The sequence below is a fragment of the Lysobacter sp. Soil_C_15 genome, assembly GCF_057657315.1.
The window spans coordinates 816,439-874,109 of record NZ_JBDGIR010000002.1; the positions used below are offsets into that span (position 1 = coordinate 816,439).

Genomic DNA, 57,671 nt, shown 5'->3' on the forward strand with positions numbered 1-57,671 from the left:
GACACCCGCTTCGTGCTGTCCAGCAGCCACGGCTACGGCTTCGTCACCCGCTTCGAGAACCTCACCGGCCGCAACAAGGCCGGCAAGGCGATGCTGTCGCTGACCCCGAACGCCAAGGTGCTGCAGCCGGCGCCGGTCGGCGACGTCGAACACGATCGCGTGGTCGCGGTGACCAACGTCGGCCACCTGCTCGCGTTCCCGGTCTCCGAGCTGCCCGAACTGGACAAGGGCAAGGGCAACAAGATCATCGACATCCCCAAGGCCAAGCTCGGCACCGAGCGCGTGGTCGCGGTGGCGGTGGTCGCCCCGGGCCAGACCCTGAGCATCAAGTCCGGCGCGCGCAGCATGGGCCTGTCGTTCAAGGAACTGGAGCCCTACCTCGGCGCCCGCGCCACCCGCGGCGGCCTGCTGCCGCGCGGCTGGCAGAAGGTCGAGGGCTTGTCGGTGGAGTAAGCCGGCAGCGCCGCCTGCGTCCGTCGCAAGCCCCGAACGCCCCGCCCCGCGCGGGGCGTTCGCGTTTCCGCCGCCGGCGCATCCGTCGACGCAACGCGCCTCCTGTAGGAGCGGCGTAAGCCGCGACCGCCGAAGCGGTGCAATGCCACGCCGGTGCCCGAAACTGCGGACAATCAAACTGCGGACAAATCGAAGACCAGGACAATCAACCGGTTCTCCGCGGTTTCGGGTGACCACGCTTGCGGAAACCGCTTCGATCCTCGCGGCTGACGACCGGAGGAAATCCCGTGGGACGCCGCTCCTACAGACAACCGACCGGGTTTCGCGAAACAGATCGGCGCCGGGGATCGCATCACTCGCAAGGACGCAACTGGCTCTGCCAGAATGCGCCGTGCCGCCGCAGCGACGCGCGGCGCGATTCGATCGGCGCGATTCGCGCGCCGCACTTCAGGGGATAGTTCGATGCATCTTTCCAGGCGCGCCCTCGCGGCGGCCCTTCCTGCGTTGCTGTTCGGTTCGGCTTGCTTCGCCGCTCCGCCCGCCCCCGCCGAAACCGCGCCGACCGGCCCGGCCAAGCTGGTGGTCTATCTGTTCGACGTGTTTCACGGCAAGCATGCGCTGAACCAGCAGCTGGTGGAGCAAACCGCCAGCGATCCCAAGCTTCGCGCGGTCGCCGAAGCCGCGGTCGCCGGCTTCGACACCGGCGCCTTGGCCGCCAAACTCGAACCGCTGTTGTCGCAGGCCCTGCCGGCGCAACAGTTCGAACCCTGCCTAGCGTTCATCGAGTCCGAGGACGGCGCGGCGATGATGGCGGCCAGCCGCAAGGCCGCCTCGCCGAACCAGATCGTGGCGCAGTTGCAGGCGCTGCCGCCGCAACGGCAGCAAGCGCTCGAGCGCTTCGTCGGCACCGACTGTTACGCCAAGACCCTGGCCGTCATCGCCTCCGAACCGGGACGGCGCATCTCCGGCGAGTACGGCAAGGGACTGGTGTGCCGGTATGTCGCCGATACCCATCCCGAGCTGCTGGACAAGCTCAAGCAGCAGGGCGAATGCCTGGCGCCGTAACCGTCCCGCCAGCGTCGAAACGCTCTTGAGCGTTCGGCTTGCGGCAGGCGCGGCCGGTGATGCAAGAACCGCCCGTGGAACGCCGCCCCCACAGGAAACGGCATCGCTCGGTCGCCGCCCGGCATCGCGTGTCGCGGTGCCGGGCGAACGATCGCTTACTCGATATCAATCGAACCCGGCGCTCAACGCCCGGTCTCCGGGCTCCGGACCGGGACGGTCGCGTCCATCGAGCCCGCCACCTCCTGCGCGCTCGGCATCGACATCGCCGCGGCCGGCGGCAGGCTGGGCGAGAACGACAGCAACAGGCCGACGCTGGTGCTCGGGTCCTGGCCGCTGCCGTGCTGCCGGCGCATCGACAAGGACAGTCTCCAGCCTCTGGCGAACGTCATGTCCAGGCCGGCGCCGTAGCTCAGCGCGTGGTCGCCGTAGCTGCGCAGGCCCAGCACGTAGTCGTCGGCGACCGGCATGATCACGTAGTTGAGGTCGACGTCGCTGCGGTTTTCGAAGGCCTCGCGGTATTCCAGCAACCAGTACGGACGGAAGATGTTGCCGCGCGTGGTCGCGATCGGCAGGCTGCCTTCTAGGCCGAGCGAGGCGCCGCTGTTCTCCACGGTCTGCGGGCCGTAGCGCAGGTCGTAGATGCCCAGGCCGCTCTCGCGGTAACCGTCGAGCCTGGTGCGGCTGCCGTCGAGCCGAGCGTAGCCGGTCAGCAGCATGCCGCTGCCGCCGCCGTGTTCGTAACCCGCGGTCAGCGAGCCGAACACCTGGTCGCCTTCGCGCTCGGCCGTGGCGGTGGCGCCCGCGGTCGCGCTGTAGCGGCGGATGTCGAAGTCCAGGCCGCCCCAGCCGAGGATGCCGTCGACGAACCAGCGCTCGCTGGGGCGCCACAGGCCGTACAGGGACAGCGAGCGTTGCCTGGCGTCGAGCTTGGAGCGGCCGTCGTCGAGGTCGGTGTCGTTCCAGCCGAAGCCGCCGGCCACGCCGAACAGGAAACGCTCGCCGAGGCGCCAGTCGGCGCCGACGGTGATGCCGTCGCTCTGGAAATCGAAGCCGTCGCTGCGTGCGTTGCGTTCGCGCTGGCCGTTGCTGATGCTGCCGGCCGTCCACAGGCCCCAGCCTTCCGGCAGGCGCAGCGGCTCGATCGACGCCACCTGGCCCGCGGTCAGCGATATCGCCCCGCCCATCCGGCCGCTCAGGTTGAGGGCCAAGCCGTTGCTGGAGCTGTTGGCGTCGGCGAAGCGCTGCTGGCGCAGGCGGTCGTGGATATTGGACTGCTGTGCCGAAGCGAAGCGCACGCTGGCATCGACCTGTGCCTGCACGCCGCCGACCACGCTGGGGTCGCGGGTCGGATCGGGCCGCCCGGTCACCGTCAAAGTCGCATCGATCGATGCCTGCAGATAGCTGCCGCTGGCCGCCTGGGTCGCGACCAGGGTCGCCACCCCGGCGCCGACGATGGTGACCCGGCGTCCGCTGACCGTGGCCACCGCGGTATTCGCGCTGCTGAAAGTAAACGCGCCGTTGCTGTTGCTGCTCGGGTCGGGCAGATCGAACGCCGCCTCGCCGACGGTCTTGGCGAGGTCGCCGATCCAGGTCAGGTTCGGCGTGGCCCCGGCTATGGTCACCTGCAGGACGACCTGCGGCGCGGCGGTGTAGTTGGCGTTGCCGGCCTGGTCGGCGGTCAGCGAGCAGGCGCCCGACCCCAGCATGGCGACCGTGCCGCCGCTAACGGTGCAGATCGCCGGCGAGGTGCTGGCGAACAGCACCGGGTTGCCCGAGGCGCCGCCGCTGGCCGAGACCGTGAAGCTGCCGCCCGGCGTGTACACCGGCGTCGCGGGATTGGCGCTGAAGCCGGTGATGGCCTGGGCCGCAGCACCGATGGTCACGTCCAGCGCGACCTGCGGCGCGGCGCTGTAGTTGCCGTCGCCGGCCTGATCGGCGGTCAGCGAACACAGGCCCGCGGCGAGCATCGTCACCGTGCTGCCGGCGACCGTGCACACCGCGGTGGTGGTGCTGGCGAACACCACCGGGCTGCTCGAGGCGCCCGGGGTGGCCGAGACGGCGAAGCTGCCGCCCGCTGCGAATACCGGCGCCGCCGGGTTGGCGGCGAAATCGGTGATCGTCTGCGCCGCCATGGCGATGGTCACGTTCAAGACGACCTGCGGCGAAGCGCTGTAGTTGCCGTCGCCGGCCTGGTCGGCGGTCAGCGAGCAGCTGCCCGCGCTCAGCATCGACACCGTACCGCCGGCGACCGTGCATACCGAGGGCGTGGCGCTGCCGAACACCACCGGGCTGCTCGACAGGCCCGGCGTCGCCGAGACCGTGAAACTGCCGCCCGGCGCGTACACCGGCGCGGTCGGATTGGCGGCGAAGTTGCTGATCGACTGAGTGGCGGCCCCGATGGCGACGACTAGCGAGGCCTGCGGCGCGGCGCTGTAGTTGGCGTTGCCGGCTTGGTCGGCGGTCAGCGCGCAATTGCCCGCGCTGACGATCGTCACGGTGTTGCCGCTGACCGTGCACACCGCCGGCGTGGTGCCGGCGAACACGACCGGATTGCCCGAGGCGCCGCCGTTGGCCGCGACGCTGAAGCTGCCGCCCGGTGAGTACACCGGAGCCGCGGGATTGGCCGCGAAGGCGGTGATGGCCTGGCTGGCCGGCCCGATCGCGACGACCAGCGTGGCCTGCGGCGCGGCATTGTAGTTGGCGTTGCCGGCCTGGTCGGCGGTGAGCGCGCAGTTGCCCGCCGCCAGCGTCGTCACCGTGCTGCCGGCGACGCCGCAGACCGCAGGCGTAGTGCTGGCGAACACGACCGGATTGCCCGAGGCGCCGCCGGTCGCCGAGACGGTGAAGCTGCCGCCCGGCGCGTACGTCGGCGAAGCCGGATTGGCGCCGAAGGCGGTGATGGCCTGGCTGCCCTGCGCGATCGTCAGGCTGTAGGCGCGTGTGCCGCTGAAACCGTTGCTCGAGGTCGCCTGCACGGTGAAATTGAACGAACCCGCGGCGCTCGGGGCGCCCGACAGCACGCCTGCGCCGGACAGGGCCAGGCCGGCCGGCAAGGCCCCGGCGGCGACCGTGAAGTTGTACGGCGCGACGCCACCATTGCCGCTGCTGGCGCTCAGGGTCTGCGAATAGGCGGTCGCTAGCGCGCCATCGGGCAAGCTGGCCGGATTGACCGTCACCGCGACCGTGGCGCAGCTCAGCGCCAGATCGACCACGTCGGCGGCGATCGCCGAACCGCTGGACGGCGTCACGCTGCACAACTGGCCGGCCGGGTGGCTCGACACGCTGACGTTCCAATTCGCGCCCTGCGGCAGCCGGGTCGGGAACACGAAACCGGTCGCGGCCTGGGCCACGACGACTTGTTGCGAACTGGCCGGGTTGGTGGCGGCCAGTTGCAGGGTGACCGCGCCGGTCTGGCCGCCGGCCGAACCGCCGACCGAGAACTGGGTCGGCGCGAAGCAGATCAAGGCCGCGCCGTTGCCGGCCTGCACGCCGTTGTTGAACACGACCCCGCTCAGGCCGGTCGCAGCCGAGCTGCCGCCGGCGCCGCCGCCGCCGCCGCCGTTCCAGTTCTGCTGGCAGGCGGTGGTGCCCACGCCGGCACCGCCGCCGCCCGCGCCGACCGTGGCGCCGCCGCCGCCGCCGCCGCCGTAGCCGGCGCCGCCGAACGAGCCGGAAAAGTTGAACGAGTCGCCGCCGTCGCCATTGACCGCATTGCCCGCCGTCGCCGGGAAGCTGCCGCAACCGCCGCCGCCGGCGCCGCCGATGCCGACCGCACCGCCGCCGCCGCCGTAGGGCCCGGGGCCGCCCGGCACGTCGGCGCCTGCGCCGCCCGTCCCGCCGCCGCCGACGCCGCCGTTGCCGCCGGCGACCACGTTGCTGGTGCTCCAGCCGGCGCTGCCGCCGCCGCCGCCGCCGCCGGCGATCGCGACCCGGTTGGCGACCGCGTTGCCGCCGACGCGCAGATCGGTGGCGCCGCCGCCGATGCCGTCGACGCCCTGGCCGATGCCGCCGGGATTGACCGCCTGCGAGCCCTGCCCACCGACCCAAACCGATAACGCCGCGCCTGGCGTCACCGCCAGCGCGCCGCGCACTCGTCCGCCCAGGCCGCCGGCGCCGCCGGGCGAATTCGGGCTGCCGCCGATGGTGCCGGCGCCGCTGCGTCCGGCGCCGCCCTGGGCGCCGCTGAGATAGACCGTGGCCGAATACACGCCGGCCGGGACCGTCACCGTCTGCTCGCCGCCGGTGTAGCCGAACGCCACCGGCGTTTCGCCGACTGCGCAGCTTTGCGCCTGGGCCAAGCCAGCGAAGCCGGCGCCGGCCAGAACGGCGGCCAGCCAGGCCACGCACGCGTATCGGCGGCGGCGAAGCGGACAGGCGCCAGCGGACATCGGCGCGCCCAGGCGCGCCGACGCGACGTCGTATCGGTTCATCGGTTTTCCCCTATCGGTCCGGTGCGACTTCCCCGTCGCCGGCCCACCCTGTGATCGCCGCGCATCCTCGCGACGCACATCCAATTCCCCGCGTGAACTAAATCACATTAATGGGCAAGTGTCACTCACGACCCGCGCCGGCCGTCGAGTCGCCGGCCAGCCCGCGCAGGCTGCCGGGCTTCCCAGCCTGCCGCCGCCGATGCAACCCGGCCCGATCGCCCGCCGAGCGCGGCCGGTGCCGCCGATGCGATCGCGGGGCCGACGTCGGCGCACCGCTCCGGCTTGTCAGCACGCCGTCAGCCACAGCGCGATCGGTCGTGCCGTCAAACCATTCGCCCGCTCGCCGACGGGCAGACGCGGGCCGTACGCCCCGCGCGAACCCGCCGCCCCGGCGCTGTGCCGTCGGCACCGGGCCGCGCCTCCGGGCAACGACGACGCCGCGTTCGCGGCATCGCCCATGGAACCCGCCACAGACCGCCGTGGCCGCCGCCCCGCGCCGCCGGGTACAATCGGCGGATGGCCGCGGCCACCGCGTATGCGCCCGGCGCATCGTCGGAGCGCGGCCGTTGCATCGCCGGCCCCGTAGCTCAGCTGGATAGAGCATCCCCCTCCTAAGGGGAAGGTCACACGTTCGAATCGTGTCGGGGTCGCCACTCTCCGGGCGCCGCGCCCAGCGCGTCGCCCCGCCCTCGCGGGCGCCTTCCCGTTTCGCCGCGCCCCCGGCGCGGCACCACATGGAGCTTCCGGTATGACCCACCCCGTTCTCGCCGCCTTGGGACTCAAAGACAACGAGTCCGGCACTTACCTCGGCCATGGCGAGTGGGCGACGACCGCCGACGCGGGCGTGCTCGAGCCGATCAACCCGACCGACGGCGAAGTGCTGGCGCGCGTGCAGGCCTCCTCGCAGAGCGACTACGAGACCATCGTCGAGCGCGCCCAGGCCGCGTTCAAGGTCTGGCGCACCACTCCGGCGCCGCGCCGCGGCGAAGCGATCCGCCTGTGCGCCGACGCTTTGCGCAAGCACAAGGACGCGCTGGGTTCGCTGGTCGCGCTGGAAATGGGCAAGTCCAAGCCGGAAGGCGACGGCGAAGTGCAGGAGATGATCGACATCGGCGACTTCGCGGTCGGCCTGTCGCGCCAGTTGTACGGCCTGACCATGCATTCCGAGCGTCCGGGCCACCGGATGTACGAGCAGTGGCACCCGCTGGGCCTGGTCGGGATCATCTCGGCGTTCAACTTCCCGGTCGCGGTGTGGGCCTGGAACTCGTTCATCGCCGCCATCTGCGGCGACATCTCGATCTGGAAGCCCTCGCCCAAGACCCCGCTGTCGGCGATCGCGTCGATGAAGATCTGCAACGACGCCCTGCGCGCCGGCGGCTTCCCGGACCTGTTCTATCTGTTCAACGACGCCGGCACCGAGCTGGCCTCGAACTTCGTCGACGACAAGCGCATCGCCCTGATCAGCTTCACCGGCTCGACCAAGGTCGGCCGCCAGGTCGGCGAGCGCGTCGCCCGCCGCATGGGCCGTTCGCTGCTCGAGCTGGGCGGCAACAACGCGATCATCGTCGACGCCAGCGCCGATCTGAAGCTGGCGATCCCGGCGATCGCCTTCGGCGCGGTCGGCACCGCCGGCCAGCGCTGCACCACCACCCGCCGCCTGTTCGTGCACGAGTCGATCTACGACGACGTGCTGGCCAAGCTGGTCGCGGCCTACAAGCAGGTCGAGAAGAAGATCGGCGACCCGACCGATCCGGCCAACCTGATGGGCCCGCTCAACAGCCAGGACGGCGTGCAGGCCTACCTCGACGCGATCGCCAAGGCCAAGGCCGCCGGCGGCAAGGTCGAGACCGGCGGCGAGCGCATCGATCGCAAGGGCAACTTCGTCCTGCCGGCGATCGTCACCGGCCTGAGCAACGACGCCGAAGTCGTTCAGACCGAAACCTTCGCGCCGATCCTGTACGTGATGAAGTTCAAGCAGCTCGAGGAAGCGATCGAACTGCAGAACGACGTGCCGCAAGGCCTGTCCTCGTCGATCTTCACCGCCAACCTGAAGGCCGCCGAGGCCTTCCTGTCGGCGGCCGGTTCGGACTGCGGCATCGCCAACGTCAACATCGGCACCTCCGGCGCCGAAATCGGCGGCGCCTTCGGCGGCGAGAAGGAAACCGGCGGCGGCCGCGAATCGGGTTCCGACGCCTGGCGCGCCTACATGCGCCGCCAGACCAACACGATCAACTACTCCGATGCGCTGCCGCTGGCGCAGGGCATCAAGTTCGATCTGTAATCCGCACGCCGGCCCTCGGCCGGCCTCGATGCGACCCGACAGGGCGGCCGGCGACGGCCGCCCTGTTCTGTGACCGAGGCTGCTAATCGGCCCTGCGCCTTCGATCGCGGACCGCGACCGCATCGGCGTAATCGCCGCGTTCGCACCCCTAGCATGGATCCGCCAGACGGACTGGCGACATCGAGGGGAATGCCCGTGAAAGCAAGGAACCGCACTTCCAGCCGTACCGCCGCGCTCGCCCTGGGCGCGTTCGCCTTCGCCGCCGCGCTGACCGCGTTCGCGGCGATGCCGCAATGCGACCACTGCCTGGCCGGCTACTACGCCTGCCGCACCAACAGCCCCGACCCGCAGCCCTGCCTGGAAGAGATGTGGGCCTGCGAAATGGCCAACGGCTGCCCGATCAGCCTGCCGCCCGACGCCTGAGCGCTACGGCCGCGCCGTCCGGGCCGCCCGGCCCGGATCGCGCGTCTGCGCCGAAGCCACCCTGCGCGGCCGCCGCGCGCCTGTCTTTGCCCAGGCGCTCGTTTCTCGTTCCTTCCGCCGCCGTCGTATGCTGTGACGAACTTCAAGCAACGAGGGACCGTTCGATGCAAGCACCCGTTCGCCAGACCAACGTCCTGGCCATCATCAGCCTGATCGCCGGCATCCTCGGCTGGACCTTGCTGCCGATCCTCGGCAGCCTCGGCGCGATCGTCACCGGCCACATGGCGCGCGGCCAGATCCGCCGCGAGCCCGACCGCTACGACGGCGACGGCCTGGCCATCGGCGGCCTGATCCTGGGCTGGGCCTCGGTGGTCATCGCCATCGTCAGCATCGTGGTGATCGTGCTGTTCTTCGGCGGCCTGGCCGCGATCGCGGCGATGGCCGGCAGCCACTGACTAAGGCGCGCGCCGCGCGTGCTGCGGCGCAGCTTGTCCGCTCCGCCGCGCGCGCCTAGCGTGGCCGGGCCAGACGGACTGGCGACGAACAGGACGTTTCGATGAAAGCCGCATGGAAAGGATGGACCCGCACCGCCCGCCTCGCCGCGCTCGCCGCCGGCGTGTTCGGCTTCGCCGCCTCGATCGCCGCCTTCGCGGCGGTCGACCGCTGCGAGGAGTGCCGCACCAACGTGCTCGAGCCTTGCCAGCTCTACACCCCCGACGCGCGCCCGAGCTGCTTCATGCAGTACCGCGCCTGCCTGACCGCTTACGGCTGCCAACTCGAGCCCTGAACCAACCACACCCCCTGCCCGCGCGCCGTGCCCGAGCGGGCGCGTCGCCGCACCGCATCCACTGCAAGGAGACGCAAGGATGAGCCACCGCCCGACCCGACATATCCGCCTGGCCCTGGCCCTGGCCGCGTTCGGCTTCGCCGCCGCCGCAGCGGCGACCTCGCCCGACGAGGAACGCTGCCGGCAATGCCGCATCGCCTGGGAGCACTGCGTGCTCGTCGCCGAAACGCCGAACCAGGCCCAGGCCTGCGAGCTGCGCTACGCCGACTGCGTCAGCACCCTGGACTGCCCGGCCGATCCCTGAGCCCGGCCGCGCGCGTCGCCCTGCGGCGCGCGCGTTTTTTCCGGCGCCGTGCCCAAGCCGATCCGTCGGCGCGACGCGGCGCAGGTCCCGGCCCCGCCCCGGCCGCCCCGCCGCGTCACAGTCCGCCCCGGCGAGTGACGGTTTTCGGCCACAAACGCCCCGCCGAGGTCGCGGCGCGGCGCGGCATCGGCGATAATCGGCGTTCCCGTCCCCGAGCGCCCCCAACGACCTCGTGTACAGCCTCGCCCGACCCTTCCTGTTCGGCCTGGACGCCGAACGAGCCCACGGCCTCGGCCTGACGGCGCTGGAAACCGCTTATCGCACCGGCCTCAATCCGCTGATGGCGCGGACGCCCAAGCCGCTGCCGACCAAGGTCCTCGGCCTGACCTTCCCCAACCCGGTCGGCTTGGCCGCCGGCCTGGACAAGAACGGCGCGCACATCGATGCGCTGCTGGCGCTGGGCTTCGGTTTCGTCGAAATCGGCACGGTCACGCCCAAGCCGCAGGAGGGCAATCCGCGCCCGCGCATGTTCCGCCTCGCCGAGCAGCAGGCGGTGATCAACCGCCTGGGCTTCAACAACGAAGGCGTCGAGGCGCTGGTGCGCAACGTCGCCAAGGCGCGGCGCAAGCGCGGCCTGCTCGGCATCAACATCGGCAAGAACAAGGACACGCCGAACGAGCGCGCCGAGAACGACTACCTGTACTGCCTGGAACGGGTCTATCCGCTGGCGGACTACATCACCGTCAACATCTCCTCGCCGAACACCGCCGGCCTGCGCGAGCTGCAGGAAGAACAATCGCTGCGCCGCCTGATCGGCACCCTGCGCGAGGCGCAGGAGAAGTTCGGCGCGCGCGAAGGCCGGCGCGTGCCGATGCTGGTCAAGATCGCGCCCGACCTGTCCGACGACGACATCGAAGCCGCCAGCCGGGTGCTGAGCGAGCTGCAGGTCGACGGCGTCATCGCCACCAACACCACCATCGCCCGCGACGGCGTCGAAGGCAGTCCCTACGCCAACGAAACCGGCGGCTTGTCCGGCCGGCCGTTGATGGCGCCCTCGACCGCGGTGCTGCGCAAGATGCGCACCCGCCTGCCGGAAAGCATTCCGATGATCGGCGTCGGCGGCATCCTTTCCGGCGCCGACGCGGTGACCAAGATGGCCGCGGGCGCCAGCCTGGTGCAGTGCTACTCGGGCCTGGTCTATCGCGGCCCGGCGCTGGTCGACGAATGCGTCGAGGCGATCCGCCGCCGCAAGGAAGCGCCCAGCCGCGGCAACATGCCGCCGACGATCTGAGCGCGCCGCCATCCTGCTTACTCTTTCCATCCCCGCTTCCACCGCCGTAGCCGCAGGCCCCAGCGCATGAACTCCAGCGTGCGCGTGCAGCGCGACGTGTCCCTCCGCGACCGCAACAGTTTCGGCGTCCAGGCGCGCGCGCCCTGGCTGGTCGGCGTCGACGACGCCGCCGCGCTGCCGCAGGCCCTGGCGCTGCCGGAACTGCGCGACGGCCCGGCCCTGGTGCTCGGCGGCGGCAGCAACCTGCTGTTCGCCGGCGATCCCGCCGGCGCGGTGCTCGAACTCAGCGGCCGCGCAGTGCGCACCCTGGAGGACGACGGCGAACGCGCCATCGTCCGCGCCGACGCCGGCGCGCCCTGGCACGGCTTCGTCATGCGGATGCTCGAGCAAGGCCACGCCGGCCTGGAAAACCTGGCCCTGATTCCCGGCACGGTCGGCGCCGCGCCGATCCAGAACATCGGCGCCTACGGAGTGGAGGTGCGCGAGTTCGTGCACGCGGTCGAGGCCTACGAGCCGGCGACGGCGCGCTGGCACCGCTTCGACGCCGCGCAGTGCCGGTTCGGTTATCGCGACAGCCTGTTCAAGCAGGCCCCGGACCGCTATCTGATCGTCGCGGTCGAATTCGCCCTGTCGCGGCGGCCGCAACTGCGCCTGGACTACGCCGGCATCGGCGAGGAACTGGCGGCGATGGGCGTGACCGCGCCGACCCCGCGCGCGGTGGCCGAGGCGGTGATCGCGATCCGCCGGCGCAAGCTGCCGGACCCGGCGGTGCTCGGCAACGCCGGCAGTTTCTTCAAGAACCCGATCGTACCGGCGGCGCAGGCCGAAGCCCTGCAGGCGCTGCATCCGCAAGCGCCGGTGTTCCGCGGCCCGGACCCGGACACGCGCAAGCTGTCGGCGGCCTGGCTGATCGACGCCTGCGGCTGGAAGGGCCATCGCGACGGCGACGCCGGCGTGTCCGCCGCGCACGCCCTGGTCCTGGTCAACCACGGCCAGGCCAGCGGCCGGCAACTGCTCGACCTGGCCCGGCGCATCGCCGACTCGGTGCAGCTGCGTTTCGGCATCGCCATCGAACCCGAGCCGCGCGTCGTCGGCGCGAGCTGGTGAACGCCGCGCCGGCGCATCCGCTGCGCGCGGCCGGCCTGATGCTGGCCAGCACCCTGTCGTTCGGGGTGATGACGATCGCGATCCGTTTCGCCTCGCAGTCGCTGCACACCTTCGAGATCGCCTTCTTCCGCAATCTGTTCGGCCTGCTCGCGGTGCTGCCGCTGCTGCTGGGCGCGCAACGCGCGGACCTGCGCACCCGGCAACTGCCCAAGTACTTCGTGCGCTGCCTGATCGGCATCTGCTCGATGCTGGCCGGGTTCTGGGCGATCGGCCACCTGCCCTTGGCGCAGGCGATCTCGCTGACCTATTCGACACCGATCTTCGTCACCATCGCCGCGGTGCTGTTCCTGCACGAACAGGTGCGCGCGCGGCGCTGGCTCGCGGTCGCCGCCGGCTTCCTCGGCGTGCTGGTGATCGTGCGCCCGGGTTCGGCCGAGTTCTCCGTCGACAGCCTGGCCGCATTGCTGGCCGCGGTGCTGGGCGGGGTGATCTCGATCCAGATCAAACAGCTGTCGCGGATCGACTCGGCCAACACCATCGTCCTGTACACCTACGCGTTCTGGGTGCCGATGTCGCTGGTTCCGGCGCTGTTCGTATGGCAGTGGCCGCAGGGCATCGACTGGCTGTGGATCGTCGCCGCCGGCGTGTTCGGCACCGGCGGCCAGGTGCTGTGGACGCACGCGCTCAAGCTCGGCGAAGTCTCGGCTCTGACCCCGATCAGCTTCATGCAGCTGCCGCTGGTCGCCGCCGCCGGCTGGCTGTGGTTCGGCGAGTCGCTGGACAGCTACACCGTGATCGGCGCCGCGATCATTCTCGGCTCCAACGCCTACATCGCCCATCGCGAGGCGGTGCTGGCGCGGCGGCGCGCTTCGGCCGCCGCCACCGCCGGCGCGACGCCCGGCGAGTAAGCGCCGCGACCGGGTCTCAGGCGACGGCGACCCCGATCTCGCGCGAGGTCCGCGCATTGGGCGAAGACAATCACATGCTGCAGCGCACGACATCGGCTCGCGCAGAGCCGATTCCGTGATCGTTTGCGGGGCAAAAGCGGACAGCGGCGTAAGCATTCGCGGACAAACTCGCCGCGCGACGCAATTCCGGCCTCGAGCCGATTGACCCGCCCTCGCGCCGGGGCTATCCAGACGCGGCAGTACGGACGCGCCCTCCCCGCCTGCGCCGACCGCACGGCGCTCGTCCGCCCCTCGGATGCCCAACAAGGAGAGAGTTCCATGGCCCTGAGCCGACACGCCGCCGCCGTGATGCTGGGCGGCCTGGTCGCCCTGTCCAGCCTGCCCTCGCAGGCCGAAACCGGCGATTACGGGTTCTTCCAGACCCTGCGCAATCTGTTCTCGCCGCCGCGCGCCGACAACCCGGTGCAACCGGCCCAGCGCAGCGGCCACTACCCGCTGCTGAGCCGCAGCGCCGCGCGCAGCGACGGCTTCGACCCCGCCGCCTACTACTCGTGGCAGACCGTGCAACTGCCGGCCGAGACCGGTGCGATCTGCGGCAACGGCTCGCCGTACAAGATCTTCGTCAACCGGGTGCCGAACACCACCAACACCATCATCTACATGGAGGGCGGCGGCGCCTGCTGGGACTACGCCAGCTGCACCGGCGCCACCGGCGTGCGCGGCGCGCGCAATCCCAACGGCGTGCCCGACGACTACATGAAGCTGCTCAACCCGGGCGCGAGCCTGGTCAGCCCGTTCGTGACCCGGGTCAGCCCCTTCGATGCGGTCAAGACCCAGGGCTGGAACATGGTCTACGTGCCCTACTGCACCGGCGACATCTACAGCGGCGACAAGGTCGCGGTGTACGAGGACCCCAGCGGACAGAAGCCGCCGCTGGTCTGGCACCACAACGGCCTGCGCAACACCCGCGCGATCACCGCCTGGCTCAAGGACAACCTGCCGCGTCCGGGGCAGATGCTCAGCACCGGCTGCAGCGCCGGCGGCGCCGGCAGCCTGATCTCGTTCGACTCGCTGCGCACCGAACTGGCGCCGACCAACGGCTTCCTGATCGACGATTCCGGCCCGATCTTCCCGACCCCGCGCAACGGCAATCCGGCCGAGTACCCCTCGCAGCCGCTGATGACCACGATCCGCGAAGTCTGGGGGCTGGACGCGCCGAACGGACCGCTGGCCTTCCTCTCCGCCGGCCTGCCGCAGGTCGATCTGAACGAGCTGGGCTCGATCTATCCGGCGCTGGCCAACAAGCACCGCAACGATCGCCTCGGCCATACCCACTTCTGGAAGGACCTGAATTATTCGTCGTATTCCTACGAGCGCTTCCACGACGACATCCGCCAGGCGCCGACCCAGGAGGCCAAGCAGGCGCTGATCCACGCCAAGTGGGGCGTCGACACCCAGCGCCTGGCGGCCCGCCTCAACGGCCTGGACAACTTCGGCGGCTATTTCCCGCAATACCGCAAGCTCAACGAGAGCCATTGCACCACCATCGTCGACTTCAAGAACGGCGACGTGCAGGCGCAGAACCTGGAGCTGAAGCACTTCATCGACAGCGTGCTCGACGGCCAGGGCAAGGTGCTCGACGCGGCCGAGGACAGCGACGCGGCCGACCGCGCCAAACCCTTCAACCTGCTGTACTGGCTGGTCGACCAGTTGCTGACCTGAGATGCGCAAACCGGTCCTGATCGCCACCACGCTGACCGCCGCGGCCCTGGCCGCGGCGGTCGGCAGCGCGGTGTGGGCGCGGCGCGACGCCGGCGTCGCGCCCGCAGCCGCACCGGCGTCCGCCAGTTCGGCCGTCGCGCCAGCGCAGGCGCAGCCCCTGCTCGCCACGCCGCAAGCGCGGCAATATCGCGAGCGCCAGCGGTTCCAGCGCGAGGCGCGGCAGTTCTTCGAACAGGCCGCGCGCCTGCCGGCCGTCGAACGCGAGCGCCGCGCGCAGGCCCTGCAGCAGGACATCGACGCCTACGAGCGCGCCGGCGAACTCTCGGCCGGCGAAACCGTGCTGCTGCGGGTCGCCCTGATCCGCGCCACCGTCGCCGATCCGGCGCGACAGGCCGAGTTGGTCGAGGCCCTGGCGGTGCGCTATCGCGGCGAAGCCGAGCGGCGCAACGCGCAATGGGCGCAGCAGCAGGCGCAAGACCCGCGCTTTCGCCAGTACAAGCAGCGCGAACGGGAAATCGTCGCCGAAGTCATGGCGATGAGCGTCATACCGAGCGGCCTGAGCCGCAACGAATACCTGCGCCAACGGCTGCAGGCCGAACGCGAGCGCGCCTACCGTTGAGCCGGGCGGTCCGGCTCAGTCGCCGTGCGCCACCACCACCCGGTTGCGTCCGCCGCGCTTGGCCGCGTACAGCGCCTGATCGGCGCGGGCGATGGTGTCGTCGCTGGTTTCGCCGGCGCGGTGCGTGGCCAGGCCGATGCTGAGGGTCAGCGGCAGTCCGACCGGCAGGTTGGCGATGGCCTCGCGCACGAACTCGCATTGCAGCTCGGCCTGGCGCAGACCGGTCTCGAACATCATCAGGAACTCTTCGCCGCCGTAGCGCGCCACCCCGGCCGGCCCGGCGGCGTACAGGCGCAGGGTTTCGGCCACCGCGACCAGGATCCGGTCGCCCTCCGGATGGCCGTGGACGTCGTTGATCACTTTGAAGTGGTCGATGTCGAGCACCGCGACGTGCAACTGGCCGCCTTCGCGGCGCGCCTGCGCCTGTTCGAACGCGGCCGCGAACGCGCGTCGGTTCGGCAATCCGGTCAGCGGATCGGTGCGGGTCAGCGCGGTCAGGTCGGCGTTGCTGGCCTCGAGTTGCTGCTGGTATTGCAGCAGCCGCTTTTCGTACCAGTCGCTTTCCTGCAATTGCCGCGCCAGGGCGCGGCTGACCCGGCGCAACTCCAGCACTCGCGAGGTCTGCTTGGACAACGCCAGCAGCGCCTTGCGCTGTTGCGGCAGCAACTGCCGCGGCACGGTGTCGATCACGCACAGGGTGCCGATCGCTTCGCCGCCCGGGGTGACCAGCGGCGCGCCGGCGTAGAAGCGGATGTTCGGGTCGTCGACCACCAGCGGGCTGTCGTGGAAGCGCTCGTCCTGGTGCGTGTCCGGCACCACCAAAGGCTGGCTTGGATCGAGGATGGCATGGGCGCAGAACGCCAGCTCGCGCGGGGTCTGCTCCACCGCCAGGCCGAGCCTGGACTTGAACCATTGCCGGTCGCTGTCGACCAGGCTGATCAGGGCGGTCGGCACATCGCAGATCGCCGCGGCGATCGCGACCAGATCGTCGAAGTCGGGCTCCGGCGGCGTATCGAGAATGTCGTAACTGCGCAACGCCGCCAGGCGCTCGGCTTCGTTGGCGGGAATATCGGGCTTTTGCACGGCGCGAGTTTCCTGACGACGGACGCCGGCCCGATGGCCGGCGACGGCGCCGGCAGTCTAACAAGCCGGGACCGCGGCCGTCGCCGCAACGGGCGTCCGCGATACCGGTCGCTACCGCCGTCGCGGCCGCTCGTCGCGTGCTCGGCCCTGCCTGCCGTCGTCGCGACGGCGCGCGGGCCGGCCGGAGCCGGCTCCCGCACGGGATCTCCGCTTGGCGTCCGCGCCGCCTCGCTGGCGACCGCGGTCACGCTTCCGCCGACTCAGGCCGCGTCGCGTCCGCACCGCATCGACTGCAATCTGCCCTGCCTAGCATGGCGTCCCCCGAACGCGCCGGCCGGCCGCCGGCGCGGCCCACCCGGCCGCCGACCCCGCGTCGCCGGTCTTTGCAGGACGATGCAGTGAACGCCCACGACTACGTCGAGCTCAAGAGCGAGATCCTCGACGGCATGCGCAGCTACATGGACGACCTGCGCGCCGACGGCGCCGACCCCGGCTACGCCGAACGCGACATCGACGCCTGCGAAGCCGTCGTCGACCGCTACCTCGACGCGGCGCGCGACAGCAGCGGCGACCCGGCCCGCATCCGCGCAGCGCTCAAGACCGCCGTGCTCGCCCTCAACGCGCTCAACGCCCGCTGCGGCTACGCCCTGATCGAGACCGAGCAACGCGAAGGCCTGTGCGACCTGCTGCTCGGCGCCGCGGCCGAGGCCGGGCTGGGGTCGGGCGAGGAGGATTTGACCGAGGCCTGGCGGGAGTGGTGAGCGACGCTGTGCTCGACCGCCGTCCGGCTCTGCGCTCCATACCGACCTGCAGACTGCGATCGCCCGCCCGGGCCTGATCGCCCGATCCTTGGACGGTCTCTCTCCCGGACAAAGGCGCCATGCAAGTCTCGCTTTGTCGGGTTGCCGGTTGCATCCGGCCAGCCGCGCGACGCGTCGTGCGATCGAAAAAAACCGGGCCCGCGAACGGGCCCGGCTTGTACGTCGCTTACATTGTCGGCTCAATTCGAACCGCGGGCTTGCGCCCGGCCTCAGTTGGTCACCGTCAGCGCCACCCGCAACGCCACCTTGGGCTGGACCGGATCGTCGCTGGCGACGCAGACGTAACCGATGTGGCTGCCTGCGCTCAGCCCGCGCGCGTCGATGCGCACGCGGTTGGCGACTTCGCCGCGGCCCGGGACGGTGCCGAAGGCCCGCACCGGCGCGCCGATCCACGGTGCGCCGCAAGCGCTGGCGCCCTGGATGGCGTAGGCCAGTCCGGCGAAGCCCGCGCCGGCGCTCCAACTGCCGGCGCCGCCGACCGCGGGGGCGATGGTGCGGAACTGATTGTCGCCGCCGTTGGAGGCGTACCAGACCCAGCGGTTGGCGAAGCTGGTGCGCGCATGCACCACCAGCCAGTAGCGGCCGGCCGGCAACTGCACGTTCTGCCCGGCCGCGGCCAGGTCGAGGGCGATGTTCGCTCCATCCACCTGGACGCCGGGGGCGTTCGGCGCCGCGGTGTAGGTCCACAAGGCCGAACCGGCGAGCGGGTTGCTGGCCGGACTGCCGCCGTTGTCGGCGAACACGCTCCAGGTCAGGCTGGTCGCGGTGCTGGCCAGCGCGGCGCCGCTGGAGACGAAGCCCTCGGCGAACAGCCGCGACAGGCGGGTGCCGTCGCTGAGCACGAAGTCGTCGCTGGAGAATTGCGCCGGCAGGCCGCCGGCCGAGGCCGGATCGGTGTAGACGGTGCTGCGGAAGCCGCTGCTGACGCCGTCGGAGTTGGTGTCGACGACGCTGCGCGAACCTTCGCCGGTGTTGTCGATCTGGAACTGCAGGGCCGAGGCGCTGAGGTTGCCGATCGCGAAATCGGCGAAGCCGCGCGTACCGGCCGGCAGGCTCAGCGCGACCTGCGCCGGGCGCAGTTCGATCTGCGGCGGCGGCACGGCGACCGCGACCGGCAGATGCAACTGCGGCGACGGGCCGCCGAGCACCTGATCCAACTGCAGCGCGCCGAAGTGCCAGGCGCCGTCCTTGGGCAACTGATGGGTCAGCACGATCACCGTCACGTCCTGGGTGCGGCCCGGCTGGGACAGGAACACCGGCGGGAAAGCGATGCCGTCGACGCCCTTGAGCTGCGCCACCCACAGACCGCGTTGGCCCTGTGCGGCCCGGAAGCTGCGCTTGAACACGCAGGCCTGGGCGCATTCGCGCTGGGCCAGGCTGGCCAGGTTCAGGCTCGAGACCTGGCCGCCGGTCGCCGGATCGGCGGCCAGGTAATTGGCGGTGGTCTCGTTGAGCACCAGGCCGGCACGCAGCGCGCGATCGACCTGGACCCGGCCGGCACCGGCGTCGAACGGATCGGCCAGGGTGACTTCGTCCTCGGTGTAGACCTTGCGCTCGGCGGTCATCATCAGCGCCGACTTGATTTCCGCGGCGGTCCAGTCGGGCTTGGCCTGGCGCAGCAAACCGGCGGTGCCGGCGTGGTGCGGCGAGGCCATCGACGTGCCGCTGAGCAGGCCGACCAGGTTCTCGCTGCCGCTGATCGTGCTGCCGGACAGCACCGCCAACACGCTCACGCCCGGCGCGGTGATGTCGGGCTTGATCAGGTTGAAGTCGCCGGCGGGGCCGCGCGAACTGAACGCCGCCAAGGCATCGGCCGTGTTCGGGATCGGCGTCGGCGGGAAGTTGATCCCGGCGGTGGTGGCGTTGCCGTTGCCGGCGGCGAAGTTGCGCAGCGCGTCGCTGTCGGTCTGCAGGGCCAGGAACGCCGGAATGGCCGTGCCCGGCACGCTGGGCGTGGTCGCGCCCGGCTGGTTGTTGGCGATGACCACGCCGATCGCGCCGGCGGCCGCGGCGTTGTTGACCTTGATCGAGAAGCTGCAGGTGCCGCGGCGGATCAGCGCGATCGCGTTCTGGAACGCGCCCGGCGCGAACGCCGCGCAGCCGTCGGCGGCGGTGTCGATGCCGGCGCTGACCTTGATCGGCGTGGTCGGCGGCAGGCTGGCGTTGAAGGCGGCGCCGCCGCTGCCTTCGGTCAGCTGGATCGCCTGCAGGGCCGGCGGCACGGCGCCCGGGCCGGTGACCTGCAGCAGGAAAGCGAAGGTGCCGCGGCCGTGCTGGGCGGCGGCGGTCGAACCGGTCCACGGCTCCAGGTGGCCCATGGTGTTCGGGCCGGGGCCGGAGTTGCCGGCCGAGGTGGCGACGTAGATGCCGGCGTCGGAGGCGTTGAGGAAGGCCAGCGACACCGCCTCGCCCCAAGGCTGGCTGCCGCCGCCGATCGAGTAGTTGATGACGTCGACGCCGTCGGCGATCGCCTGGTCGACCGCGGCCACCGCCGAGGTGTTCGGGCACAGGCCCTGGCCGGTGGAGATGCGGGTGTAGCAGACGTCGTAGGCGATGATGTTGGCGTGCGGCGCGACGCCGGAAATGCGCACCGTGCGGCCTTTGTAGTTGGCGTCCCAGGCGTTGCCGGCCGCGGTCGACGCGGTGTGGCTGCCGTGGCCGTTGGTGTCGCCGAAGCCGGGTTCTTCGCGGATGTCGGCCACGCCGCAGGTATTGCCGGGCGCGCCGCAGACGAAGTCGTAGCCGCCGATCAGCTTGTCGTTGCAGCGGCCTTCGTCGACGCCGCCGGGGGCGCAGCTGCCCAGGTAGGTGCCGCTGCCGAAGGGATTGACGTGCTGGTAGCCGGTGTCGTCGATCGCGGCGAACGCCGGGCTGCCGAAATTGATGCCCGAGTCGAGGATGCCGAACACCACGCCTTCGCCGCGGTACTGGGTCGGGGTGGCGTTCCACAGCCCCGGCGCGCCGATCAGCGCCGGACCGACGTCGGTGGCCTGCTCGTATTCGCGGTACTCCTCGACCAGTTCCACGCCGGGCAGCTTGGCGATGCGCGCGGCTTCGTTCTGGGTCATGCGGGTGATCACGCCGTTGACCGCGTGCTGCATGCGCCGTTCGATCGCCAGCGGCCGCCCGATCAGGGCGTTGATGCCGCGCTCGTGGTCGCGCTGGACCCGATCGAGATGGCGCACGTAGCCGCGCGCCTGCGCGCTGCGCACGTCGAGCCGGCCGGGCGCGCCGCTGTCGGCCGCGCTGTTGGCGTTCTGCGCGCCGGCCATGCGCTGCGGCGCCGGCAGGCTGGCGATCTCGCCGGCGTAGGTGGCCAGCGGCGCTTCCTTGTACAGCACGATGTAGCGGCTGGTCTGGGTTTCCAGGCCGCTGTCGATGCGGCTGGGGGACGGTGCGCCGCCGATCGCGCCGGCGTCGGCCGGCGTGTCGTCGGACAGGCCGCGGATCGCGGCTCCGGCGATGGCGGCCAGCCCGATCAGGCTGATCGCGATCGTCAATCGATTGACTGCGTTAGGCATCGAGAGGTCCTCTGCGTCGTTCGCGAAGACACCGCTCCCCGCCTGCCCCCTCAGGCATATCGCGGCGCGAGTTCAGGAAGAAACATCGTCCACGACGAACACCGGCCCTGCGCCGTGCCCGCTGCGCCCGGTCCGCTTCCTCCGGCCCCGGCTAAAGCCACTAACGCAATCCGGGCGGCACTCCCCCCACGGTCGCCGCCGGGTTCCCGCGGCAACGCGACAGCTCCGTGACGGCCGCCACGCTTCGCGCGTGTCCGGCCGATTCTAGTCCGCGACCGGCGCCCCGCAAGCGGACCGCCGTTACGTTCCTGCAACACCGCGCGCGGCGCGCGGCGGCTGGCGGGACGGGCCGTTGCGGCCCGCCCCGGGCCCATTCACCAACCGAAACCCACGCCGATGCCGGCCGAGCTTTCCGAATCGCTGAACGCGCCGCCCAGGGTCACCGTGGCGCGGTCGCTGATCGCACGCTGGTAGCCGATCGACAACGCTTGCTGGCCGCCCTGGAAACCGGCGCCGACCGCCACCCGGTTCGGCGTGCGCAGCCCGGCCGCGCTGGCCGACATCTGCACCATCGCCGAGGTCATCGCGCCGAGCTTGTCGATGCGGCGGTCCTGCTTGTTGAAACGCCAGTTCATGTCGTCGCGCAGTTCGTTGATCGCCTCGGTCGGCGCGGCCAGCATCTGGGTCACGCGCGAATCGGTGTAGGCGTTGGCGCTGCGCAGGGTCTGGGCGTCGCCGCTCTGCACCTGGGCGACGTTGGCCGCATCGGTGGGCGCGGTGCCGGCGGCGACGTTGGACACGCGGGTGCCGCCGGCGCCCTGCAGCGCGACCTGGGTTTGCGAAGCGTCGGTATAGGTCACCGAGTTGGCGGCGCCGGCGCCGACCCGGCCGTACAGATCGGTCAGGCGGCCGTCGACCGCGGCGAAGGCCGAACCGACGTCGCGATAGCTGCCGCCCTGGATCGAGTAGGTCGGCGCGGTGAACACGCCGCCGGCGAAGCTGGCGCCGCCGCCGAGCGCGCCGGCCAGGGTGTTGAGCTGGAACACGTTGGCCGCGTCGGTGTCGGCGGTGCCGGCGGCGACGTTGACCAACTGGCGTTCGGCGCCGGCGGCGCCGAGCGATACCGTGTTGGCGCGGTCGGCGATCGAGTTGGCGCCCAGCGCGACCGAATTGGTCGCCGAGGCGGAGCTGTTCGCGCCCAGCGCGGTGGCGTTGTCGGCGCTGGCCGTACTGCCGGCGCCGCTGGCGGTGGCGAAACGCCCGCCGGCAGTGCTGGCCGAACCGTTCGCGGTGGAGAACTCGCCGGAGGCGGTAGCGCTGTCGCCGATCGCGCTGGCGTTGGCGCCCGAGGCGGTCGCGCCCGCGCCCACCGCCGAGCTCTGGTCGCCCGATGCGGTGGAACCTGCGCCGACCGCGACCGCGCCGACCGCGCTGGCGGTGGCGCCGGCGCCTTGGGCGACGGCGAAATCGCCGTCGGCGGTCGCGCCCTGGCCGCAGGCCAGCGCGCTGCCGCCGTTGGCGGTGGCGCCGCCGGTGGTGGTGCCGCCGAAGCCGTCGTCGAGCAGGCAGGCTTCGCCGGCCCAGGCCGAGGCGCAGGCCAGCGAGAGCGCGGCGGCGAGAAGGGTCTTGTGCGTGATGTTCAAACTGTCCCCCAGGAGGATGTCGTGCGCGCCGCGCGACCGTGATCGCGCGCGGCGGCGAAAAGTGGCGTCGGCGCGGGCCGCGCTCGGCCCGGCCGGATGGAACGCGCCGGGTCCGCGGACGGACCCGGCGCGCAGCGCGGTCAGGGCGAAGGCGTAACGGTCAGCGCGACCCGCAGCGCCGCCTTGGGACGCAGCGGATCGTTGCTGGCCACGCAGACATAGCCGGAGTAGCTGCCCGGTGTGAGGCCGGCGGCGCTGATCTGCACCAGGGTGTCGACGTTGGCGCCGACCGCGAGGCGGCCGAACGCGCGCGACGGCGCGCCGATCCAGGTGGCGCCGCAGGCGTTGGCGCCCTGCAGCTGGTAGGCCAGGCCGGGCGCGCCGGCGATCGCCGACCAGGCGCCGCTGCCATCGGGGTTGATGATCGCGCCGCGATAGATGCTGTCGCCGCTGGTGGCGTTGAACCAGAACCAACTGGTCGCCAACGGCGCGCGCACCGACACCACCAGCCAGTAACGGCCGGCCGGCAGGTTGAGGTTCTGGCCGGCGGTGGCGAGATTGAGGCTGATGCTGGCGAAGCCCGAGGTCGACACGCCGGCGCCGTTCACCGTGGAGGTGTGGCTCCACACCGCCAGCTGCGGCGTCGACTCCGGATTGCCTTCGGGGTTGCCGCCGACGTCGCGGAAGATCGACCAGTTGATGTTGGTCGACGTCGCCAGGGTGCCGCCGTTGACGAAACCGTCGGCGACGATGCGGGTGATCCCGGTCGCGTCGCTGAGGGTGAAGTCGTCCGCCGACAGCTGCGCGCGCGCGCCTACCGTGGCCGCGTCGGTGAACCGGGTCGAGCGGCGGCCGTTGGCGTTGTTCGGCAACTGCGCCACCAGCGTGCGTCCGCCGCTGCCGGTGTTGTCGATCTGCCAATCCAGGTTGGAGCCGCCGATGTTGGCCAGGCGGAAGGTCACGTTGCCGCTGTTGCCCTGGGTCAGGGTCAGCGAAGTCGACGGCGTGGCGTCCAGGCGCGGCGGCTGCACTGCGACCGCGATCGGCAGGCGCAACAGCGGCTGGCTGGTATCGCCGCCGGACGGCGTCAGCACCAGCTTGCCGAAGTTGAAGTTGCCGTTGGGCGCCAGCGAACTGGTGCTGACGGTGATCTTGACCGTCTTGGTCTCGCCCGGGTTGAGCGTGAACAGCGACGGCGAGACCAGCGCGCTCAGCCCCTGCACCTTGCCGGTCCAGGTCTGCCGGGTCGGCAGCACGTTGCGGAAGGTGCGGGTGAACGAGCACGAGTTGGCGCAGCTGTACTTGGCCATGCTGGCCAGGTTCAGGGTCGAGACGTCGCCGCCCCCGGCCGGGTTGGCCGCGCGGAAGTTGGCCGTGGTCTCGTTGAGCACCAGACCGGCGCGGATCGCCTGCTCGAGCTGCAGGCGGCCGGAACCCATCGCGTGCGCGTCGGCCTGGGTGACGCCGTCTTCCTTCAGCACTTCCTGCTTGGCGGTCATCATCAGCGCCGACTTGACCTCGGCCACGGTCCAGTTCGGACGCGCCTGACGCACCAGCGCGGCGGCGCCGGCATGGTGCGGCGAGGCCATCGAGGTGCCGCTGATCAGGCCGACCGAGTTCTCGCTGCCGCTGATCGAGGTGCCGGCGGTGACCGCCAGGATGTCCACGCCCGGGGCGGTGATTTCCGGCTTGATCACGTCGAGCGTGCCGGCCGGGCCGCGCGAGCTGAAATCGGCGAGCTGGTCGGGGGTGTTGTTGACGATCACCGACGGATACGGAATGCCGCCGGTGCTGGTGTTGGCGTTGGCGGCGGCGAAGTCGCGCAGCAGGTTGCTGTCGGCCTGGCTGGCGACGAAGGCCGGCACGGTCGCGCCGGTCACGGTCGGGGTCAGGCCGGTGGGCTGGTTGTTGGCGATCACCACCGCCACCGCACCGGCGGCCGCGGCGTTGGCGACCTTGTCGGTGAAGTTGCAGGTGCCGCGGCGGACGACCGCGACCGCGCCCTGGAAACTGTTGGCCGGGAACGCGGCGCAACCGTCGTTGGCGGTGTCGATGCCGGCGCTGACCCGCACCGGGGTGTTGCTCGGGATGGCGACGGCGAACGGCGTGCCGCCGCTGCCCTCGGTCAGTTCGATCGCCTGCAGGTCGCCCGGCACGCTGCCCGGGCCGGACACCGACAGCACCCACGCGAAGGTGCCGCGGCCGTGCTGCGAGGCGGCGGTGGTGGCGACCCATGGTTCCAGATGGCTGGCGGTGTACGAGGCCGGGCCGTCGTTGCCGGCGGCGGCGGCGACGTAGATGCCGGCGTCGGTGGCGTTGAGGAACGACAGCGAGGTCGCCTCGCTCCACGGGTTGGAACCGCCGCCGATCGAGTAATTGATCACGTCGACCACGCCGTCGGCGATGGCCTGGTCGATCGAGCGCACCGTCGCGGTGTTCGGGCACAGGCCGCGGCCGGTGGAGATCTGGGTGTAGCAGGCGTCGTAGGCGATGATGTTGGCGCGCGGGGCGACGCCGGAGATGCGGATGTTGTGGCCGCGATAGGTCGCGGTCCAGGCGTTGCCGGCCGCGGTCGAGGCGACGTGGCTGCCGTGGCTGTTGGTGTCGCCGAAACCGGGCTCTTCGCGCACGTCGGCGACGCCGCACTGGTTGCCGGGCGCCTGGCAGACGAAGTCGTAGCCGCCGATCAGCTTGTCGTTGCAACGGCCCTCGTCGACGCCGCCGGGCGCGCAGGAGCCCAGGTAGGTGCCGGCGCCGAGCGGGTTGACGTGCTGGTAGCCGCTGTCGTCGACGGCGGCGAAGGCCGGACTGCCGAAGTTGATGCCGGAGTCGATGATGCCGACCACCATGCCTTCGCCGCGGAACCCGCTCGGCGCGGCGTTCCACAACGCCGGCGCGCCGATCAGGGCCGGACCGACGTCGGTGGCCTGCTCGTATTCCTGATAAGGCTCGACGAAACGCACTTCGTCGAGTTGGGCGATGCGGTCGGCTTCGGCCGAGGTCAGCTCGGCGACCATGCCGTTGAGGGCGTGGCGCATGCGGAAATCCACCCGCGGGCTACGGCCGAGCAAGCCGCTGATGCGGCGCTCGTGCGCGGACTGGACGTCGCCGAGGTGTTGCACGTAGCTGCGCGCCGACGCGCTTTGCACATCGATGCGGCCGTTGCCGCCGCTGACGCTGGGCAGGCGCTTGGGCGCCGGCATGCCGCGCAGTTCGCCCTTGTAGGCGCTCAGCGGCGCTTCGCGATAGACCACGATGTAGCGCTTGTAGCCGTCGAGGGCGGCTTCGCTCGCCAACGACGGCGACGGCGCGCCGCCGATCGGCCCGCTCTGTCCCGACTCGCGGCCCGACATCATCGCCGTCGCTCCGGCGATGGCCGCGACCGCAGCGATGGCCGTCGCGATGGACGTCCTCTTCATCACTTTCCGCATTCCCCTAGCCCCTCATTGCTGACGCTTGCGCTAAGCGCAACGCGGCCAACGCGACCGGCGTTGCGCACCCGTGTAGGGAGAGGTGGATCCATAGCGGCCCGGACTGAACACGGGCGCATAGCTGCGTCGCTCACTTCCCCCTGAGATGACAACGCAGGCGGACAGGGTTCCCCCTACCCGGCCAAGGCAGTATCTGCGGAATAACTTTGCTTGTTTTGGCGGAAACGCGGGAACGATGGCCGCGCCGGCCCTTGCCGGCGGACTCCTGATCAGCTAGGGCGATGCCAGGGACGCCGCAGGCCGCCGCGGTACACGACCAGGTAGACCGCCACTACCCAGGCGGTGGCCACCGCCCAGCCGGCGAGGATGTCGGAGGGGTAATGCACGCCCAGGTACAGGCGCGAGAAGCCGACCGCAGGCACGAACGGCAGCATGATCGCCAGCACCGGCCAGCGCCAGCGCGTCGGCCAGCTCAGCAGCAGCAGGGTGACCAGCAGGGTCATCGAACCCATCGCATGGCCGCTGGGGAAACTGTAGTTGTGCTCGGGCGCGATCGATTCCCACAGCGACGGCCGCTCGCGGGCGAAGAACTGCTTGGCGGCGATGTTGAGCAGGCCCGAGCCGCCCAGCGCGAGCGCGGCGAAGCTGGCTTCGCGGAAGCGCCGGCGCAGGGTCAGGATCAGCACCAGGCCGATGTCGAACGGCACCACGCCCCACAGATAGCCCAGTTGCGACAGCAGCACGAAGGCGGTGTCGAAGCCTTCGCGGGCCAGGCCGTGCGCGTACTGCAGCACCGGCAGGTCGAACACGATCGCTTCGCGTTCGTGGATCTCGTCGGCCAGTTCGGCGAAGGCCCACAGCGGCAGCAGCAGGCCGAGGAAGACCAGGACCAGGGCCCAGCCGTGGCGGCGCAGCAAGGCGACGCCGAAGCGCGCCTCCTGTTCCAGCGCGCTGTCGCCCGGCCCGCGCCGGAGCGCGGCGGCGTCTTCGCGGGTTGCGGCGTCGTCCGTGCGCCGGATCTCGGCCTCAGGCACCTGCGACACGGGCGGCGTAGTTGCGGTCGACGTAGCGGTCGATCAGATCGACGAACTCGCGGGCGATGTTCTCGCCGCGCAGGGTGACGGTCTTCTCGCCGTCCTCGAACACCGGCGCCGACGGCGCCTCGCCGGTGCCCGGCAGGGAAATGCCGATGTTGGCGTGGCGCGATTCGCCCGGGCCGTTGACCACGCAGCCCATCACCGCCAGGGTCAGGTTTTCCGCGCCCGGATGGGTGATCTTCCACTCCGGCATCTTCGCCCGCACGTGCTCCTGCACGGTCTGCGCCAGCTCCTGGAAGAAGGTGCTGGTGGTGCGGCCGCAGCCCGGGCAGGCGGTGACCATCGGCGTGAACGCGCGCAAGCCCATGGTCTGCAGCAGTTCCTGGGCGACGATGACCTCGTTGCTGCGCGCCTGGCCCGGCTCGGGAGTCAGCGAGATGCGGATGGTGTCGCCGATGCCTTCCTGCAACAGCACGCCGAGCGCGGCGCTGGAGGCGACGATGCCCTTGCTGCCGATGCCGGCTTCGGTCAGGCCCAGGTGCAGGGCGTAGTCGCCGCGGGTGGCCAGTTCGCGATACACCGCGATCAGTTCCTGCACGCCGCTGACCTTGGCGCTGAGCACGATCCGGTCGGCGGCCAGGCCCAGCTCGACCGCGCGCGCGGCCGAGTCCAGCGCCGATCGGATCAGCGCCTCGCGCAAGACGCGGCCTGCGTCCCAGGGCTCGGCGCGGGTGTGGTTCTCGTCCATCAGCTGCGCGGCCAGGGCCTGGTCCAGCGAGCCCCAGTTGGCGCCGATGCGCACCGGCTTGGCGTACTTGATCGCCAGCTCGATCAGGGTCGCGAACTGGCTGTCCTTCTTCTTGCCGAAGCCGACATTGCCGGGATTGATGCGGTACTTGGCCAGGGCTTCGGCGCAGGCCGGCTCTGCGGTCAGCAGCTGATGGCCGTTGTAGTGGAAGTCGCCGATGATCGGCACTTCGATGCCCATCATCGCCAGCTTGTCGACGATGCGCGGCACCGCGGCGGCGGCTTCCTGGGTGTTGACGGTGATGCGCACCATCTCCGAGCCGGCGCGCCACAGTTCGGCGACCTGCTTGGCGGTGGAGGCGACGTCGGCGGTGTCGGTGTTGGTCATCGACTGCACCACCACCGGCGCGCCACCGCCGACCTGGACCCCGCCGATCTGCACGGAACGGGTCAGGCGACGCGGCATCGGGCCGAAATCGGGGTGGGCGCAGGGCAGGACGGCATCGGAATTCATGGGCCGCATTGTAACGCCGCCGCGGCGGGCGCAGGTGCGGCGGGGGTGAAGCGCGGCTGACGCGACCAACCGCGCTTGGCCCGGCTACGCCTGGATTTCGGCGCGGCCGGGCCGAGAGCGCGGAGTTGAAGGCCTTCCAAGAAAGTCCGCGTCGCCTACAGGCGGTCATCCCGCCTCCGGGATGAGGCTGCGGGCGCTCCAGCCTTCTCATCCGGGAAGATCTCCCGGCCCGGTTCCTTGCGACCCGCCCCCTCCCCCGAAAGCCCCCGCCGGACGGGTTACCATCGCCGCACCTGTTTCGCTTCGAGCGGCTCGCCTCGCTCCTGCTTCGTCATGCCCCCCAGTTCTCCCGACGACGTCCTCACCCCCAGCCAGCTCAACGCGCTCGCGCGCAACGTGCTGGAAGACACCTTTCCGCTGATCTGGGTCGAGGGCGAACTGGGCAATCTGTCGCGGCCGTCCTCCGGGCATCTGTACCTGACCCTCAAGGACGCGCGCGCCCAGGTCCGCTGCGCGATGTTCAAGCCCAAGAGCAGTTGGCTCAAGTTCGTCCCGCGCGAGGGGCTGCGCGTGCTCGCGCGCGGCCGGCTGACCCTGTACGAGGCGCGCGGCGACTACCAGCTGGTGCTCGACCACATGGAAGAGGCCGGCGAAGGCGCGCTGCGGCGCGCGTTCGAGGAGCTCAAGGCGCGCCTGGCCGGCGAAGGCCTGTTCGACCGCGAACGCAAGCGCGAGCTGCCGCGTTTCGCCCGCCGCATCGCCGTGATCACCTCGCCCAGCGGCGCGGCGGTGCGCGACGTGCTCAGCGTGCTGGCGCGGCGCTTCCCTTTGGTCGAAGCCGAGGTGCTGCCGGTGCCGGTGCAGGGCGAAGGCGCCGCGGCGCAGATCGTCGCCATGCTGCAGCGCGCCGACGCCTCGCAACGCTACGACGTGATCGTGCTGGCGCGCGGCGGCGGCTCGCTGGAAGACCTGTGGGCGTTCAACGACGAGCGCCTGGCGCGGACCATCGCCGCCGCCGGCGTGCCGGTGGTCTCGGCGATCGGCCACGAAACCGACTTCAGCCTGTCCGACTTCGCCGCCGACCTGCGCGCGCCGACCCCGTCGGTGGCGGCCGAACTGCTGGTGCCGCAACGCGACGACCTGCTGCACCGCCTGCGCAACCTCGATGCGCGCCTGTGCAACCTGCAGGCGCAGCGCCTGCGCCAGGCCATGCAGCGCGCCGACCGCGCCGGCCTGCGCCTCAATGCGCTGCGCCCGCAGGCGCGGCTGGCCGCGCTGCGCGGCCGCCAGCAGGAGACCTGGCGCCGGCTGGAGCAGGCCTGGAGCCTGCGCCTGGAGCGCGAACGCGCGCGTCTGCGCCACGCCGATGCGGTGCTGCGCGCGCACCAGCCGCAACGCCGCATCGCCGCCCTGCGCGAGCGCCTGGCCGCGCTGGCGCCGCGTCCGCGCCATGCGATCGTGCGGCGCCTGAGCGCCGAGCAGTTGCGCCTGCGCGGCCTGGCGCGCTCGCTGGAGGCTTGCAGCCCGCTGGCGACCGTGGCGCGCGGCTACGCCATCCTGCAACACCGCGACGGCCGGGTGGTGCGCCGGGTCGGCGACGCCGCCGCGGGCGAGCGCCTGAGCGCGCGCGTCGGCGACGGCGAGCTGCAACTGCGGGTCGAGGCCGACGGCGGCGACGAAGCCGCGCCCAGCCAGGCCACGCTGCCGCTCTGAGCCGGCGACCGCGCCGCGGCGCCGGTCATCGCCCGCCGCTAACGCGGCCTGGGCGACCATGCCCGGCTTCGGGCCTTGCCCGCGATGGAGTCCGGCATGACCAAGGCGTCCGATCTGTTCGTCGCCGCGCTCGAGGCCGAGGGCGTCGAGTACGTATTCGGCATTCCCGGCGAGGAAAACCTCGACCTGCTCGAATCGCTGCGCACCTCCTCGATCGAGCTGGTGCTGACCCGGCACGAACAGGCCGCCGGCTTCATGGCCGCGACCTACGGCCGGCTGACCGGCAAGGCCGGGGTCTGCCTGAGCACCCTCGGCCCTGGCGCGACCAACCTGGTCACCGCCGCGGCCTATGCCCAGCTCGGCGCCATGCCGATGCTGATGATCACCGGGCAAAAGCCGATCAAGATCAGCAAGCAGGCCAGCTTCCAGATCGTCGACGTGGTCGACACCATGCGCCCGCTGACCAAGTACACCCGCCAGATCGTCTCCGCCGACAGCATTCCGGCGCGGGTGCGCGAGGCCTTCCGCCGCGCCGAGGAGGAGCGCCCTGGCGCGGTCCATCTGGAGCTGCCGCAGGACGTCGCCGGCGAGCCCACCGAGGCGCGGCCGATCCCGGCCGCGTTCTCGCGCCGGCCGGTGGCCGAGGACAAGGCGATCGAACGCGCCGCGCAGGCGATCGCGCAGGCGCGCCACCCGCTGCTGATGATCGGCGCCGGCGCCAACCGCAAGACCACCGCCAAGACCCTGCACGCCTTCGTCGCCAAGCTCGGCATCCCTTACTTCAGCACCCAGATGGGCAAGGGCGTGCTCGACGAGGAAGGTCCGTTGTGGCTGGGCAACGCCGCCCTGTCCGACCACGACTTCGTCCACCGCGCGATCGACGCCGCCGACTGCATCGTCAACATCGGCCACGACGTGATCGAGAAACCGCCTTTCTTCATGCGCGAGGGCCGGCGCGCAGTCATCCACGTCAATTACGACGCGGCCGAAGTCGACCCGGTGTATTTCCCGCAGATCGAAGTGGTCGGCGACATCGCCCATTCGGTATGGCGCCTGGGCGAGGCCCTGCAGCCGCAGCCGCACTGGGACTTCGCCTTCTTCGGCCGGGTCCGCGACGCGCTGCTGGCGCAGTTGCGCGAGCGCTGCGAGGACGACCGCTTCCCGCTGGCGCCGCAGCGTCTGGTCGCCGACGTGCGCGCGGCGATGGCGCCGCGCGACGTGGTTTGCCTGGACAACGGCCTGTACAAGCTGTGGTTCGCGCGCAGCTACCGCTGCCGCGAGCCGAACACCCTGCTGCTGGACAACGCTCTGGCGACGATGGGCGCCGGTCTGCCCTCGGCGCTCGCCGCACGCATCGTCTGCCCCGACCGCCGGGTGCTGGCGGTGTGCGGCGACGGCGGCTTCATGATGAACTCGCAGGAACTGGAGACCGCGGTGCGGCTGGGCCTGGACCTGACCGTGCTGGTGCTGCGCGACGACGCCTACGGCATGATCAAATGGAAGCAGGCCCACGAGCGCTATCCCAGCTTCGGCATGGACCTGGGCAATCCCGATTTCGTCGCCTACGCGCGCAGCTACGGCGCGCGCGGCCACCGCCCCGAGTCCAGCGACGCTTTCCTGCCGCTGCTGCGGCGAGCGCTGGACACGCCCGGGGTGGACCTGATCGAAGTGCCGATCGACTACGCCGACGACGACCGTATCCTCAACCAGGACATTCCGCGCCTGGCCGCCGCGCTGCGCTGAGCGCGCCGCGCTTTCCACTTCTCCGGAGCATTCCATGGCCAAGTCCAAGACCGCCACCACCGCCCGCGCCGGCCAGGGCCTGAAGCCCAGTTACCCCTACTACCTCGCCAACCGCGCGGTCGCCGCCAACACCGACCTGGACGTGCTGGACAAGTACAGCGGCAAGCGCGCCACCCGCGTGGCGATGGCCGACGCGGCCGCGGTGCGCAAGGCGATCGTCGCCGCGCACAAGGCGCGCGAGGCGATGGCGCGGTTCGCTCCCGACCGCCGCCGCGACGTGCTCGAACACTGCGTGCGCCGCTTCGGCGAGCGCTTCGAGGAACTGGCGCTGGCGCTGTGCATCGAGGCCGGCAAGCCGATCAAGGACGCGCGCGGCGAGGTCACCCGGCTGATCGACACCTTCCGCATCGCCGCCAACGAGGCCACCCGCAGCCCCGGCGAACTGCTCGAGCTGCAGATCTCGCCGCGCACCCGCGGCTACCGCGGCATGGTCAAGCGCGTGCCGATCGGCCCATGCAGCTTCATCACTCCGTTCAATTTCCCGCTCAACCTGGTCGCGCACAAGGTCGCGCCGGCGATCGCCGCCGGCTGCCCGTTCGTGCTCAAGCCGGCGATCAAGACCCCGGTCGGGGCGCTGATCATCGCCGAGGTGCTGGCCGAGACCGACCTGCCGGAAGGCGCGTTCTCGGCCCTGTGCTGCTCCAACGAGGACGCCTCGCTGCTGGTCGAGGACGAACGGATCAAGCTGCTGAGCTTCACCGGCGGCCTGATCGGCTGGGACCTCAAGGCCCGCGCCGGCAAGAAGAAGGTCACCCTGGAACTGGGCGGCAATGCGGCCTGCATCGTCGACGCCGACCCGGGCGCGAGCTTGGACCACGTGGTCCAGCGGCTGGTGTTCGGCGCCTATTACCAGAGCGGCCAGAGCTGCATCAGCGTGCAGCGCATCTACGCCCACGCCGATATCTACGACAAGCTGCGCAAGAAGCTCAAGGCCGCGGTCGGCGCGCTGCGCATGGGCGATCCGCGCAACGAGAGCACCTTCATCGGACCGGTGGTCGACGAGCAAGCCGCGCAGCGCATCCAGGGCTGGATCGACGCCGCGCTCAGGGGCGGCGCCAGGCGCATAGCCGGCGGCCCGCGCCAGGGCACGATGATCCCGGCCACGCTGCTGGAAAAGGTGCCGCGCGACGCCGAGCTGTACCGCAAGGAGGCGTTCGGCCCGGTCGCGCTGATCGAGCCCTTCGACGATTTCGAGCGCGCGCTGGATCGGGTCAACGACAGCGACTTCGGCCTGCAGGCCGGGGTGTTCACCGGCCGTCTGGATCGGGCCATGCGCGCCTGGGACCGGCTCGACGTCGGCGGGGTGATCGTCGGCGACGTGCCCAGCTTCCGGGTCGACAACATGCCCTACGGCGGGGTCAAGGATTCCGGCCAGGGCCGCGAGGGCGTGCGCTACGCGATCGATGACATGAGCGAACAGCGGCTGCTGGTGATCCGCGATCCGGCCGACTGAACCGGCGGGTTGATCGGCACGCTGAATCGGCGCGCCGAACCGCCATGGTGAATCGGCGCCTCGAATCGGCGCCGCGGCGGGGTCTGCGCGGCGACCTAAAATTATTTCCATCGCCCGCAACCCCGTCCGTCGCGACGGCGCGTTGATCTTCCCAGGTCCACACACCAGGGAAGCCGCCATGTCCGCTCGCGCCACATCCGCCCGTTACGCGTCCGTCTCGATCCCGTCCCATCCGCGCGCACTGCGCGTCGCCCTGCTCGCCGCCCTGGCCGTCTCGCTCGGCGCCTGCCAGGCGCCCGGCGATCTGGCCAAGCAGGCGCCGGAAACGCCGCCGGCCGAGGCCGAAGCGGCCGCTCCGGCCGATGCCATGGCCGAGGCCGGCTCGGTCGCCGCCGACGCGGCGGCCGCCATGCCGGCCGCCTCCATCGCCCCGCCCGCCCCCGCCGCACCGCCCGCACCGGCGCGCGCCGAAGCCAAGGCCGGCACCGCGCTGGAGCGGATCCAAGTCACCGGCTCGCGCGTCGCCGACCCACGCCTGCGGCGCGCGCCGTCCCAGGCCCTGAAGGCCGCGCCGACCGCGCTCGGCTACACCGCCCCGCCCGCGCCTCCGCCGCCGCCCGCGTACGCCCAAGCGGCCAACACCGAGAAGTACGCCGCGCGCGAAGACAACCCGGTGCAGCGCGCCAGCGAACAGCCGCTGTCGACCTTCTCCATCGACGTCGACACCGGCAGCTACGCCAACGTGCGGCGCATGATCAACGACGGCGTGCGTCCGCCGTCCGATGCGGTGCGCGCGGAGGAGTTCATCAACTACTTCGACTACCGGCACCCGGCGCCCGCTTCGCTGGCGACGCCTTTCAAGGTCAGCACCGAACTGGCGCCGGCGCCGTGGAACGCCCAGCGCCAGCTGCTGATGATCGGCATCAAGGGCTACGAGATGCCCAAGCGCGACCTGCCGCCGGCCAATCTGGTGTTCCTGATCGACACCTCCGGCTCGATGGAATCGCCGGACAAGCTGCCGCTGCTGAAGAACGCGTTCTCGATGCTGACCCGCCAGTTGCGCCCGCAGGACCGGGTCTCGATCGTGGTCTATGCCGGTTCCGCCGGCCTGGTCCTGGCGCCGACCCCGGGCGACCGCCAGGACGAGATCCTGGCCGCGCTGGACCGGCTGCAGGCCGGCGGCAGCACCAACGGCGGCGACGGCATCCGCCTGGCCTACGCCATGGCCAAGCAGGCCTACGTCGAGAACGGCGTCAATCGGGTGATCCTGGCCACCGACGGCGATTTCAACGTCGGCACGGTCGACAACAACGCCCTGGAAACCCTGGTCGCCGATCAGCGCAAGAGCGGCATCGCCCTGACCACGCTCGGCTTCGGCCAGGGCAACTACAACGATGCGCTGGCCGAGAAGCTGGCCGACGTCGGCGACGGCAACCACGCCTACATCGACACCGCGCAGGAAGCGCGCAAGGTGTTGGTCGAGCAGATGGGCTCGACCCTGTTGACCATCGCCCGCGACGTCAAGATCCAGATCGAGTTCAACCCGGCCCAGGTCGCCGAGTACCGCCTGATCGGCTACGAAAACCGCCTGCTCAAGCGCGAGGACTTCGCCAACGACAAGGTCGACGCCGGCGACATCGGCGCCGGCCACCAGGTCACCGCGCTGTACGAGATCACCCCGGTCGGATCCAAGGCCGCGCGCCTGCCGGCGTTGCGCTACGCCGCCTCCGCGCCGGCCGCGGCCGGCGGCCAGGACGAGCTCGCCCTGCTCAAGCTGCGCTACAAGCGCCCCGGCGAAGAACGCAGCCAGCTGATCGAGGCCCCGGTGCGCAAGGATGGCCTGCGCGCCGTCGCCAGCGACTCGATGCGCTTCGCCGCCGCGGTCGCCGCTTTCGCCGACGCGCTGCGCGGCGGCAAGCAGATCGACGGCTGGGACTGGGACCGGATCGCCGCGACCGCGCGCAGCGTTCGCCTGGACGATCGCTGGGGCCTGCGCGCGGAGTTCATCGGCCTGGTCGAGCGCGCCCGCGTCCAACTCGCCGCAGCCGACGCCGCAGCCGCCGAGGCGACCGAGGTCGCAGTCAGCCGCTGAGCGAGGACGAGGCGCCGGCGGCGCGCGAAGCCGGCGCGCCGGCGGCCGCCGGCAGCGGCGGCGCGGCGACCGGGCCGCTCAGCAGCCGCTCGGCCGGACGGCCGAACAGGAAGCCCTGGCCGTAGACGCAGCCCAGTTCGCGCAAGGCCGCGCGCTGGGCTTCGGTCTCCACGCCCTCGCCGATGGTGTGGATGCCCAAGGTGCCGGCCAGGGCCTGGATCGCGCGCACCACCGCCACGCTCTCCGGCCGCGATTCGCCGACCAGACCGGCGACGAAGCTCTGGTCGATCTTCAGGCATTCGATCGGGAACCGGTGCAGGTACGACAACGCCGAGAAGCCTGTGCCGAAATCGTCCAGTTGCGCCAGCACCCCGTGATTGCGCAGGGTGCGCAGCATCCGCAACGCGCGCGGCACGTCGTCGAGCAGGGCGACCTCGGTGATCTCGATGCGCAGACGCTGCGGGTCGGCGCCGGCGTCGTCGAGCAGGCGCAGCAGGCGGTCGGCGAAGTCGCCGGCGCGGAAATGCCGCGGCGAGACGTTGACCGAGATGTAGCCTTCGCCGCCGCGCGCCAGTTCGGCCACCGCGCGCCCGTACAGGATCCAGTCGACCTCTTCGATCAGGCCGCTGTCCTCGCCCACGCCGATGAACTCGCGCGGCAGCAGCAGGCCGCGCTTCTCGTGGCGCCAGCGCAGCAGGGCTTCGTGGCCGATCAGGGCGCGGTCTTCCAGGCGCACGATCGGCTGGTAGTAGGCGACGAAGGCGTCGCCGTTGATCGCCCGGCGCAGGTCCGCTTCCAGGTCGAGGATGCGCATCGCCTGCTCGCGCATCTCCTCGTCGAACACCGCGCAGCGGCCGCGGCCCAGGCCCTTGGCCCGGTACATGGCGGCGTCGGCGTCGCGCAGCAGTTCGATGCCGTCGCGATAGCGCGGATGCCACAGGGCGATGCCGATGCTGGCCGAAGGGAACACCTCGCGCCCGGCGATCCAGCACGGCTCGCCGAGCGCGCGCAGCACCCGGTGCGCCATCTCCTCGACCATGCCCTGGCCGTCGAGATCCTCGACCAGGATCGCGAATTCGTCGCCGCCCAGCCGCGCCACCGTGTCCTCGGCGCGCACCGCGGCGACGATCCGGCGGCTGCTCTCGATGAGCAGTTCGTCGCCGGCCGAATGGCCGACGCTGTCGTTGACCAGCTTGAACCGGTCCAGATCCAGGAACAGCACCGCGAACTCGCGCCGGTCGCGGCGCGCATGGGCGATGGCCTGGCCCAGCCGTTCCAGCAGCTGGCCGCGATTGGGCAGCCCGGTCAGGGTGTCGTGCAGGGCCTGGTGGGTGAGCTTCTGCTCGGCGCGCACGCGCTCGCCGATCTGCTCGACCAGTTCGGCGTTGGTGCGGGCCAGCTCGCGGGTGCGCGAGGCCACCCGCTGCTCGAGTTCGCCGTGCGCGGTGACCAGCCGGTCCTGGGCCTGCTTGCGCGCCAGGCCGATGCTGATGTGGTGGGCGACGAAGGTCAGCAGTTCCTGGTCGCGGGCATTGAAGGCGATCGCGCGCGAGTAGCTCTGGATCGCGATCACCCCGACCACCGCCTCGTCGCGGAACAGCGGCACGCCCAGCCAGCAATGCGCGGCGGCGCCGTGGCTGCGCACCTCGCCGCGCGCGTGCAGCTCGGCGATGCGGTTGCGGTCGGCCAGCAAGGGCCGGCCCTGGCGGATCACGTATTCGGTCAGGCCGTCGGCGAGCCGGCGCGACTCGCGGATCATGTCGCGCTCGTCGATCGAATACGGGAACTGCAGCCGTTCGCCGTCGTCGGACAGCAGCGCGATGTAGAAATTGCGCGCGTACAGCAGCTCGCTGACCACGTCGTGCACCTGGGAGTAGAACCGGCTCAGGGTGTCGGAGGTGATGGTCAGTTCGGCGATCCGGAACAGCGCGCGCTGCAGGCGCTCGGAGCGCTGGCGCTCGATGATCTCGGCCTGCAGGTCGCGGTTGCTCAGCTGCAGCGCATAGGTGCGCTCGGCGACCCGGCGCTCGAGTTCTTCGCGGGCGTGGACGCGGTCGAGCGCGGTGAGGATGTGCTGGGCGACGAACGACAGCAGAGCGCGGTCCTCTTCGCCGTAGCTGCCCGGGGTATCGTAGTTCTGCACCACGATCGCGCCGCACACCCGCTCGCCGCGGCGCATCGGCACGCCGAGCCAGTCGGCGCTGTCCGGGCCGTGGACCTCGTCCGGCGCCACTCCCAGCAGTTCGCGCAGGCTGGTCGAGCTGCCCTGCAAGGCCTCGCCGTGGCGCAGCAGCGCCAGGGTCAGGCTGTTGGGCGTGTCGGCGGCGCGGATCACCTGTTCGGGATCGGCGACGAAGGGATCGGCGCGGTCGGCGAAGTACAAAAAGCGCATCGTGTCGGCGACGTCGTCGTACAGCACGATGTAGAAATTCTCGGCGTAGGTCAGGCCGCAGACCACGCCGTGGATGCGGCTGAGCAGATCGCTCATTTCCAGGCCCGAACCGGCCAGGTCGGCGATGCCGTACAAGGCCTGCTGCAGGCGTTCGGACTTCTCCAGCGCCTCGGCGCGGGCGTGCGCGCGCACCGCGGCCAGGTCGGCGGCGACGATGCGCCGCGCCATCGCCAGCCAGGCCGCGCGCAACGGCGTCGGCATCGACTGCGGCAGGGCCGCGACCAGGGCCGCGCGGCTGCCGTCCTCCAGCCACCAGGCGGCCTCGATGCGGTCCGGGCGGGTGTCGCCGGAGGCGCCCACCGCCGGCGGATCGCGTTCCAGCCAGGCGGCGGCGTCGGCGCGCAACGGCGCCGGCGCGGCCGGGGTGGCCGAATCGGCCACCCGCCCCTGCGCATCGCGCCAGCACACCACGACCTGGGAACCGGCCGGCAAGGCCTCCTGCAGTGCGCAGGCCAGGGCGTCGCCCGCAGACGAGCGTCCGCCTATCGCCACTGGAAGTACGTCACTGCTCTGCACCGGATCGCCGCCTTCTGCGCAGGACGCAGGATAACGCGAGCTTTACGCAAGCGGCATAGGCCAACCCCATGCCGGTCGCCGAACCGTTAACCCGAGCATGTCGATGGCACTGCAACTACCGCTATACGAGGCTCCCCGGACGCGCAAGCGCTTCCCGTCGGGGCCGCCAGGCCGTACCCTGCCGCGGATGAATTCCGGTGCGGACGCCAGCGACGACGTGCTCATGCTCGCCTGGACCGGCGGCGATGCCGCTGCGTTCGAGGTGCTGTATGCGCGCCATCGCGGCCCCTTGTACCGCTTCTTGCTGCGGCAAATCCGTGATTCGGCGCTCGCCGACGAGTTTTTCCAGGACGTCTGGCAACGGGTGATCGCCGCCCGGCACGGCTGGAAGCCGGAGGCGGCGTTCAGCACCTGGCTGTTCCGGATCGCCCACAATCGCCTCAACGACCACTGGCGCGGGCTCAAGCACCGCCCGGCGGCGCCGGAGGACGGCGACGAGCGCGCCGCGCGCGTGCCCGACCCGACCACGCCAGAGCGCGAGCTGTCCGAGTTCGAGCAGCGCCGGCGCCTGCAGCGCGCCATCGAAGAATTGCCGCAGGAACAGCGCGAAGTCGTGCTGCTGCGCCTGGAACAGGAACTCAGTCTGGAGGACATCGGCGCCATCACCGGAGCCGGCCGGGAGACCGTGAAGTCCCGGTTGCGCTACGCGATGGACAAGTTGCGCGCGAGGTTGACCGAATGAACCGCCGTCCCGACGCCCCCGATCCGCTATCGGCCGAAGAGCGCGAGCTGGCCGACCGGCTGCTGCGGCTGGGTCCGCACGATGGCCCTTCGCCTGCGCTCGATGCCAGGATCCTGGCCGCCGCCCATGCTGCGGTGGCCCAGGCGCCGCGTGCGCGGCCGCGTTCGCGCTGGCCGGCGTGGATCGGCGTGGCCGCCTCGCTGACCCTCGCGGTCGGCATCGCCTGGCAGTTGCGCCCGGTCGGCAAGAGTTTCGAGGCGGTCGGCGAAGACCAGGCCGCCCTGCCCGCCTCGGTACCCGCTGCCGAGGCCGAGCAGGCCGCCAGCGCGCCGGCCGACAGCGCCGCGACCGCCGAGCTGCAGGCCCAGGACGCCGCCCCGGCGCAGCCGCCAAGCATCGCCGCGGACGCCGCCGGCCCGATCGTGGAAACCGTCGAGCCGCTGGTGGCCGCCCCGGCGACGCCGGCGCGGATGCCGCCGCCGGCCGAGCCCGCGCAGCGCGAACAGGCCGACGAAGCGGCCAAGGCGGAGCAGCGCGCCGAGCCCCTGCGCGCCCGCCGCGCCCCGCAGGCGTTCTCGCCGGAAGCGCCGGCGCCGATCGAACAGTCCGCGCCGCCGCCGCCGCCTCCGCCTGCCCCGCCGGCGCCTGCGGCCGCCGCGGCGGCTCCGCCCAGCGGCGCAGCCGCCCCGGGCGCGGCCTCCGCCAGCGCCGACAACGACGCTTACCGCGCCGCGGAATTGCAGCGTGCGCCCGCGCCCACCGCGGCGCACAAGGCCAGCGCCGCCAATGCCGCCGAAGCCAAGGCCGCGGCGGCGACCGCCGACAGCGCCGCCGAGTCGGTCGCCCTGGACCGCATCCAGGTCACCGGCAGCCGGATCGGCACGGTCGGCACGGCCGGCGTGCCCGCCGACGCCGATGCGGCCGACGCCCGCCTGGCCCCGGCGCAATGGCTGCAGCGGATCCGCGAGTATCGCGATGCCGGCCAGATCGAGCGCGCCCGCGACGGCCTGCGCCGTTTCCGCAGCGCCCACCCGCGGGTACGGATTCCGGACGATCTGCGGCCGCTGCTGAAATGAACGCGCCCGCCGGCGCCTCGACCCTGGCCGAGCGCGCCAGCCTGGCCCAGGAGGTCAAGCACAGCCGCTTCCTGGCCCTGGCCGCTCCGGTCGAAAGCCCGGCGGCGGCGCTGGACTTCTTCGCCGAAGTCGGCGACCCGGCCGCGACCCACAATTGCTGGGCCTATCGGATCGGCGCCCAGTACCGCTTCAACGACGACGGCGAGCCGGCCGGCACCGCCGGGCGGCCGATCCTGGCCGCGATCGACGGTCAGGGATACGACCGGGTCGCGGTGGTGGTGACCCGCTGGTACGGCGGCGTCAAGCTCGGCGCCGGCGGCCTGGTGCGCGCCTACGGCGGCTGCGCGGCCGAATGCCTGCGCCGCGCGCCGCGCCGCGAGCTGGTGCGCTACGACGAGCTTGGCCTGGCTTTCGCTTTCGAGGACACCGGCGCGGTCCATGCCGCGCTCGCCGCCTACGGCGCGGAAAAGACCGAAGAACGCTATAGCGCCGACGGCGTGCGAGTGCGGATCCGCCTGCCGGCGTCGCAGTTGCCCGCCTTGAAAGCGCAGTTGCGCGACGCCACACGTAACCGGGTACGTCTGGACGAGCCCGGCGCGAGCCCCCTTGGATGACCCTGACCCGATGAGCGACACGCCCACCGGCCGCCGCGCCGCCCCCGAGCCGCGCAAGAAGGCCCCGATCGGTAGCCTGCGCACCCTGTGGCCGTTCGTGCGCAAGCACCGCGGCCTGTTCGTGGCCTGGCTATTCGCGCTGGCCGCGTCCAGCACCGCGACCTTGAGCCTGCCGCTGGCGTTCAAGACCATGATCGACCAAGGCTTCGCCCAAAGCGCGGCCGGCGGCGGCAGCAGCGCGATCGACCGCGCCTTCCTGCTGCTGTTCGCGGTCGCGGTGGCCCTGGCCCTGGCTACCGCGGTGCGCTTCTACTTCGTCTCGGTACTCGGCGAACGCGTGGTCGCCGACCTGCGCGAGACGCTGTACAACCAATTGATCACCCTCGACGTCGGCTTCCACGACCGCAACCGCAGCGGCGAGTTGGTCTCGCGCCTGACCGCCGACGCCGAGCTGCTGCGCAGCGTGGTCGGCTCGAGCATGTCGGTGGCTTTGCGCAGCGCGGTCACCGTGGTCGGCAGCCTGGCGATGCTGTTCGTCACCAGCCCGCGCCTGGCCTTGTACGCGCTGGTCGCGATTCCGCTGGCGGTGCTGCCGATCGTGGTCGGCGGACGCCGGCTGCAGAAGATCTCGCGCGCCAGCCAGGACCGCGTCGCCGACGCCAACGCCCTGGCCAGCGAAACCCTCGGCGCGGTGCGCACGGTCCAGGCGCATGCGCGCGAGCCGTACGAGCGCGGCCGCTTCAACGCCTCTTTGCTGATCGCGATCAAGGCCGCGAGCCGGCGCATCAGCGCCCAGGCCTGGGTCACCGCGATCGCCATCACCCTGGTGTTCGGCGCCATCACCCTGGTGCTGTGGTCGGGTGCGCACGACGTGGTCGCCGGACGCATGAGCGCCGGCACCCTCGGCCAGTTCGTGCTGTACGCGCTGATCGGCGGCGGCTCGGTCGGCGCCCTGGCCGAAGTCTGGAACGACCTGCAGCGGGCCGCCGGCGGCATGAGCCGGATCGGCGAGCTGCTCGACGAAACCAATGCGGTGACCGCGCCGGCGCAACCGCGCGCCCTGCCGCAACCGGTGCGCGGCGAACTGGCGTTCGACCGGATCGGCTTCCACTACCCGATGCGCCCGGACCTGCCGGCGCTGGAAGATTTCAGCCTGCGCGTGCGCCCGGGCGAGACCGTGGCCCTGGTCGGCCCGTCCGGCGCCGGCAAGAGCACGGTGTTCTCGATCCTGCTGCGCTTCCACGACCCGCAGCAGGGCTCGGTCTCGGTCGACGGCATCGACGTGCGCCAGCTCGACCCGGCCGCATTGCGCCAGTCGATCGCCCTGGTGCCGCAGCAACCGACCATCTTCGCCAGCAGCGCGCGCGACAACATCCGCTACGGCCGCCTCGAGGCCAGCGACGCCGAAGTCGAACAGGCGGTGCGCGCGGCGCACGCGGCCGACTTCATCCAGGCCCTGCCCGAGGGCCTGTCGGCCGAACTGGGCGAACGCGGCACCCGCCTGTCCGGGGGCCAGCAGCAGCGCATCGCGATCGCCCGCGCCCTGCTCAAGGACGCGCCGATCCTGCTGCTCGACGAAGCCACCAGCGCGCTCGACGCGCAGAGCGAACGCGCGGTGCAGCAGGCGCTGGAGACCCTGATGCAGGGCCGCACCACCCTGGTCATCGCCCATCGCTTGGCGACCGTGCTCAAGGCCGACCGGATCGTGGTCATGGACCGCGGCCGGATCGTCGCCGAAGGCACGCACGAACAATTGCTGGCCCAGGGCGGGTTGTACGCCGAGCTGGCCAAGCTGCAGTTCCTCGACTGAGTTGGAGCCGGGGCGGGCTTGGACGAGCGAGCACACAGCAGCGAGCGCGCAGGAGCGAGAAGTGAGTGGGATCGAGCGCGGCGGATGCCGGATTAGCGCCGCGTCTGGGGCGCTCTGCCGCGACCTTTCGGTTTCGGGCGCCGCCGGAGTTGCTCCCTGCCTATGCGCGTCGGCGATTGCGCTGCCGGCCGCGTCTGCTGACGCCCGACGGGTCCGACCATGTTCAAGTTCCTGCTGATCCTCGCCGCCCTGCTCGCCCTGGCCATCGCCCCGGTCATGTACACCGCGCGCGCCGTGGATGCCCGGCGCAGCAGCCTGGGCACGGTGGTGTTCGCGCTGATCGTGCAGCAGGCCTTCGCCAAGGCAGTCGAGCATTTCGTCGCTTCCGAACCGCTGGCGCTGGTGATCGGCTTTCTCGGCGCGGGCTTGCTGTACCAGTTCCTGCTCGGCACGACCTTCGTCAAAGGCCTGATCGTCAGCGCGGTCAGTACCGCGGTGCTGGTGGTCGGCGCGCTGATCGTGGCGGCGGTCGTGGCCGGCTGAACGTCGAGGCGCCTGGCCGCAGCCAGGCGCCTCGATGCCGCAGGCCGATCAGCCGCGGACCAGGCTCAGCCCGTACTGGCTCAGGATCGGGTTCAGGCGTTCGAACAGGCTGCTGCGCTGCGAGGCCGGAATGCCGCAGTTGTTGCCGTTGGCCTGGACGTTGCCGCCCGACATCACGCCCTGGGCCTGGCCGGCGCTGGTGATCCAGGAACCGCCGGAGTCGCCGCGGCCCATGCAGGCGTTGCCCTGGGTCAGGCCGTAGACCGCGCCCTGGGCGTAGTTGGCGGTGACGTTCTTGGCGGTGATGGTGCCGCAACGGTAGCCGGTGGTGCGGCCGGAGCGGCACACCGCCGCGCCGATCGCCGCCTCGGTGCTGCCGCGCACGATCACGTTGCCGCCGCTGTAGTTGCTGACCCACGGCTGCAGGGTGTTGCCGCTGCCGACGCTGACCCAGCCGCGGTCGTTGCCCGGAAACACCGAGCCGGCGAAGGAGCCGACCTGGGCGCCGCCGATGCGCACGATCGCGCCGGCCGAACCGCAATGGCCGGCGGTGACGAAGCCCTTGGTCGTGCTGCGGGTGACCGAGAAGCCGACCGAGCACAGCGAGGCGTTGTTGATCGAGTACTCGATGCCGCCGACGATCGTCGCCGCCGTCTGCAGCGTGCCCGGCGTTTCCACGATCCGCACCGAACCGCTGTCGGCGCCGCTGAGGGCGACGAAGTCGACGCCGCTCTCGACCGCGCCCTGGTCGACCTTGACCACCACCGAATTGCTGACCGGGTCGACGTACCAGCTCTGCACGCCGGTCAGCGGCTTGGCGATGCCCTTGATCCGGGCGCGCGAGCCGGCATCGAGCAGGTCCATCGACTGCTGCAGTTGCTTGAGGCTGTGGCGCACGTTGCGCACTTCCACCCCACCGATCGACGAGGACTTGCGCGCGCCCGCGCTGGCGGCGACCAGCTTGAAGCTGCCATCGGCATTGCGTTCGATCCAGCTGCCGGCGTAAGCGCCGCCGAACTCGCGTTCGATCGCGCGGGCCTGGCTCTGGGCGAGGCGTTCGGTGGCCAGGTACTGCGCGTACTGGCCCGGGAAGATGCCCAGGTCGCGCTGCATCGCGAACTTCAGCTGCGCGTCGACGTTGTCGCCGGCGGCGGCGACGCCGGACGCGAACGTGGCCGCGGCGGCGAGGGCGAGGCAGGCGGACAGCGAGGCGGTGCGGGTGCGCAGGCGGGAAATCGAAACGGACATGTTGGAAAGCTCCTTGGAATGGGGAACTGACATGACTCGGATGAGGCCGCAGAGGCCTCGCGGCGCCGTCGCCGGGACGGCGGCCCGTCGTCGAATCCCGGCTTGCTTCGTGGCGTCGTGACGGACGGACAACGGGAGCGCTCAGTCAAGAAGATCGCCCACCGCCGCGGCAAGCCGCCGCTGCGAGGGCGCATCACACGCTGATCCCCAAGCGCGTCACAACTACGGCACGCGCAGCCGATCGCAGCGACGATGCGCCGGCGCATCCTTGCGCTGCAGCATGCGTTGCGTACAGGCAGATGAAGACACGCAGCCCAAGGCGAAAGCACATTCGCGGGCGATCACGACTGGGCGCACATGCCGCCACAACATGGCGTTTTCTTTGTGGCCTTTGACCGTAAGATATTCGGACGCTGGCGGACGGAAGCTTTGCTTGGGGCTTGGGGCTTTCGAACATCAAACGGCGCGAGAGCGCAGCAGCGCGGGTCGCGGCTTACGTCGCTCCTACAAGGGCGCAGGACAAAGCGCGGCGAAGTTGAGAGATGGCGGTCGCGGCGACGACGCGACACTCACTGCTCGCGATAGCGCTCGCCGATCCACCACGCCGCACACAGGCACAAAGCGACCAGACCGGCGCCGCGGCTGAGCAGCATCAGAGCCAGCGAGAAATCCGAGCCGTGCGCCGGCGGCGGCACGGCGGCCAGGGCGAGCAAGGCCAGCGCCTGGGTTTTGCGAGGACCACGCATGGCGACCTCCTGCGGCGGCGCCCAGGGCCGCCTCACCCGAACTTACACCCATCCGGCGCAGGATGCGGTCAATCTCCGCGATCGGGGCGACGATCGGTCGTCCGCGCCATTCAGATGCCGTCCTCGACGATGACCCGCTACCGCAATCTCTCCGGCGACTCCGGCGTGCGCGGCTACCGGATCGAACCGCAGGCGATCGCGGTGGAGTTCGCCGACGGCTCGCGCTACCTGTACACGACGGCCAGCGCCGGGGCCGAGGCGATCGCGCGGATGCAGGCGCTGGCCCGGGCCGGGCGCGGCCTGGCCACCTACATCAACCGCCATGCGCACGATGCGTATGCGCGCAAGTTGACCTGAACCAACCGGATCGAACGCGCCGAATCGAGCGCGCCAGCGCGCTCATTCGCCGCCTACGCGCTGCAACACCAGTTCGAAGTTCTCATCGCTGCGCAGGCTGCCGTACGCCTGGCCGCGGCCGGCGCCGAGCCGGCTGGCGCAGAACGCGCCGGCCAAGGGGCTGCCGCTGCGCAACAGGTTCGCCGCCTGAAGGCCCAGGGCCAGGCGCTCGGTCCACAGCCGCGCCTGCGCTTCGGCGATGGCGGTGCGCCCGCCCAGCGCATCGCGCAGCGGCGCCAGATACGCATCGAAATCGGCATCGCGCCCGGCCGCGGCGTCCAGTTCGGCCAGCAGCGCCTGCGCGGTCTGCGGCTCGCGGCCCAGGGCGCGCAGCACGTCCAGGCACTGGATGTTGCCGCTGCCTTCCCAGATCGAATTCAGCGGCGCCTGCCGGTACAGGCGCGGCAACAGCGATTCCTCGACGTAGCCGGCGCCGCCGAGGCATTCCTGGGCTTCGTTGACGAAGGCCGGCGCGCGCTTGCAGACCCAGTACTTGCCGATCGCGGTGGCGATGCGCGCGAACGCGGCCTGGGCTGGATCGGCGTGGGCGCGGTCGACCGCGCCGGCGACGCGGATCGCGAAGCCGGTCGCGGCCTCCGACTCGATCGCCAGGTCGGCGAGCACGTTGCGCATCAGCGCGTGCTCGACCAAACGCTTGCCGAAACTGCGCCGGTGGCGCGCATGGTGCAGGGCCTGCGCCAGCGCCATGCGCATCTCCGCCGCCGAGCCGAGCATGCAGTCCAGCCGGGTCAGCATCACCATCTCGATGATGGTCGCCACGCCGCGCCCTTCCTCGCCGATCCGCTGCGCCCAGGCGCCCTGGAACTCGACCTCCGAGGAGGCGTTGGACCAGTCGCCGAGCTTGTCCTTCAGCCGCATCAGCCGCAGCGCGTTCTTGCCGCCGTGCGGATGCCAGCGCGGCATCAGGAAGCAGCTCAGGCCCGCCGGCGCCTGCGCCAGGACCAGGAACGCGTCCGACATCGGCGCGGAGAAGAACCACTTGTGCCCGACCAGTTCGTACTCGTCGCCGGCCAGCGGCCGCGCCACGGTTTCGTTGGCGCGCACGTCCGAGCCGCCTTGCTTCTCGGTCATGCCCATGCCCAGGGTCAGGCCGGGCTTGTCGGCGGCGGCCACGTCGCGGCCGTCGTAAGCCGGCGTCGCCGCCTTGCGCGCCCAGTCGGCCAGGGCCGGCGCGTGGCGCAGCACCGGCACCGCGGCATGGGTCATGGTCAGCGGGCAACTGGTGCCCGGCTCGACCTGGTGATGCAGATAGCTCAAGGCCGCGCGCGCCACGTGCGCGCCGGGCCCGGGGCGGTGCCAGGACAGCCCGGCCACGCCGTGCTCGATCGCCGCGCCGATGATGGCGTGATAGCTGGGATGGAATTCGACCAGGTCGATGCGCTGGCCGCCGGCGTCGTACTGGCGCAGCCGCGGCTTGTCGCGATGCGCGTCGAAGCTGAGCCGGTACAACTCGTCCCCGGCCAGCGCGCCGTAGCGCGCCAGCGCCTCGCCGTGGCCCGCGCCGCCCTCGGCCGCGACCGCCTCGCGCAAGGCCGCATCCTCGCGCCACAGATCGCGCGGCGCGAACGCCGGCGGCTGGTTCTCGACCCGATGGGTGGCGAACGGCGGCAATGCTTCCTTCATTGGCGTTTCTCCTTGGGCGGGGGCGGGACTCGGGACTCGGGACTCGGGACTCGGGACTCGGGAAGAGCTTAGGGGCTCGGACGAGAGTCTGGGCCCAGTATCGCGCCGCTGTTGCCGTTGCCGTTCCCCTTTGGAACGTTGCCCCTTTGGAAAAGGAGGGCCAGGGGGATTTGCTCGTGCTCTTGCTCCGCTCCAACGCCGAGCGGACAAAAAGAAAGGCCCCGCGATGCGGGGCCTTGGAAACTGTCCGATGCGATCGGTCAGGCGCGGTCGTGCCGCGAGCGACGCGATCAGGCCGCCGGGGTGACCTCGGAGGCTTGGGCGCCCTTCGGGCCCTGGGTCAGCTGGTAGCTGACGCGCTGGCCTTCCTGCAGGCTGCGGAAGCCCTTGGCGTTGATCGCGGAGAAGTGCACGAATACATCCGCGCTACCGTCTTCGGGCGAGATGAAACCGAAGCCCTTGGCGTCGTTGAACCACTTCACGGTGCCGTACTGCATATCCTTATTGACCTCATGCTGGATGCGTTGACGTGCGTCGCCGGCGAGTGTGCCTCAAGACGCAAGGCGAGTATGCAAACTGCGCCCGTGGAAGACAACGGCCCAACGTGACGGCATCGGCCACGTATTTGCGCAAGCGAACCGGCCACGCGCAGGCTCGATCGCCCGCGCGCATCGCGGTTTATGCGAAACCGATCACTGATCCAACACGGCGCCCAGCAAGGCCGGCAGCCCGGCCGAGGCCGCGGCGACGTTGTCGAGCACGTCCTGCAGGGTGATGACCTCGTCCGGGTCGGGGCCGGCGCCGGCGGCCCAGTTGGCGACGATCGCCAGGCAGGCATAGTCCAGCCCCAGCTCGCGCGCCAGCCCGGCTTCGGGCATGCCGGTCATGCCGACCAGGTCGCAGCCGTCGCGGCGCATGCGCACGATCTCGGCGCGGGTCTCCAAGCGCGGCCCCTGGGTCGCGCCGTAGCAACCGCCGTCGACCAGGGCCACGCCGGCGCGCGCCGCCGCGGCCAGTACCGCCGCACGCAGGCTGCGCGTGTAGGGCTCGCCGAAGTCCACGTGCAGCACCTCGCTGCCGGGTTCTTCGCAGATCGTCGAGATCCGGCCCCAGGTGTAGTCGATCAACTGATCCGGGCAGGCCAGCACGCGCGGCCCGAACCGTTCGGTGATGCCGCCGACCGTATTGAGCGCCAGCACCCGGCGCGCGCCGATCGCCTGCAAGGCGGCGAGATTGGCGCGGTAGTTGATCTGGTGCGGCGGCAACGAGTGGCCTTCGCCATGACGGGCCAGGAACGCGATCCGGCGCCCGCCGAGAGTGCCGATCCGGATCGGCCCGGACGGCGCGCCGTAGCGGGTATCGGGCTGCTGCGACTGCACGTCCTCCAACTCGGCGAGGCGGTACAGGCCGGTGCCGCCGATCACGGCCAGGTCGATTGCGGGCGCGCTCATCTCAATCCTTCAGTGCGTAGATCGCGGGCAGGTTGCGGCCCTGCTCGTAGAAGTCCATGCCGTAGCCGAACACGTAGCGGTCCGGCACCTCGACCCCGACGTAGTCCGCGCGCAGGCCGTCGACGCAGCGATCGTGGCGCTTGACCGCGAGCGCGGCGATGCGGACCTCGGCGGCGCCCTGCGCGCGGCACCAGTCGCGGATGCCGAGCAAGGTGTGGCCCTCGTCGACGATGTCGTCGACCAGCAGCACCCGGCGCCCGCGCAGCGGCGTCGCCGGACGGTGCTTCCAGACCAGGTCGGCGCCGGTGGTCTGGCCGCGGTAGCGGGTCGCGTGCAGGTAGTCGAATTCCAGGTCCAGGCCGCGCTGGCCCAGTTCCATCGCCAGCTGCGCCGCGAACGGCAGGCCGCCGTGCATGATGGTCAGGTACACCGGGCGGGCGCCGGCGTAGTCGTTGCGGATCGACAGCGCCATGCGCGCGATCTCGCGTTCCAGGCTGCGGCGATCGTGGATCAGGTCGGCATCGGCGAGCGCCGCGGCCAAATCGTGCGAAGTCATCAGGCCAGTCCTTCCAGGCGTTGGCGGGTGGGTGCGTAGGCGGCGTCGGCGATCAGGCCGTCCCAGCCCAGCGCGCCGCGGCCGATCAGGCCGGTCAGCGCAGCGGTGTTGAGCCGGCGGCCCTCGACCGCGGCCAGGGATTCCTCGACCAGTTGCGGGTGGCAGACCAGGACCACGTCGCAGCCGGCGTCCAGGTGCGCGTCGATCCGCGCCTTGACCCCGCCGACCGAGAACGCCGCGGCCATGCCGATGTCGTCGCTGAACACCACGCCGCGGAAGCCCAGGCCGCCGCGAGCGCGGTCGCCGCGCAGGATCTCCTCGATCCAGCGCCGCGAGTAACCGGCCGGCTCCGGCGCGACCGCCGGATACGACACGTGCGCCATCATCACCGCATCGGCCTGGGCCTCGACGCCGGCGACGAAGGGGATCAGGTCGGTGGCGCGCAGTTCGTCGAGCGTGCGCGGGTCGGCCGCCTGGTCGAAGTGAGTGTCGGCCAGCACCGAGCCGTGGCCGGGGAAATGCTTCAGCGTGGCGGCCATGCCGCGGCCGTGCATGCCGCGGATGTAGGCGCGGGTGAACTCGGCGACGATCTGCGGATCGGCATCGAAGGCGCGGTTGCCGATCGCCAGGTTGCCGCGGCCCAGGTCGACCACCGGAGCGAAGCTCAGGTCGACGCCGCTGGCCTGGACTTCGGCCGCCATCAGCCCGGCGTGCTCCTCGGTCAATCGCAGCGCGGCGTCGCGGTCCTCGGCGTAGAGCTTGCCGAACACCTCCAGCGGCGGCAGCGCGCTGTAGCCTTCGCGGAAACGCTGCACCCGCCCGCCTTCCTGGTCGACGCAGATCAGCTGCGGCCGCGGCGCGGCGGCGCGGATCGCCGCCGACAGCTCGGTCACCTGCGCGCGCGAGGCGAAGTTGCGGCTGAACAGGATCACGCCGGCGCAGGCGTCGTGCTGCAGCCAGTCGCGCTCCTGCGCGGTGAGTTCGGTACCGGCGACGCCGATCACGAGCATGCGGAACTCCTGGGAAAAGTCAGCGCCGGACGCGCTGGCGCCATTGTCTCGCAGCGCCGTGGCCGGCGCACCCCGCCCGGCCGGGCGGTTCAGCCCGCGCCGTCGCGCTCGGCCTGGGTCCAGGCCGAGTACGGCCGGCTGGCCAGGGCCAGGTTGTAGTAGCGCTGCGCGTCGGTGACCTCGGCGCCGGCCCAGTCGGGGCGCTCGAACGGCGCGTCGGCGTGTTCGAGTTCGATCTCGGCCACGACCAGCCCGGCGTTGTCGCCGAGGAACTCGTCGACCTCCCACAGCCGGCCCTGGTGCTCGACGTAGTGGCGGCGCTTGTCGACCAGGCCGCCGACGCACAACGCCAGCAGCGCGCGCGCATCCGCGACCGGGATCGGGTAGTCGAACTCCTGCCGGGTGTGGCCGAGTTCGCGCGATTTCAGGTTCAGGTAGGCCTCGTCGCCGGCGATGCGCACCCGCACCGAGGCCTTCATCGCGCTGCGCCCTGCGCCGGGCTCCATCGCGTCGAGGTCGTTGAGATAGCCCTGCGCCATCGGCACGACTTTGTGCGCGCTGGCGCGCCACGCGTCGCCGACGACGAGGAATTTGCGTTCGATTTCGATGCCCATGCGCCATTATGACCGAGGGCGGCGAGCGAATGCGCGCGTAGAATGCGCGCTCCCGGCGCAACGCCGTTTCCCGCAAGGACGCCATGCGCCCCCTGCCCTTTCCGCTGCGGCATCGCGCTGCCCGGCTGAGTCTGCCGCTGTTGTGCCTGGCGTTGCCGCTGCTGGCCGTCGCCGCGCCGCCCGCATCGACGCCGGCAGCGCCCACGCTCGACCAGGCCATCGCCGCGCAGCGCGTCGCGCTCGCCGCCGAGTCGCCGGCGGCGACGCCGATGGGCCAGGCGCTGGTCGAATCGATCCGGCTCAGCGAGCTGCGCCTCTGCGGCCCGCTGCGCGAGGACCGGGTCGATTGCATCGTCCGGCTCGAATCGGGCCTGGGCGGCGCTTACCAGACCTACCGTTTCCAGCTGCGCGACGGCGCCTGGACGCTGCTGCCGCTGGCCGAGCTGGCGCCGCCGGCGCCGAGCCGGACGCAGGCGCAGGCGCTGCTGCGCGCGGACCTGTTGCTGCGCGCCCCGCGCCTGGACGATGCCGAGCAACGCGGTCGCTACGAGCGGGCCGCGGCGAGCCTGATCGTGTCGGCGCTGGAAGGCTGCGAACTGGACCGCGACGAAGGGCGGGTTTCCTGCGATGTCGGCATGCGCCTGCCCGAAGGCGACGACCAGGCCACGCTGCGCTTCGTGCCGCAGGCCGACGGCACCTGGCGCCTGGATCCGCAGCGCTGAGCGCCGCCCAGCGCAAGCGCGAGCCGCGCCTCAGCGCGGCTCGAACATCGCGATCGATTCCACGTGCGCGGTGTGCGGGAACATGTCCATGACCCCGGCCGCCCGCAGCTTCCAGCCCTTCTCGCGCACCAGGTAGCCGGCGTCGCGCGCCAGCGAGGCCGGATGGCAGCTGACGTAGACGATGCGCTTGAACTGTTTCAGCGGCAGCTGGGTCAGCACGAAGTCGGCGCCCGAGCGCGGCGGATCCAGCAGCAGGCGGTCGAAGCCTTCGCGCATCCACGGTTCGGCGCTGAGGTCCTTGCCCAGGTCGGCGGCATAGAACTGGGCGTTGTCCAGGCCGTTGTGCGCGGCGTTCTCTCTCGCGCGCTGGACCAGCCCGGCCTCGCCCTCGACCCCGACCACTTCGCGCACGCTGCGCGCCAGCGGCAGGGTGAAATTGCCCAGGCCGGCGAACAGGTCGAGCACGCGGTCCTCGGCCTGCGGTTCGAGCAGGTCGATGGCGTGCTGGATCATCCGGCCGTTGAGCGCGGCGTTGACCTGGATGAAGTCCAGCGGCCGGAACTTCAGTTCGAGTTCCCACTGCGGCAGCGAGAACGACAGCTGCGGATCGGCCGGCCACAAGGGGTGCACGCTGTCGACGCCGCCGGGCTGCAGGAACACCGCGAAGGCGTGCTCGCGGGCGAAGCCGACGATCGCCTCGCGGTCGGTTTCCGACAGCGGCGCCAGGTGGCGGAAGGTCAGCGCCATGCCGCCGTGGTCGGCCTGCGGATCGCCGCCGATGAACTCGACCTGCGGAATCTCGCGCCGCGCCTGCAGTCCGTCGATCAGCGTCGCCAGGGCTTCGATCTTGTCGCCGATCTGCGGGATCACGGTGTCGCAGCGGCGGATCTCGGCGACGAAACGCGGATCGGTCTCGCGGAAGCCGACCAGAGTCTTGTCCTTCTTCTCGACCCGGCGCACCGAGAACCGGCCCTTGCGCCGATAGCCCCAGGCCGAAGCGGTCAGCGCCGGCAGCACCCGCTCGGGCGCGACGTGGCCGATGCGTTCGAAGTTTTCCAGCAGCACGTTCTGCTTGGCCAGGATCTGCTGGTCTTCGGCCATGTGCTGCAGGGCGCAGCCGCCGCAGGTGCCGAAGTGCGCGCAGCGCGGCACGACCCGGTCCGCCGAGGCTTCCAGCACCTCCAGCGTCACCGCTTCGTCGTAGTGGCGCGAACGCGCGGTCTGCTTGGCCATGACCCGTTCGCCCGGCAGCGCGCCGGCGACGAACACGGCCTTGCCGTCCGGACGCCGGGCGACGCCGCGGCCATCATGAGTGAGGCCGGCGATGGCGGCCTCGAAAGGAGTTTGATCGATGCGGGCCACAGCTGCTGGCAGGAATCAAAGGCCGTCCATTGTCGCAGATTCGGGGCCGGGACTCGGGGCCGGGGCCGGGGCCGGGACTCGGGACTCGGGACTGGGGACTCGCAAAAGCGAAGGGCTCGCATGAGCGAGCCCTTGGTGTGCCTTCAGTGGGTCCGAATCCCGAGTCCCGAGTCCCGAGTCCCGAGTCCCCGATTATTTCTGCTTCCAACCGCCGCCCGCGTCCTGGTACCACCAGCCGCCCTTGGCGCTTTCGATCCATTGCCGGGCGAACACCTGGCGGATCTGGCCTTCCCATTCGGGGTGGCCGTTGGCGACGGCGATTTCGCGGTAGACCGCGGCCGAGTCGCGGCCCTGGTCGGCCACCGCCTGGTTGACCGCGACCCGCTCGCCGAGCGGGATCTTGCCGGCGTCGCGCACGCTGACGGTGCCGTTGCTGGTGAAGCCGAGCGCGCCGGAATCGAAGTGGGCGCGCAGCTGGCTGTCGAAGCGCGAGGCCATGCGCGACTGGATCGCCTGGATCGCCGGGGTCTTGATCGAGATGTCCGGCGATTGCGCGTAAGCGCTGCCGATGCCGACCAGGGACAGCCAGTCGATGCGCGCGGCGAACCGGGCCGCGTCGCTGGCCGGGGCCTGCGGCCGCACCGCGCCGAGCCCGCCGCCGGGCTTGGCCGGCTCGGGCTGCGGCGTCGCCGCCGGAGCCTGGTCGCCGATCACTTTCTCGACGAACTCCTTGGCCGCTTCCTTGGCCTCGGCGGCCGGGAAGTAGACGTTGATGGTCACGCAGGCCGTCAACATCACGGCGGCGACCGGTACTCCCATCCAACGGCGCATGATCGGTTTCCTTTTCGTGGGCGCGCGTCCTGCGCGGGGTCCCGCGCTTCCGGGCGCGGGCTGAACGAGTCGGCGCCTATTGAACCACGGCGCCGTTGAACGGCGGGATACGCGGACGCGGCCGTCCGCGCCCTGATCATTGCATCGCCGGTCACTGCACCACCGGCTTGAGCTCGCCCTTGCTCACCGCTTCCAGGCGTTCGAGCAGGGTCGGCCAGTCGACCCGGCGGTTGTAGCCGACCACGTCCAGGTGCGGCAGGCCGGCGCCCTGAACGATCAGGAAGCCGTTGTTCTTGGCCGGTCCCAGACCGTCCATATGGCAGACCTCCTCGGCCAGGCGGCAGGAAATGCCGATGCGCGCATAGCCGAAGTCGTCGAAGAAACCGATCAGCCGGTCCTGCAGGCTGCCGACGAAGGACGAGTCGCCGACGCTGGACAGGTCCTGCACCGCGCGCTGGCTGATCCGCTGGCGCACGCCGGCGGCCTTGCGCGTATGCAGCTCGGCATCGAACGCGACCGGCTGCCAGTCGACCAGGCGCAGCCGGTCGATGCGGCCGAACAGACGGCCGGTGATGCTGCCGAAACCGAACACGCCGGTCAGCGATTCCAGGTCCAGATTTTCCAGCGCCAGGTCCGAACTCAGGGTCGGCGCGACCCCGAACGGCCGCTCCATCGCCAGCGACGACACCGCCACCGTGCCGCCGAACAACTGCATGCTCAGGCCGCCGTCCAGTTCGAGCCGGTCGTCGGCGTAATGCGCCTGCGGCAGGCGGCCGCTGAGTTCGCCGACGAAGGCCGGGCCGTCCAGGGCCTTGGCCAGGCGGCCGATGTCGAGCCGGTCCAGAGTCAGGCCGAAACGCAGGTCCAGGCCGCGTCCGCCGGCCGGCGGGCGCAGCCGCAGGCCGTCGATGCCGACCTGGCCGCCCAGCATCGGGAAGCCGATCGCGCGGCGCAGGCGCAGTTCGCCGTGGTCGCTGGAGAACGGCAGCCGGGTCGGGCCGAACTCCAGCCCGTACAGCGCCCCGCCCGACCAGGCCAGTTCGCTGTCGACCGGATCGGCGTCGGAATAGCGCAGCTCGCCGTCCAGGCCTTCGAAGCGGAACCGGCCCTGCGGGTCGTTCATGCGCACCGCGCCCAGTTGCGCCTGGGCCTGTTGCAGTTCGCCGTCGCGCAGCCGCAATCGCGCCTGCGCGGCGCCGCCGAGTTCCAGTTGCGCCAGCCCGGCCAGGGCCAGGAAGCCGGACAGATAACCATCGCGCAGCGGAGCCAGATCGTCGCTGCGCACTTGCAGGTCGAGCGCGGCCAGGCCGGCGTCGGCGTCCAACGCGGCGCTGCCCTGCGCGTGCAGCAGGCGACCGTCGCGCCACAGCAGCCGCGGCAGGCGCCAGCCGCTCTCGCCGACGCCGCGCTCGGCTTCGATGCGCAGCTCCACCGGCCGCTGCTGCAGGGCGATGTAGGCGTTGCCGAACAGCAGCTCGCCGCCCAGCAGGCGGCCGTCGACGACGAACCGCTCGCCGCCGCCGAGCGCGCTGTCCAAGTTCAGGCGCGCGCCGAGGCGCTCGGCCGCGACCGAGCCGTCGGGCGTGTCGAAGGCGGCGCCGTCCAGCCGCAGCGGCCCGGCGATGCGCAGCGGCCCGCGCGCCGGCGCGGCGATGTCGAGCCGGCCGTCGAGCCGGCCGGCCTTGATCCGCGCCTCCGGCCAGGCCTGGGCCAGCAAGGCCTGGGTCCACGCCAGCGGCACACGGGTCAGGTCGATCCGGGTCAGGTCGGGGGTGGCCGCATCGCGGCGCAAGGCGATCGCGCTGTCGCCGCGGGTCAGTCGCGCATCGGTGCTGGCGACGCCCAGGTCCAGGGCCAGACGCAGCGCCGGCCCGCGGCCGCTGCGCAATTCGCCGGCGCAGGCCCAGCCGCCGCGCCCGTCGCGCCGCAGCGGGCAGCGCCAGCTCAGGTCGGCGAAGCGATAGCCCAGGTCCGGCGCCGTCACCTTGGCCGCGCGCAGCTGCAGCTCGCCCTGCTCGGCGCCGTCGGGCCACGACAGCCGCACCGTCACCCCGTCCAGCGTCGCCACGGCGGTGCTTACGCGCGCGATTCGGGCGTTCAATGTGCGCGCCTGCACATCGGCCGCTGCGATCCCGGCCAGGGGCAGCGACAAACCGATCAGTAGGCGTAACATGGCCCGCAGCATGGACGCAGGATAGCGGGCGAAAGCGAACCGGCAATGAAGAATTCCCAAGTCCCCCGCGTGCTGCTGGTCGAGGACGACCCGGTCACCCGCGCCTTCCTGACCGCCGCGGTCGAGGCGATGCCGGCCCAGGTCGACGGCGCCGACAGCCTCGCCGCCGCGCTCGCGCTCGGCGATGCGCACGACTACCAACTTTGGCTGTTCGACGCCCACCTGCCCGACGGCAGCGGCAGCGACTTGCTCGCGCGCCTGCGCATGCGCCACCCGCGCACTCTCGCGGTCGCCCATACCGCCACCGGCGAAAGCGAAGTGCGCGAGCGGCTGATCGCCTCGGGCTTCTGCGAGGTGCTGGTCAAGCCGCTGCCCGCCTCCGCGGTGCGCGCCGCGATCCGCCGCCTGCTGGCCCTGCCCGAGCTGGAATCCGCCGCCGAAGCCTCCGCGCCGGCCTGGGACGACGACAGCGCGGCGCGTGCGCTGAACGGCAACCGCACCCACATCGCCACCCTGCGCGGGCTGTTCGTGCAGGAACTGCCGAATGCGCGCCACGCGATCCGCAGCGCCCACCAACTCGGCAATGTCGATGCGGTGCGCGCCGAACTGCACAAGCTGCGCGCCAGCTGCGGCTTCGTCGGCGCGGTGCGGCTGGCCCAGGCGGTGCAGGACCTGCAGGCGCAGCCCGACTCGGCCGCCTTGCTGGCGCGTTTCGAAAACGCGGCCGACGAAACCGTCCGCAGCGCCGGCTGATCGGCGCTAGTCCGGCATCGGGCCCGGCTCGGGACGGCTGCGCACCCGCGCCAGCTCGGCCATCATCTCCCAGGATTTCAGCCCGCGCGGGCCGAGATGGTGGGTCAGCACCGCGCGCAGGGCCTGGCGCAGGCCCGGCAGGTCGGACGCCTCCGGCGCGAGGTCGCGCGCCAGGGCCAGCAGCGCGCGACCGGTCGCGGCGGCGCTGCGTTCGCCATGGCCGCGGTCGCTGAGCAGGCGGCGCGGCCCTTGCTCGGGGTCGAGGCGATAGCGCGCGGCCGGATCGATCGGCGCGCCATCGGCGTCGACGCTCCAGTCGAAGCCCGACCCCAGCGCCTCGAGCAGATCGCGCTCGAACCGGCGCAATGTCCAGGCCAGGCCTTCGCCCGGGAGCCGGACGCGGGTGTGTCCGTAAAGCTCGTACAACTCCGGGAACGGGTCGTGCCGCGGCACCAGCCGCAGCAGCAGTTCGTTGACGTAGAACCCGGCCAGCGCCGCATCGCCGTCCAGGCGCGGCGCCGCATCCAGGGCCTCGGCCGCGGTCAGCCGCGCCAGTTCGCCGCGCAACAGCGCATCGACGCGGATGTGCTGGAACGGCTGCAGGGCGGCCCGCAACACCTGCCGCTTCGGCCCCTGCACCCCGCGCGCGACCAGGCCGAGCCGCCCGTGCTGCTCGCTCAGCACCTCCACCAGCAGGCTGGTCTCGCGCCAGGGGCGCGCATGCAGCACGTAGGCGGATTCGGTCAGTCGCATGGACTCGGGACTCGGGACTCGGGACTCGGGACTCGGGACTCGGGACTCGGGAAAAGGCTAAATTCTCAGGGTCCAAGCGCAAGGCTTATGTGCGGCTTGGCGGCGCTTTGGCGCCTCGTCGAGTCCCGAGTCCCGAAACCCGTCCTCACTCGTAGCCCAACTGGCGCAACGCCGCCTCGTCGTCGGACCAGCCTTCGCGCACGCGGACCCAGGTTTCCAGGAACACCTTGGAACCGAACAGCCGCTCCATCTGCACCCGCGCCTTGGCGCCGATTTCGCGCAGGCGCACGCCGCCCTTGCCGATCACGATCGCCTTCTGGCCGTCGCGCTCGACCCAGATCACCGCGCCGATGCGCAGCATCGCGCCGTCGACGGCGAAGCGCTCGATCTCGACCGTGGTCGCGTACGGCA

The 57,671-nt window shown here is 71.4% G+C and carries 46 protein-coding genes and 1 tRNA gene (2 of these 47 only partly in view); 26 read left to right on the top strand and 21 right to left on the bottom strand.

Features of this window, described 5'->3' with window-relative positions:
* Positions 1-453, top strand: partial view of a DNA topoisomerase IV subunit A gene (gene parC / locus AC3A57_RS07685; protein ID WP_487578350.1) — the final stretch only. It extends 1,791 nt beyond the left edge of the window; only the last 453 of its 2,244 coding nucleotides appear in the window; the start codon falls outside the window, past its left edge; its stop codon occupies positions 451-453.
* A 462-nt stretch (positions 454-915) separates the two neighbouring features.
* Positions 916-1,518: a hypothetical protein gene (locus AC3A57_RS07690; protein WP_487578351.1), complete on the top strand. Its 603-nt coding sequence runs from the start codon at positions 916-918 to the stop codon at positions 1,516-1,518.
* A gap of 182 nt (positions 1,519-1,700) precedes the next feature.
* Here the strand turns inward: AC3A57_RS07690 and AC3A57_RS07695 are convergent, their stop codons facing one another.
* Positions 1,701-5,861, bottom strand: coding sequence for an autotransporter domain-containing protein (locus tag AC3A57_RS07695; RefSeq protein WP_487578352.1), 4,161 nt, complete (start codon positions 5,859-5,861; stop codon positions 1,701-1,703).
* A gap of 663 nt (positions 5,862-6,524) precedes the next feature.
* On the opposite strand from AC3A57_RS07695, the gene AC3A57_RS07700 reads away from it, so the two are divergent.
* The 11 genes from AC3A57_RS07700 (at position 6,525) to AC3A57_RS07750 (ending at position 15,390) form a co-directional block, all read left to right on the top strand.
* Positions 6,525-6,601, top strand: a tRNA-Arg gene (locus AC3A57_RS07700).
* A 95-nt stretch (positions 6,602-6,696) separates the two neighbouring features.
* Complete coding sequence (amaB, locus tag AC3A57_RS07705) at positions 6,697-8,229, top strand: L-piperidine-6-carboxylate dehydrogenase (protein ID WP_487578353.1); 1,533 nt, start codon at positions 6,697-6,699, stop codon at positions 8,227-8,229.
* Between the two features lie 195 nt (positions 8,230-8,424).
* The gene (locus AC3A57_RS07710; RefSeq protein WP_487578354.1) at positions 8,425-8,652 is read left to right on the top strand and encodes a hypothetical protein; all 228 of its coding nucleotides are present in this window, start codon (positions 8,425-8,427) and stop codon (positions 8,650-8,652) included.
* 164 nt (positions 8,653-8,816) lie between these two features.
* On the top strand, positions 8,817-9,107 hold the full coding sequence (locus tag AC3A57_RS07715; RefSeq protein WP_487578355.1) for a DUF4190 domain-containing protein: 291 nt from the start codon (positions 8,817-8,819) through the stop codon (positions 9,105-9,107).
* A 101-nt stretch (positions 9,108-9,208) separates the two neighbouring features.
* A complete protein-coding gene (locus tag AC3A57_RS07720; RefSeq protein ID WP_487578356.1) occupies positions 9,209-9,439 on the top strand; it encodes a hypothetical protein in 231 nt (76 codons plus the stop codon).
* Positions 9,440-9,518: 79 nt separating this feature from the next.
* Positions 9,519-9,743, top strand: a complete 225-nt coding sequence (locus AC3A57_RS07725) for a hypothetical protein (protein ID WP_487578357.1) — start codon at positions 9,519-9,521, stop codon at positions 9,741-9,743.
* Positions 9,744-9,975: 232 nt separating this feature from the next.
* Positions 9,976-11,034 carry a quinone-dependent dihydroorotate dehydrogenase gene (locus AC3A57_RS07730; RefSeq protein ID WP_487578358.1) on the top strand — a complete coding sequence of 353 codons (1,059 nt, stop codon included), beginning with the start codon at positions 9,976-9,978 and terminating at the stop codon, positions 11,032-11,034.
* Between the two features lie 66 nt (positions 11,035-11,100).
* Positions 11,101-12,141, top strand: coding sequence for a UDP-N-acetylmuramate dehydrogenase (gene murB / locus AC3A57_RS07735; RefSeq protein ID WP_487578359.1), 1,041 nt, complete (start codon positions 11,101-11,103; stop codon positions 12,139-12,141).
* A 38-nt stretch (positions 12,142-12,179) separates the two neighbouring features.
* Positions 12,180-13,049 (top strand): DMT family transporter, encoded by an 870-nt coding sequence (locus AC3A57_RS07740; protein WP_487578413.1) that lies wholly within the window; start codon positions 12,180-12,182, stop codon positions 13,047-13,049.
* A 318-nt stretch (positions 13,050-13,367) separates the two neighbouring features.
* Positions 13,368-14,771: a pectin acetylesterase-family hydrolase gene (locus tag AC3A57_RS07745; protein WP_487578360.1), complete on the top strand. Its 1,404-nt coding sequence runs from the start codon at positions 13,368-13,370 to the stop codon at positions 14,769-14,771.
* Between the two features lies 1 nt (position 14,772).
* Entirely contained in the window at positions 14,773-15,390 is a 618-nt protein-coding gene (locus AC3A57_RS07750) for a hypothetical protein (RefSeq protein WP_487578361.1), read from the top strand.
* Between the two features lie 15 nt (positions 15,391-15,405).
* Here the strand turns inward: AC3A57_RS07750 and AC3A57_RS07755 are convergent, their stop codons facing one another.
* Positions 15,406-16,473: a GGDEF domain-containing protein gene (locus AC3A57_RS07755; RefSeq protein WP_487578362.1), complete on the bottom strand. Its 1,068-nt coding sequence runs from the start codon at positions 16,471-16,473 to the stop codon at positions 15,406-15,408.
* A gap of 398 nt (positions 16,474-16,871) precedes the next feature.
* On the opposite strand from AC3A57_RS07755, the gene AC3A57_RS07760 reads away from it, so the two are divergent.
* Positions 16,872-17,234, top strand: a complete 363-nt coding sequence (locus tag AC3A57_RS07760; RefSeq protein WP_487578363.1) for a hypothetical protein — start codon at positions 16,872-16,874, stop codon at positions 17,232-17,234.
* Positions 17,235-17,503: 269 nt separating this feature from the next.
* Here the strand turns inward: AC3A57_RS07760 and AC3A57_RS07765 are convergent, their stop codons facing one another.
* The 5 genes from AC3A57_RS07765 to ispG all read right to left on the bottom strand — a co-directional run bounded on the left by AC3A57_RS07765 (position 17,504) and on the right by ispG (position 28,187).
* Positions 17,504-20,815: a S8 family serine peptidase gene (locus AC3A57_RS07765; protein WP_487578364.1), complete on the bottom strand. Its 3,312-nt coding sequence runs from the start codon at positions 20,813-20,815 to the stop codon at positions 17,504-17,506.
* Positions 20,816-21,189: 374 nt separating this feature from the next.
* Positions 21,190-22,458, bottom strand: a complete 1,269-nt coding sequence (locus AC3A57_RS07770; RefSeq protein ID WP_487578365.1) for a YadA-like family protein — start codon at positions 22,456-22,458, stop codon at positions 21,190-21,192.
* Positions 22,459-22,598: 140 nt separating this feature from the next.
* Positions 22,599-25,889 carry a S8 family serine peptidase gene (locus tag AC3A57_RS07775; protein WP_487578366.1) on the bottom strand — a complete coding sequence of 1,097 codons (3,291 nt, stop codon included), beginning with the start codon at positions 25,887-25,889 and terminating at the stop codon, positions 22,599-22,601.
* A 269-nt stretch (positions 25,890-26,158) separates the two neighbouring features.
* A complete protein-coding gene (locus AC3A57_RS07780; RefSeq protein WP_487578414.1) occupies positions 26,159-26,836 on the bottom strand; it encodes a phosphatase PAP2 family protein in 678 nt (225 codons plus the stop codon).
* Between the two features lie 79 nt (positions 26,837-26,915).
* Entirely contained in the window at positions 26,916-28,187 is a 1,272-nt protein-coding gene (gene ispG, locus AC3A57_RS07785; protein WP_221672031.1) for a flavodoxin-dependent (E)-4-hydroxy-3-methylbut-2-enyl-diphosphate synthase, read from the bottom strand.
* Positions 28,188-28,520: 333 nt separating this feature from the next.
* On the opposite strand from ispG, the gene xseA reads away from it, so the two are divergent.
* From xseA to AC3A57_RS07805, 4 genes are all read left to right on the top strand, one after another.
* Positions 28,521-29,900, top strand: coding sequence for an exodeoxyribonuclease VII large subunit (gene xseA, locus AC3A57_RS07790; RefSeq protein ID WP_487578367.1), 1,380 nt, complete (start codon positions 28,521-28,523; stop codon positions 29,898-29,900).
* Between the two features lie 96 nt (positions 29,901-29,996).
* A complete protein-coding gene (locus AC3A57_RS07795; protein ID WP_487578368.1) occupies positions 29,997-31,643 on the top strand; it encodes an acetolactate synthase large subunit in 1,647 nt (548 codons plus the stop codon).
* Between the two features lie 34 nt (positions 31,644-31,677).
* Positions 31,678-33,156 carry an aldehyde dehydrogenase family protein gene (locus AC3A57_RS07800; protein WP_487578369.1) on the top strand — a complete coding sequence of 493 codons (1,479 nt, stop codon included), beginning with the start codon at positions 31,678-31,680 and terminating at the stop codon, positions 33,154-33,156.
* Between the two features lie 367 nt (positions 33,157-33,523).
* Positions 33,524-35,248: a vWA domain-containing protein gene (locus tag AC3A57_RS07805; protein WP_487578415.1), complete on the top strand. Its 1,725-nt coding sequence runs from the start codon at positions 33,524-33,526 to the stop codon at positions 35,246-35,248.
* Here AC3A57_RS07805 and AC3A57_RS07810 read toward each other — a convergent pair.
* Positions 35,238-38,132 (bottom strand): putative bifunctional diguanylate cyclase/phosphodiesterase, encoded by a 2,895-nt coding sequence (locus AC3A57_RS07810; RefSeq protein WP_487578370.1) that lies wholly within the window; start codon positions 38,130-38,132, stop codon positions 35,238-35,240. The genes AC3A57_RS07805 and AC3A57_RS07810 overlap by 11 nt on opposite strands.
* 271 nt (positions 38,133-38,403) lie before the next feature.
* Between AC3A57_RS07810 and AC3A57_RS07815 the strand changes: the two genes are divergently transcribed.
* From AC3A57_RS07815 to AC3A57_RS07835, 5 genes are all read left to right on the top strand, one after another.
* Positions 38,404-38,958, top strand: coding sequence for an RNA polymerase sigma factor (locus AC3A57_RS07815; protein ID WP_064748702.1), 555 nt, complete (start codon positions 38,404-38,406; stop codon positions 38,956-38,958).
* Complete coding sequence (locus AC3A57_RS07820) at positions 38,955-40,034, top strand: hypothetical protein (protein WP_487578371.1); 1,080 nt, start codon at positions 38,955-38,957, stop codon at positions 40,032-40,034. The genes AC3A57_RS07815 and AC3A57_RS07820 overlap by 4 nt, the downstream gene beginning before the upstream one ends.
* The gene (locus AC3A57_RS07825; RefSeq protein ID WP_487578372.1) at positions 40,031-40,648 is read left to right on the top strand and encodes an IMPACT family protein; all 618 of its coding nucleotides are present in this window, start codon (positions 40,031-40,033) and stop codon (positions 40,646-40,648) included. The genes AC3A57_RS07820 and AC3A57_RS07825 overlap by 4 nt, the downstream gene beginning before the upstream one ends.
* Positions 40,649-40,658: 10 nt before the next feature.
* Positions 40,659-42,458, top strand: coding sequence for an ABC transporter transmembrane domain-containing protein (locus tag AC3A57_RS07830; protein WP_487578373.1), 1,800 nt, complete (start codon positions 40,659-40,661; stop codon positions 42,456-42,458).
* 219 nt (positions 42,459-42,677) lie between these two features.
* A complete protein-coding gene (locus tag AC3A57_RS07835; RefSeq protein ID WP_487578374.1) occupies positions 42,678-43,001 on the top strand; it encodes a hypothetical protein in 324 nt (107 codons plus the stop codon).
* 48 nt (positions 43,002-43,049) lie between these two features.
* Here the strand turns inward: AC3A57_RS07835 and AC3A57_RS07840 are convergent, their stop codons facing one another.
* Positions 43,050-44,249: a S1 family peptidase gene (locus AC3A57_RS07840; protein WP_487578375.1), complete on the bottom strand. Its 1,200-nt coding sequence runs from the start codon at positions 44,247-44,249 to the stop codon at positions 43,050-43,052.
* A gap of 569 nt (positions 44,250-44,818) precedes the next feature.
* Positions 44,819-44,995: a hypothetical protein gene (locus AC3A57_RS07845; protein ID WP_221672019.1), complete on the bottom strand. Its 177-nt coding sequence runs from the start codon at positions 44,993-44,995 to the stop codon at positions 44,819-44,821.
* 114 nt (positions 44,996-45,109) lie between these two features.
* Here AC3A57_RS07845 and AC3A57_RS07850 point away from each other — a divergent pair, with 114 nt between their 5' ends.
* Positions 45,110-45,352: a hypothetical protein gene (locus tag AC3A57_RS07850; protein WP_487578376.1), complete on the top strand. Its 243-nt coding sequence runs from the start codon at positions 45,110-45,112 to the stop codon at positions 45,350-45,352.
* Positions 45,353-45,394: 42 nt separating this feature from the next.
* Here the strand turns inward: AC3A57_RS07850 and AC3A57_RS07855 are convergent, their stop codons facing one another.
* The 6 genes from AC3A57_RS07855 to AC3A57_RS07880 all read right to left on the bottom strand — a co-directional run bounded on the left by AC3A57_RS07855 (position 45,395) and on the right by AC3A57_RS07880 (position 50,666).
* Positions 45,395-47,035: an acyl-CoA dehydrogenase family protein gene (locus tag AC3A57_RS07855; protein WP_487578377.1), complete on the bottom strand. Its 1,641-nt coding sequence runs from the start codon at positions 47,033-47,035 to the stop codon at positions 45,395-45,397.
* A 290-nt stretch (positions 47,036-47,325) separates the two neighbouring features.
* Complete coding sequence (locus AC3A57_RS07860) at positions 47,326-47,532, bottom strand: cold-shock protein (protein WP_064748709.1); 207 nt, start codon at positions 47,530-47,532, stop codon at positions 47,326-47,328.
* Between the two features lie 195 nt (positions 47,533-47,727).
* Complete coding sequence (locus AC3A57_RS07865; protein ID WP_487578378.1) at positions 47,728-48,486, bottom strand: S-methyl-5'-thioinosine phosphorylase; 759 nt, start codon at positions 48,484-48,486, stop codon at positions 47,728-47,730.
* Between the two features lies 1 nt (position 48,487).
* Positions 48,488-49,042, bottom strand: coding sequence for a hypoxanthine-guanine phosphoribosyltransferase (locus AC3A57_RS07870; RefSeq protein WP_487578379.1), 555 nt, complete (start codon positions 49,040-49,042; stop codon positions 48,488-48,490).
* Complete coding sequence (gene nagZ / locus AC3A57_RS07875) at positions 49,042-50,052, bottom strand: beta-N-acetylhexosaminidase (RefSeq protein WP_487578380.1); 1,011 nt, start codon at positions 50,050-50,052, stop codon at positions 49,042-49,044. Before nagZ ends, AC3A57_RS07870 begins: the two co-directional genes overlap by 1 nt.
* Before the next feature lie 89 nt (positions 50,053-50,141).
* Positions 50,142-50,666: a CYTH domain-containing protein gene (locus AC3A57_RS07880; protein ID WP_487578381.1), complete on the bottom strand. Its 525-nt coding sequence runs from the start codon at positions 50,664-50,666 to the stop codon at positions 50,142-50,144.
* A gap of 83 nt (positions 50,667-50,749) precedes the next feature.
* Here AC3A57_RS07880 and AC3A57_RS07885 point away from each other — a divergent pair, with 83 nt between their 5' ends.
* Complete coding sequence (locus AC3A57_RS07885; protein WP_487578382.1) at positions 50,750-51,388, top strand: hypothetical protein; 639 nt, start codon at positions 50,750-50,752, stop codon at positions 51,386-51,388.
* Positions 51,389-51,418: 30 nt separating this feature from the next.
* On the opposite strand, the gene rlmD is transcribed toward AC3A57_RS07885, so the two are convergent.
* From rlmD to AC3A57_RS07900, 3 genes are all read right to left on the bottom strand, one after another.
* On the bottom strand, positions 51,419-52,762 hold the full coding sequence (gene rlmD / locus AC3A57_RS07890) for a 23S rRNA (uracil(1939)-C(5))-methyltransferase RlmD (RefSeq protein ID WP_487578416.1): 1,344 nt from the start codon (positions 52,760-52,762) through the stop codon (positions 51,419-51,421).
* Between the two features lie 180 nt (positions 52,763-52,942).
* On the bottom strand, positions 52,943-53,581 hold the full coding sequence (locus AC3A57_RS07895; protein ID WP_487578383.1) for a YdbL family probable chaperone protein: 639 nt from the start codon (positions 53,579-53,581) through the stop codon (positions 52,943-52,945).
* 151 nt (positions 53,582-53,732) lie between these two features.
* Positions 53,733-55,754, bottom strand: coding sequence for a hypothetical protein (locus AC3A57_RS07900; protein WP_487578384.1), 2,022 nt, complete (start codon positions 55,752-55,754; stop codon positions 53,733-53,735).
* Positions 55,755-55,799: 45 nt separating this feature from the next.
* Here AC3A57_RS07900 and AC3A57_RS07905 point away from each other — a divergent pair, with 45 nt between their 5' ends.
* Positions 55,800-56,507 carry an Hpt domain-containing response regulator gene (locus tag AC3A57_RS07905; RefSeq protein WP_487578385.1) on the top strand — a complete coding sequence of 236 codons (708 nt, stop codon included), beginning with the start codon at positions 55,800-55,802 and terminating at the stop codon, positions 56,505-56,507.
* Between the two features lie 6 nt (positions 56,508-56,513).
* Here AC3A57_RS07905 and recO read toward each other — a convergent pair whose 3' ends face one another.
* Entirely contained in the window at positions 56,514-57,260 is a 747-nt protein-coding gene (gene recO, locus AC3A57_RS07910; RefSeq protein WP_487578386.1) for a DNA repair protein RecO, read from the bottom strand.
* Between the two features lie 145 nt (positions 57,261-57,405).
* On the bottom strand, positions 57,406-57,671 hold the 3' end of the coding sequence (era, locus tag AC3A57_RS07915) for a GTPase Era (protein WP_487578387.1). The gene runs 628 nt beyond the window's last position; only the last 266 of its 894 coding nucleotides appear in the window; its start codon lies beyond the right edge, outside the window — the gene reads right to left on this strand; it ends in the stop codon at positions 57,406-57,408.

What these genes read in the sequence shown, in the direction of transcription:
- AC3A57_RS07690 (WP_487578351.1), top strand. Translation starts at nt 916, where the DNA reads ATGCATCTTTCCAGGCGCGCCCTCGCGGCGGCCCTTCCTGCGTTGCTG.
- amaB (WP_487578353.1), top strand. Translation starts at nt 6,697, where the DNA reads ATGACCCACCCCGTTCTCGCCGCCTTGGGACTCAAAGACAACGAGTCC.
- AC3A57_RS07715 (WP_487578355.1), top strand. Translation starts at nt 8,817, where the DNA reads ATGCAAGCACCCGTTCGCCAGACCAACGTCCTGGCCATCATCAGCCTG.
- AC3A57_RS07720 (WP_487578356.1), top strand. Translation starts at nt 9,209, where the DNA reads ATGAAAGCCGCATGGAAAGGATGGACCCGCACCGCCCGCCTCGCCGCG.
- AC3A57_RS07725 (WP_487578357.1), top strand. Translation starts at nt 9,519, where the DNA reads ATGAGCCACCGCCCGACCCGACATATCCGCCTGGCCCTGGCCCTGGCC.
- murB (WP_487578359.1), top strand. Translation starts at nt 11,101, where the DNA reads ATGAACTCCAGCGTGCGCGTGCAGCGCGACGTGTCCCTCCGCGACCGC.
- AC3A57_RS07740 (WP_487578413.1), top strand. Translation starts at nt 12,180, where the DNA reads ATGCTGGCCAGCACCCTGTCGTTCGGGGTGATGACGATCGCGATCCGT.
- AC3A57_RS07745 (WP_487578360.1), top strand. Translation starts at nt 13,368, where the DNA reads ATGGCCCTGAGCCGACACGCCGCCGCCGTGATGCTGGGCGGCCTGGTC.
- AC3A57_RS07750 (WP_487578361.1), top strand. Translation starts at nt 14,773, where the DNA reads ATGCGCAAACCGGTCCTGATCGCCACCACGCTGACCGCCGCGGCCCTG.
- AC3A57_RS07765 (WP_487578364.1), bottom strand. Translation starts at nt 20,815, where the DNA reads ATGCCTAACGCAGTCAATCGATTGACGATCGCGATCAGCCTGATCGGG.
- AC3A57_RS07775 (WP_487578366.1), bottom strand. Translation starts at nt 25,889, where the DNA reads ATGCGGAAAGTGATGAAGAGGACGTCCATCGCGACGGCCATCGCTGCG.
- ispG (WP_221672031.1), bottom strand. Translation starts at nt 28,187, where the DNA reads ATGAATTCCGATGCCGTCCTGCCCTGCGCCCACCCCGATTTCGGCCCG.
- xseA (WP_487578367.1), top strand. Translation starts at nt 28,521, where the DNA reads ATGCCCCCCAGTTCTCCCGACGACGTCCTCACCCCCAGCCAGCTCAAC.
- AC3A57_RS07795 (WP_487578368.1), top strand. Translation starts at nt 29,997, where the DNA reads ATGACCAAGGCGTCCGATCTGTTCGTCGCCGCGCTCGAGGCCGAGGGC.
- AC3A57_RS07800 (WP_487578369.1), top strand. Translation starts at nt 31,678, where the DNA reads ATGGCCAAGTCCAAGACCGCCACCACCGCCCGCGCCGGCCAGGGCCTG.
- AC3A57_RS07805 (WP_487578415.1), top strand. Translation starts at nt 33,524, where the DNA reads ATGGCCGAGGCCGGCTCGGTCGCCGCCGACGCGGCGGCCGCCATGCCG.
- AC3A57_RS07815 (WP_064748702.1), top strand. Translation starts at nt 38,404, where the DNA reads ATGAATTCCGGTGCGGACGCCAGCGACGACGTGCTCATGCTCGCCTGG.
- AC3A57_RS07820 (WP_487578371.1), top strand. Translation starts at nt 38,955, where the DNA reads ATGAACCGCCGTCCCGACGCCCCCGATCCGCTATCGGCCGAAGAGCGC.
- AC3A57_RS07825 (WP_487578372.1), top strand. Translation starts at nt 40,031, where the DNA reads ATGAACGCGCCCGCCGGCGCCTCGACCCTGGCCGAGCGCGCCAGCCTG.
- AC3A57_RS07830 (WP_487578373.1), top strand. Translation starts at nt 40,659, where the DNA reads ATGAGCGACACGCCCACCGGCCGCCGCGCCGCCCCCGAGCCGCGCAAG.
- AC3A57_RS07835 (WP_487578374.1), top strand. Translation starts at nt 42,678, where the DNA reads ATGTTCAAGTTCCTGCTGATCCTCGCCGCCCTGCTCGCCCTGGCCATC.
- AC3A57_RS07840 (WP_487578375.1), bottom strand. Translation starts at nt 44,249, where the DNA reads ATGTCCGTTTCGATTTCCCGCCTGCGCACCCGCACCGCCTCGCTGTCC.
- AC3A57_RS07845 (WP_221672019.1), bottom strand. Translation starts at nt 44,995, where the DNA reads ATGCGTGGTCCTCGCAAAACCCAGGCGCTGGCCTTGCTCGCCCTGGCC.
- AC3A57_RS07850 (WP_487578376.1), top strand. Translation starts at nt 45,110, where the DNA reads ATGCCGTCCTCGACGATGACCCGCTACCGCAATCTCTCCGGCGACTCC.
- AC3A57_RS07855 (WP_487578377.1), bottom strand. Translation starts at nt 47,035, where the DNA reads ATGAAGGAAGCATTGCCGCCGTTCGCCACCCATCGGGTCGAGAACCAG.
- AC3A57_RS07860 (WP_064748709.1), bottom strand. Translation starts at nt 47,532, where the DNA reads ATGCAGTACGGCACCGTGAAGTGGTTCAACGACGCCAAGGGCTTCGGT.
- AC3A57_RS07865 (WP_487578378.1), bottom strand. Translation starts at nt 48,486, where the DNA reads ATGAGCGCGCCCGCAATCGACCTGGCCGTGATCGGCGGCACCGGCCTG.
- AC3A57_RS07870 (WP_487578379.1), bottom strand. Translation starts at nt 49,042, where the DNA reads ATGACTTCGCACGATTTGGCCGCGGCGCTCGCCGATGCCGACCTGATC.
- nagZ (WP_487578380.1), bottom strand. Translation starts at nt 50,052, where the DNA reads ATGCTCGTGATCGGCGTCGCCGGTACCGAACTCACCGCGCAGGAGCGC.
- AC3A57_RS07880 (WP_487578381.1), bottom strand. Translation starts at nt 50,666, where the DNA reads ATGGGCATCGAAATCGAACGCAAATTCCTCGTCGTCGGCGACGCGTGG.
- AC3A57_RS07885 (WP_487578382.1), top strand. Translation starts at nt 50,750, where the DNA reads ATGCGCCCCCTGCCCTTTCCGCTGCGGCATCGCGCTGCCCGGCTGAGT.
- AC3A57_RS07895 (WP_487578383.1), bottom strand. Translation starts at nt 53,581, where the DNA reads ATGCGCCGTTGGATGGGAGTACCGGTCGCCGCCGTGATGTTGACGGCC.
- AC3A57_RS07900 (WP_487578384.1), bottom strand. Translation starts at nt 55,754, where the DNA reads ATGTTACGCCTACTGATCGGTTTGTCGCTGCCCCTGGCCGGGATCGCA.
- AC3A57_RS07905 (WP_487578385.1), top strand. Translation starts at nt 55,800, where the DNA reads ATGAAGAATTCCCAAGTCCCCCGCGTGCTGCTGGTCGAGGACGACCCG.
- recO (WP_487578386.1), bottom strand. Translation starts at nt 57,260, where the DNA reads ATGCGACTGACCGAATCCGCCTACGTGCTGCATGCGCGCCCCTGGCGC.